The organism is Actinopolymorpha sp. B11F2 (assembly GCF_040195635.1).
GTDB lineage: Bacteria > Actinomycetota > Actinomycetes > Propionibacteriales > Actinopolymorphaceae > Thermasporomyces.
Genome location: NZ_JBEFTX010000018.1, coordinates 57,672 through 113,540 on the forward strand (window position 1 = coordinate 57,672; position 55,869 = coordinate 113,540).

General features: G+C 67.8%; 57 protein-coding genes (2 of these 57 running past the window's edge). 20 read left to right on the forward strand and 37 right to left on the reverse strand.

The window, feature by feature from the left end; genetic code table 11:
• From ABN034_RS26965 to ABN034_RS26985, 5 genes are all read left to right on the forward strand, one after another.
• Positions 1-983, forward strand: partial view of a CaiB/BaiF CoA transferase family protein gene (locus tag ABN034_RS26965; protein WP_349693780.1) — the 3' portion only. 211 nt of this gene lie to the left of the window's left edge; 983 of the gene's 1,194 nt are visible here — the last part of the coding sequence; the start codon falls outside the window, past its left edge; it ends in the stop codon at positions 981-983.
• Between the two features lie 52 nt (positions 984-1,035).
• Positions 1,036-1,869: a citryl-CoA lyase gene (locus ABN034_RS26970; protein ID WP_349693781.1), complete on the forward strand. Its 834-nt coding sequence runs from the start codon at positions 1,036-1,038 to the stop codon at positions 1,867-1,869.
• A gap of 10 nt (positions 1,870-1,879) precedes the next feature.
• Entirely contained in the window at positions 1,880-2,743 is an 864-nt protein-coding gene (locus tag ABN034_RS26975; protein WP_349693782.1) for a DODA-type extradiol aromatic ring-opening family dioxygenase, read from the forward strand.
• 106 nt (positions 2,744-2,849) lie between these two features.
• The gene (locus ABN034_RS26980) at positions 2,850-3,209 is read left to right on the forward strand and encodes a hypothetical protein (RefSeq protein WP_349693783.1); all 360 of its coding nucleotides are present in this window, start codon (positions 2,850-2,852) and stop codon (positions 3,207-3,209) included.
• Between the two features lie 8 nt (positions 3,210-3,217).
• A complete protein-coding gene (locus ABN034_RS26985) occupies positions 3,218-4,198 on the forward strand; it encodes a quinone oxidoreductase family protein (protein WP_349693784.1) in 981 nt (326 codons plus the stop codon).
• Between the two features lie 100 nt (positions 4,199-4,298).
• Here the strand turns inward: ABN034_RS26985 and ABN034_RS26990 are convergent, their stop codons facing one another.
• From ABN034_RS26990 to ABN034_RS27025, 8 genes are all read right to left on the reverse strand, one after another.
• Positions 4,299-5,288, reverse strand: coding sequence for a transketolase family protein (locus tag ABN034_RS26990; RefSeq protein ID WP_349693785.1), 990 nt, complete (start codon positions 5,286-5,288; stop codon positions 4,299-4,301).
• A complete protein-coding gene (locus ABN034_RS26995; RefSeq protein ID WP_349693786.1) occupies positions 5,285-6,238 on the reverse strand; it encodes a transketolase in 954 nt (317 codons plus the stop codon). The genes ABN034_RS26990 and ABN034_RS26995 overlap by 4 nt, the downstream gene beginning before the upstream one ends.
• Entirely contained in the window at positions 6,235-6,372 is a 138-nt protein-coding gene (locus ABN034_RS27000) for a hypothetical protein (RefSeq protein ID WP_349693787.1), read from the reverse strand. The genes ABN034_RS26995 and ABN034_RS27000 overlap by 4 nt, the downstream gene beginning before the upstream one ends.
• Positions 6,369-7,370 (reverse strand): sugar phosphate isomerase/epimerase family protein, encoded by a 1,002-nt coding sequence (locus ABN034_RS27005; protein ID WP_349693788.1) that lies wholly within the window; start codon positions 7,368-7,370, stop codon positions 6,369-6,371. The genes ABN034_RS27000 and ABN034_RS27005 overlap by 4 nt, the downstream gene beginning before the upstream one ends.
• 49 nt (positions 7,371-7,419) lie before the next feature.
• Positions 7,420-8,316: a carbohydrate ABC transporter permease gene (locus ABN034_RS27010; protein WP_349693789.1), complete on the reverse strand. Its 897-nt coding sequence runs from the start codon at positions 8,314-8,316 to the stop codon at positions 7,420-7,422.
• The gene (locus ABN034_RS27015) at positions 8,313-9,140 is read right to left on the reverse strand and encodes a carbohydrate ABC transporter permease (RefSeq protein WP_349693790.1); all 828 of its coding nucleotides are present in this window, start codon (positions 9,138-9,140) and stop codon (positions 8,313-8,315) included. Before ABN034_RS27015 ends, ABN034_RS27010 begins: the two co-directional genes overlap by 4 nt.
• Before the next feature lie 123 nt (positions 9,141-9,263).
• Positions 9,264-10,559, reverse strand: a complete 1,296-nt coding sequence (locus ABN034_RS27020; RefSeq protein ID WP_349693791.1) for an ABC transporter substrate-binding protein — start codon at positions 10,557-10,559, stop codon at positions 9,264-9,266.
• A gap of 73 nt (positions 10,560-10,632) precedes the next feature.
• Positions 10,633-11,523: a nucleoside hydrolase gene (locus ABN034_RS27025; RefSeq protein WP_349693792.1), complete on the reverse strand. Its 891-nt coding sequence runs from the start codon at positions 11,521-11,523 to the stop codon at positions 10,633-10,635.
• A 190-nt stretch (positions 11,524-11,713) separates the two neighbouring features.
• On the opposite strand from ABN034_RS27025, the gene ABN034_RS27030 reads away from it, so the two are divergent.
• Complete coding sequence (locus ABN034_RS27030) at positions 11,714-13,171, forward strand: FGGY family carbohydrate kinase (RefSeq protein WP_349693793.1); 1,458 nt, start codon at positions 11,714-11,716, stop codon at positions 13,169-13,171.
• A gap of 91 nt (positions 13,172-13,262) precedes the next feature.
• On the forward strand, positions 13,263-14,243 hold the full coding sequence (locus tag ABN034_RS27035; RefSeq protein WP_349693794.1) for a sugar-binding transcriptional regulator: 981 nt from the start codon (positions 13,263-13,265) through the stop codon (positions 14,241-14,243).
• A 122-nt stretch (positions 14,244-14,365) separates the two neighbouring features.
• On the opposite strand, the gene ABN034_RS27040 is transcribed toward ABN034_RS27035, so the two are convergent.
• Positions 14,366-15,508 carry an FAD-dependent oxidoreductase gene (locus tag ABN034_RS27040; RefSeq protein WP_349693795.1) on the reverse strand — a complete coding sequence of 381 codons (1,143 nt, stop codon included), beginning with the start codon at positions 15,506-15,508 and terminating at the stop codon, positions 14,366-14,368.
• A 119-nt stretch (positions 15,509-15,627) separates the two neighbouring features.
• Entirely contained in the window at positions 15,628-16,572 is a 945-nt protein-coding gene (locus ABN034_RS27045; RefSeq protein WP_349693796.1) for an AraC family transcriptional regulator, read from the reverse strand.
• A 120-nt stretch (positions 16,573-16,692) separates the two neighbouring features.
• On the opposite strand from ABN034_RS27045, the gene ABN034_RS27050 reads away from it, so the two are divergent.
• Positions 16,693-17,145 carry a pyridoxamine 5'-phosphate oxidase family protein gene (locus tag ABN034_RS27050; protein WP_349693797.1) on the forward strand — a complete coding sequence of 151 codons (453 nt, stop codon included), beginning with the start codon at positions 16,693-16,695 and terminating at the stop codon, positions 17,143-17,145.
• On the opposite strand, the gene ABN034_RS27055 is transcribed toward ABN034_RS27050, so the two are convergent.
• Both ABN034_RS27055 and ABN034_RS27060 read right to left on the reverse strand, forming a co-directional pair.
• Positions 17,142-18,278, reverse strand: coding sequence for a sensor histidine kinase (locus ABN034_RS27055; RefSeq protein ID WP_349693798.1), 1,137 nt, complete (start codon positions 18,276-18,278; stop codon positions 17,142-17,144). The two genes, ABN034_RS27050 and ABN034_RS27055, sit on opposite strands and share 4 nt — an antisense overlap.
• 10 nt (positions 18,279-18,288) lie before the next feature.
• Entirely contained in the window at positions 18,289-18,984 is a 696-nt protein-coding gene (locus ABN034_RS27060; protein WP_349693799.1) for a response regulator transcription factor, read from the reverse strand.
• Positions 18,985-19,353: 369 nt separating this feature from the next.
• Here ABN034_RS27060 and ABN034_RS27065 point away from each other — a divergent pair, with 369 nt between their 5' ends.
• A complete protein-coding gene (locus tag ABN034_RS27065) occupies positions 19,354-19,776 on the forward strand; it encodes a M15 family metallopeptidase (protein ID WP_349693800.1) in 423 nt (140 codons plus the stop codon).
• A 107-nt stretch (positions 19,777-19,883) separates the two neighbouring features.
• Here ABN034_RS27065 and ABN034_RS27070 read toward each other — a convergent pair whose 3' ends face one another.
• From ABN034_RS27070 to ABN034_RS27095, 6 genes are all read right to left on the reverse strand, one after another.
• Positions 19,884-21,089, reverse strand: coding sequence for an RNA polymerase sigma factor (locus ABN034_RS27070; protein WP_349693801.1), 1,206 nt, complete (start codon positions 21,087-21,089; stop codon positions 19,884-19,886).
• Positions 21,086-21,427: a YciI family protein gene (locus ABN034_RS27075; RefSeq protein WP_349693802.1), complete on the reverse strand. Its 342-nt coding sequence runs from the start codon at positions 21,425-21,427 to the stop codon at positions 21,086-21,088. The genes ABN034_RS27070 and ABN034_RS27075 overlap by 4 nt, the downstream gene beginning before the upstream one ends.
• Positions 21,428-21,496: 69 nt before the next feature.
• On the reverse strand, positions 21,497-21,979 hold the full coding sequence (locus ABN034_RS27080) for a VOC family protein (protein WP_349693803.1): 483 nt from the start codon (positions 21,977-21,979) through the stop codon (positions 21,497-21,499).
• Positions 21,980-22,186: 207 nt separating this feature from the next.
• Positions 22,187-22,990, reverse strand: coding sequence for an ABC transporter permease (locus ABN034_RS27085; protein WP_349693804.1), 804 nt, complete (start codon positions 22,988-22,990; stop codon positions 22,187-22,189).
• Complete coding sequence (locus tag ABN034_RS27090; protein WP_349693805.1) at positions 22,984-26,064, reverse strand: alpha/beta fold hydrolase; 3,081 nt, start codon at positions 26,062-26,064, stop codon at positions 22,984-22,986. Before ABN034_RS27090 ends, ABN034_RS27085 begins: the two co-directional genes overlap by 7 nt.
• Positions 26,065-26,239: 175 nt before the next feature.
• Positions 26,240-27,040 (reverse strand): class I SAM-dependent methyltransferase, encoded by an 801-nt coding sequence (locus ABN034_RS27095; protein WP_349693806.1) that lies wholly within the window; start codon positions 27,038-27,040, stop codon positions 26,240-26,242.
• 187 nt (positions 27,041-27,227) lie between these two features.
• Between ABN034_RS27095 and ABN034_RS27100 the strand changes: the two genes are divergently transcribed.
• Positions 27,228-29,036 carry a DUF429 domain-containing protein gene (locus ABN034_RS27100; protein WP_349693807.1) on the forward strand — a complete coding sequence of 603 codons (1,809 nt, stop codon included), beginning with the start codon at positions 27,228-27,230 and terminating at the stop codon, positions 29,034-29,036.
• 32 nt (positions 29,037-29,068) lie between these two features.
• Here ABN034_RS27100 and ABN034_RS27105 read toward each other — a convergent pair whose 3' ends face one another.
• Complete coding sequence (locus ABN034_RS27105) at positions 29,069-29,791, reverse strand: HAD family hydrolase (RefSeq protein ID WP_349693808.1); 723 nt, start codon at positions 29,789-29,791, stop codon at positions 29,069-29,071.
• A gap of 144 nt (positions 29,792-29,935) precedes the next feature.
• Here ABN034_RS27105 and ABN034_RS27110 point away from each other — a divergent pair, with 144 nt between their 5' ends.
• Positions 29,936-30,688, forward strand: coding sequence for an SAM-dependent methyltransferase (locus ABN034_RS27110; RefSeq protein WP_349693809.1), 753 nt, complete (start codon positions 29,936-29,938; stop codon positions 30,686-30,688).
• Positions 30,689-30,709: 21 nt separating this feature from the next.
• On the opposite strand, the gene ABN034_RS27115 is transcribed toward ABN034_RS27110, so the two are convergent.
• The gene (locus ABN034_RS27115; RefSeq protein ID WP_349693810.1) at positions 30,710-32,416 is read right to left on the reverse strand and encodes a globin domain-containing protein; all 1,707 of its coding nucleotides are present in this window, start codon (positions 32,414-32,416) and stop codon (positions 30,710-30,712) included.
• 299 nt (positions 32,417-32,715) lie between these two features.
• Here ABN034_RS27115 and ABN034_RS27120 point away from each other — a divergent pair, with 299 nt between their 5' ends.
• Positions 32,716-33,069, forward strand: a complete 354-nt coding sequence (locus ABN034_RS27120; RefSeq protein WP_349693811.1) for an MmcQ/YjbR family DNA-binding protein — start codon at positions 32,716-32,718, stop codon at positions 33,067-33,069.
• Positions 33,070-33,113: 44 nt separating this feature from the next.
• Here ABN034_RS27120 and ABN034_RS27125 read toward each other — a convergent pair whose 3' ends face one another.
• Positions 33,114-33,860 carry a phosphotransferase family protein gene (locus ABN034_RS27125; RefSeq protein ID WP_349693812.1) on the reverse strand — a complete coding sequence of 249 codons (747 nt, stop codon included), beginning with the start codon at positions 33,858-33,860 and terminating at the stop codon, positions 33,114-33,116.
• Between the two features lie 69 nt (positions 33,861-33,929).
• Positions 33,930-35,228, reverse strand: coding sequence for an NADH-quinone oxidoreductase subunit NuoF (nuoF, locus tag ABN034_RS27130; protein WP_349693813.1), 1,299 nt, complete (start codon positions 35,226-35,228; stop codon positions 33,930-33,932).
• Positions 35,229-35,317: 89 nt separating this feature from the next.
• On the opposite strand from nuoF, the gene trpB reads away from it, so the two are divergent.
• From trpB to ABN034_RS27155, 5 genes are all read left to right on the forward strand, one after another.
• Positions 35,318-36,532 carry a tryptophan synthase subunit beta gene (gene trpB, locus ABN034_RS27135; RefSeq protein ID WP_502879100.1) on the forward strand — a complete coding sequence of 405 codons (1,215 nt, stop codon included), beginning with the start codon at positions 35,318-35,320 and terminating at the stop codon, positions 36,530-36,532.
• Positions 36,533-36,549: 17 nt separating this feature from the next.
• Complete coding sequence (gene trpA / locus ABN034_RS27140; protein WP_349693814.1) at positions 36,550-37,377, forward strand: tryptophan synthase subunit alpha; 828 nt, start codon at positions 36,550-36,552, stop codon at positions 37,375-37,377.
• Positions 37,378-37,417: 40 nt separating this feature from the next.
• A complete protein-coding gene (locus ABN034_RS27145; RefSeq protein WP_349693815.1) occupies positions 37,418-38,173 on the forward strand; it encodes a GntR family transcriptional regulator in 756 nt (251 codons plus the stop codon).
• Between the two features lie 167 nt (positions 38,174-38,340).
• Positions 38,341-39,255 (forward strand): helix-turn-helix domain-containing protein, encoded by a 915-nt coding sequence (locus ABN034_RS27150; RefSeq protein ID WP_349693816.1) that lies wholly within the window; start codon positions 38,341-38,343, stop codon positions 39,253-39,255.
• Positions 39,256-39,308: 53 nt separating this feature from the next.
• On the forward strand, positions 39,309-39,803 hold the full coding sequence (locus tag ABN034_RS27155; RefSeq protein ID WP_349693817.1) for an NUDIX domain-containing protein: 495 nt from the start codon (positions 39,309-39,311) through the stop codon (positions 39,801-39,803).
• Between the two features lie 107 nt (positions 39,804-39,910).
• Here ABN034_RS27155 and ABN034_RS27160 read toward each other — a convergent pair whose 3' ends face one another.
• Positions 39,911-40,399, reverse strand: a complete 489-nt coding sequence (locus ABN034_RS27160; RefSeq protein ID WP_349693818.1) for a GAF domain-containing protein — start codon at positions 40,397-40,399, stop codon at positions 39,911-39,913.
• Between the two features lie 254 nt (positions 40,400-40,653).
• On the opposite strand from ABN034_RS27160, the gene ABN034_RS27165 reads away from it, so the two are divergent.
• Together ABN034_RS27165 and ABN034_RS27170 are read left to right on the forward strand one after the other, a co-directional pair.
• The gene (locus ABN034_RS27165) at positions 40,654-41,991 is read left to right on the forward strand and encodes an Nramp family divalent metal transporter (protein ID WP_349693819.1); all 1,338 of its coding nucleotides are present in this window, start codon (positions 40,654-40,656) and stop codon (positions 41,989-41,991) included.
• Between the two features lie 123 nt (positions 41,992-42,114).
• Positions 42,115-43,140 (forward strand): VIT1/CCC1 transporter family protein, encoded by a 1,026-nt coding sequence (locus ABN034_RS27170; protein WP_349693820.1) that lies wholly within the window; start codon positions 42,115-42,117, stop codon positions 43,138-43,140.
• Between the two features lie 19 nt (positions 43,141-43,159).
• On the opposite strand, the gene ABN034_RS27175 is transcribed toward ABN034_RS27170, so the two are convergent.
• The 10 genes from ABN034_RS27175 to ABN034_RS27220 form a co-directional block, all read right to left on the reverse strand.
• Positions 43,160-44,248: an SRPBCC family protein gene (locus ABN034_RS27175; RefSeq protein ID WP_349693821.1), complete on the reverse strand. Its 1,089-nt coding sequence runs from the start codon at positions 44,246-44,248 to the stop codon at positions 43,160-43,162.
• Between the two features lie 20 nt (positions 44,249-44,268).
• Positions 44,269-44,865 (reverse strand): hypothetical protein, encoded by a 597-nt coding sequence (locus ABN034_RS27180; RefSeq protein ID WP_349693822.1) that lies wholly within the window; start codon positions 44,863-44,865, stop codon positions 44,269-44,271.
• Between the two features lie 28 nt (positions 44,866-44,893).
• Complete coding sequence (locus ABN034_RS27185; RefSeq protein WP_349331027.1) at positions 44,894-45,139, reverse strand: gas vesicle protein GvpG; 246 nt, start codon at positions 45,137-45,139, stop codon at positions 44,894-44,896.
• 7 nt (positions 45,140-45,146) lie between these two features.
• Positions 45,147-45,902, reverse strand: a complete 756-nt coding sequence (locus ABN034_RS27190; RefSeq protein ID WP_349693823.1) for a GvpL/GvpF family gas vesicle protein — start codon at positions 45,900-45,902, stop codon at positions 45,147-45,149.
• On the reverse strand, positions 45,895-46,338 hold the full coding sequence (locus ABN034_RS27195) for a gas vesicle structural protein GvpA (protein ID WP_502879101.1): 444 nt from the start codon (positions 46,336-46,338) through the stop codon (positions 45,895-45,897). The genes ABN034_RS27190 and ABN034_RS27195 overlap by 8 nt, the downstream gene beginning before the upstream one ends.
• Positions 46,335-47,123: a gas vesicle protein GvpJ gene (gene gvpJ, locus ABN034_RS27200; RefSeq protein WP_349693824.1), complete on the reverse strand. Its 789-nt coding sequence runs from the start codon at positions 47,121-47,123 to the stop codon at positions 46,335-46,337. Before gvpJ ends, ABN034_RS27195 begins: the two co-directional genes overlap by 4 nt.
• Positions 47,120-48,295, reverse strand: coding sequence for a GvpL/GvpF family gas vesicle protein (locus tag ABN034_RS27205; RefSeq protein WP_349693825.1), 1,176 nt, complete (start codon positions 48,293-48,295; stop codon positions 47,120-47,122). The genes gvpJ and ABN034_RS27205 overlap by 4 nt, the downstream gene beginning before the upstream one ends.
• Positions 48,288-48,632 (reverse strand): gas vesicle protein, encoded by a 345-nt coding sequence (locus ABN034_RS27210; protein ID WP_349693826.1) that lies wholly within the window; start codon positions 48,630-48,632, stop codon positions 48,288-48,290. Before ABN034_RS27210 ends, ABN034_RS27205 begins: the two co-directional genes overlap by 8 nt.
• Positions 48,633-48,691: 59 nt before the next feature.
• A complete protein-coding gene (gvpO, locus tag ABN034_RS27215; protein ID WP_349331023.1) occupies positions 48,692-49,018 on the reverse strand; it encodes a gas vesicle protein GvpO in 327 nt (108 codons plus the stop codon).
• 241 nt (positions 49,019-49,259) lie between these two features.
• Positions 49,260-49,889: a nucleoside/nucleotide kinase family protein gene (locus ABN034_RS27220; RefSeq protein WP_349693827.1), complete on the reverse strand. Its 630-nt coding sequence runs from the start codon at positions 49,887-49,889 to the stop codon at positions 49,260-49,262.
• Between ABN034_RS27220 and ABN034_RS27225 the strand changes: the two genes are divergently transcribed.
• Complete coding sequence (locus ABN034_RS27225) at positions 49,884-51,185, forward strand: MFS transporter (RefSeq protein ID WP_349693828.1); 1,302 nt, start codon at positions 49,884-49,886, stop codon at positions 51,183-51,185. The genes ABN034_RS27220 and ABN034_RS27225 overlap by 6 nt on opposite strands.
• On the opposite strand, the gene ABN034_RS27230 is transcribed toward ABN034_RS27225, so the two are convergent.
• The 4 genes from ABN034_RS27230 to ABN034_RS27245 form a co-directional block, all read right to left on the reverse strand.
• A complete protein-coding gene (locus tag ABN034_RS27230; RefSeq protein WP_349693829.1) occupies positions 51,173-52,462 on the reverse strand; it encodes an ArsB/NhaD family transporter in 1,290 nt (429 codons plus the stop codon). The genes ABN034_RS27225 and ABN034_RS27230 overlap by 13 nt on opposite strands.
• 315 nt (positions 52,463-52,777) lie before the next feature.
• Positions 52,778-53,986, reverse strand: a complete 1,209-nt coding sequence (locus tag ABN034_RS27235; RefSeq protein ID WP_349693830.1) for a winged helix-turn-helix domain-containing protein — start codon at positions 53,984-53,986, stop codon at positions 52,778-52,780.
• Positions 53,987-54,079: 93 nt separating this feature from the next.
• Entirely contained in the window at positions 54,080-54,601 is a 522-nt protein-coding gene (locus ABN034_RS27240; protein ID WP_349693831.1) for a DinB family protein, read from the reverse strand.
• Positions 54,602-54,797: 196 nt separating this feature from the next.
• Positions 54,798-55,869, reverse strand: the end of a protein-coding gene (locus ABN034_RS27245; protein WP_349693832.1) for an ABC transporter ATP-binding protein. Its footprint extends 2,795 nt past the window's final position; the window shows 1,072 of its 3,867 coding nt (coding positions 2,796-3,867); its start codon lies beyond the right edge, outside the window; its stop codon occupies positions 54,798-54,800.

Genomic DNA, 55,869 nt, shown 5'->3' on the forward strand with positions numbered 1-55,869 from the left:
GCATCAACCGCAACAAGAGGTCGATCGCGCTGGACTTCGCCGACCCGGACGACCGCGCGCTCGCCCAGGAACTCGCGGCCCGCGCCGACATCGTGCTCGAGAACTTCCGGCCCGGAAGCCTCGCCAAGTTCGGGCTGGACTACGACAGCGTGGCATCCGCCAACCCAGGCGTCATCTACGCCTCGATCACCGGGTTCGGTTCCGGCGGCGGCGCCGCGCTGCCCGGCTACGACCTCATCGTGCAGGCGATCTCGGGGCTGATGAGCCTGACCGGTGACCCCGAAGGCCCGCCGTACCGCTCCGGCATCTCGGTGTTCGACGTGATGTCGGGGATGCAGACCACGATCGGTGTCCTCGCCGCATTGCAGCACCGCAACCGAACGGGCACCGGCCAGCACGTCGAGGTCAACCTCCTGTCGACCGCGCTCTCCGGGATGGTGAACCAGACCAGCGCCTACGTTGCCGGCGACGTCGTACCGCACCGGATGGGTAATGCCCATCCGAGCCTCTTCCCGTACGAACCGCTGCCCACGGCGGACGGCGAGCTGATCGTCACCGCCGGCAACAACCGGCAGTTTGCCAATCTCTGCAAGGTTCTCGGCGTGCCGGAGCTCGCCGACGACGCCAGGTTCCGCACCAACCAGGACCGCACCGCCAACCGCGAGGAGCTTCGCCCGTTGCTGGTCGAGCGCCTCCGGACGAGGGGGCGGATGGAGTGGTTCCGCGACCTGCTCGCCGCGGGCGTGGCCTGCGGGCCGATCAACACCGTCGAGGAGGGCGTGGCGTTCGCCGAACAGCTTGGCCTCGACCCTGTTGTGCGGGTGGGCGAGGGCGATCCACCGTCGGTCCGTAACCCGATCACCTTCTCCGAGACCCCTACCCGCTACGACCTGCCGCCGCCCGGCCTGGACGAGCACGGCGCAGAGCTACGCGCCTGGCTCTCCGCTCCTCGCCACCAGCACGAACACGGACACGACAACTGATACGAGACCGGCACCGAGCTGCCCGGCAGACCGAAGAAAAGGAGATCACGGAGTGGGTAACGGATCCTCGCCACCACAGGCACCGACGTACCCGACCTCGCTCGGCATGTCGGACGCGGACTCGATCTCGTTGCTGGGCAAGGATCTCGCCGCCGACCTGATGGGCCACGTCGGCTTCGGCGAGCTTGCCTTCTGGCTGGTCACCCAACAACGTCCCGCCCCTGCTCAGGTGCGGGTCTTCGAGGCCGTGCTGGTCGCGCTCGCCGATCACGGCTTCACCCCGACCGCGATCGCCGCGCGCCTCACCTACCTGTCCGCCCCGGACTCGCTGCAAGGGGCGATCGCCGCCGGCCTGCTCGGCGGTGGCTCGCGGTTCCTCGGCGTGACCGAGGACTGCGGCCAGTTCCTGGCCGCAGTCCTCGACCAGCATCGCGACAAGTGCCCGGAACGGCTCGACGACGACGCGGCGTGGGACGCGGTCGCGTTGTCGGCGATCCAGCAGGCACGGGAGTCCGGCCGCCTCGTTCCGGGGTTGGGCCACCCGGTCCACAAGCAGCAGGACCCGCGTACTCCGCGCCTGCTCGCCATCGCCGCGGAGGAGGGTTTGAAGGGACCGCACCTCCGCCTGTTCGAGGCCATCGGCAGGGTGCATCCTCGTGTCCTGGGCCGCACGCTGCCGCTCAACGGCGCCGGCGTGTGTGGCGCGGCCCTTGCAGACCTCGGCCTCCCGCTCGAGCTGCTGCGAGGCTTCGCCCTCCTTGCGCGTGCCGCCGGGCTCCTCGGCCAGCTGGCCGAGGAGGTGCGACGCCCGATCGGGCGGGACGTCTACCTCTCGGTGGACCGGAACGCGACCTACGTCGACCCACTCAGCAACACTTCCAGCTGAAGGAGTCCTCATGGCCACCGTCGTCGCGGTCATTGCTTCTACGCACCATCCGTTCTACTACCGGGCGAGTACGTCCACCGGCGCCGACCGTCCGCCGTTCGCCGACGAGTGGGTGGCGAAGATCGAGCGCTTCCGCGAGACCCTCACGCGTGCGCGACCCGACGTTCTGGTGATGGTGGGAAGTGACCATTTCCACCAGCTGTGGCTGGACAACATGCCGCAGTTCCTGATCGGCAAGGCGCCGTTCTACGACGCGAACTTCTACAACGAGGAACGCGAGTTCGGCCTTCCCAGGATGCTGCTCACCGGGCACGAGGACCTCTCGGCCTACCTTCTGCGGTCCGGCCTGGACGCGGGCTTCGATCTCGCGTTCAGCAACGAGCTGCGCATCGACCACAGCATCACGTGCCCGATCATCACGCTGCGACCGGAGGCCGACCTTCCGATCGTGCCCGTCTACACCAACATCTTCGCGCCGCCGCTACCCCAACCGCGACGGTTCGTCCAGCTCGGGCAGGCGATCCGGGAGGTGGTCGAGTCCTGGCCGTCGGACCAGCGGGTCGCGATCATCGGCACCGGTCACCTCTCTCTCGAGCTCGGTGGGCCGCGCCAGTTCGGCGAGCACGGCCCCGATCCCGCGTTCGACCGCAAGGCCGTGGACTGGATCGGCAGCGGCAACCTGCAGGAGTGCCTGGCGCAGGTGAGCCTTGACAGCCTCCACGCACCGGGCAACGCCACCCACGGCTTCATGGACTTCATGCTGATGATGGGGGTCGCCGGAGAGAACGCCAAGGCCGACCACGTAGACAGCCTCGACCTCTTCCACACCATGGAGGCGTACTTCACGTGGTATCCGAACGGAGCACCAGCATGAGCGCGAGGCGCAGCAGCATGAGCGCGAGGAGCCCCCACGGAGGTACGCCGAGGAACGAGGTGTGCCGGAGTGAGGCACCCCAGCGGTCATGCGAAAGGAGACCAGTATGAGCAAGTACCTCGTTGACAAGTTCCTCTACACCGTGGACCGCGACCCCGAGCTGGTCGAGCGCTACCGCGAGGACCCGCGGGGCACCGTTCAGTGGTGGGAGACCGAGCGCGCGGGCAGCATCCTGGGTTGCGTACATGCCGAGGCCACCACGTGGCTGGAGTTCGCGCCCGTGGAGCGCGAGGCACTTGCCACGCACGACTACCCGAAGCTGTTCGAGCTCGGGGCGCACCCCTTCCTCACGCTCACGCTGTTCATCGCGATGTTCGAACGCGATCACGAGCCGCTGGGGTTCCAGCAGGAGTACGCACGACGGCTCGCGCACTTCACCCTCCCCTATCCGGACTACTCCACCTGAGAAGCCCTATGCGTGCAGCAGTCATCGAGCGCCATGGCGCCGCCCCCGCCCTTGTCGACCGGCCCTCGCCGGCCGGTGTCGACGGCCATGCCCTGGTCACGACAACGGCCGCCCCGATCACGCCACTCGACATCCTCTGCGCTACCGGCACGTCCTACTTCGGGCCTCCCGCTCTTCCGTACGTTCCTGGCGTACAGGGGGTCGGCGTCGTCGCTGCGGCCGGCTCCCTACCGGGCGGCACGCGGGTCTGGTTCCCCACCACCGCGGGAATGCAGCCGGGCGACGGCAGCATGGCCGAGCAGGTGAGTGTGCCCGAGTCCGACCTCGTGGCCCTGCCCGGCCAGGTCGAGGACACGATGGTCGCAGCGCTGGGCCTTTCGGCGGTCGCCGCGTGGATGGCTCTGACCTGGAAGGGCGGCCTACAGCCAGGCGAGCAGGTCCTCGTACTCGGCGGTGGCAGCGTCGTCGGCCAGGTCGCGATCCAGGCCGCCCAGCTGTGCGGGGCGCGCCGGGTCGTGGCCGCCTGCCGCTCCACCGGCGCGCAGGACCGCGCGGCTTCGTGTGGCGCCGACGCAGTGGTCCCCCTCCGCGACGACGACGAGGTGGACGAACTCGCCGCAAAGCTCGCGGCGGCCTGCGACGGCGACGTGGACGTCGTCATCGACCCGCTCTGCGGCGTACCGGCATCGGCGGCTCTGCTGCTCCTTGCTTCCGGCGCGAGATTCGTCAACCTGGGAAGCTCAGCAGGGCAGAACGCGACCTTCGCGTCCGCCATCGTGCGGAGCCGTTCCGCCAAGATCCTTGGTTACACCAACAACGAGATCGACACCGAACAGAGGGGCGATGCGCTGTCGACCCTGCTGCAACACGCCGCCGCCGGCCGTCTGACGGTCTCCCACGAGATCGTTCCACTCGACCAGCTTCCCCATGCATGGCAACGGCAGGCCCAGGGCCTGGCCGAACGACGCATCGTGGTCGACCTGACCTGACCCGCACGACGAACCAACCACGCGCCGGGCTTCACCTCGACGTGAGGTCCTGAGTGCGCGTTCCGTTCCGCTGTTCCCGCCGAACGCCCGGATCTGGCCCTCACCGGTGCTCGAGCAGCCGCCGGGCGGACTCGGCGATCCCCTCAGGCGACATCCCGTAGCGGTCGAGGAGATAGCCCGCGGAGCCGGTCGGAGCGAACTCCGGTATGCCGAGGATCGTCACCCGGGTCGGATGATGCGCGACGACTGTCTCTGCCACCGCCCCGCCCAACCCACCGGCCGTCGACGACTCCTCGACCGTCACGATCGCGGCGGTCTGCGCGGCCGCGGCGATCACAGCCTCGACGTCGAGCGGCTTGACGGTCGGCATCGACAGCACCCGAACAGAGATGCCGTCGGCGGCGAGGCGCTCCGCGGCGACCAACGCACGCCAGAGCACGGTGCCGTTGGCGATCAACGTCACGTCGTCGCCGCTCCGCATCGTGAGCGCTTTGCCGGGGACGAACTCGTAGTCATCGGCGTTCACCTGCGGGACCCGCATCCGACTGACCCGGACGAAGACCGGCCCCTCGATCCCGGCCGCCCAACGCAGCGCGGCCGCGGTTTCGATCGGATCCGCCGGGACGATGATCGTCATGTTGGCGATCGCCCGCAGCCATGCGATGTCCTCGATCGAATGGTGCGTGGGCCCGAGCTCGCCGTACGCCACACCCGGGCTCATGCCGCAGAGCTTGACGTTGTGGTCGGAGTAGGCCACATCGGCCTTGATCTGTTCCAGGGCCCGCGCGGTCAGGAAGCAGGAAGCCGCCGAGACGAAGGGGATCCGCCCTCCGTTGGCCAGGCCGGCCGCGATCCCGACCATGTCCTGCTCGGCGATCCCGACGTTGATCAGCCGGTCCGGGAAGGCCTTCCGGAAGCTGTTCAGCTTGCTCGATCCGATCGAGTCGTTCACCACGCCGACGATCCGGTGGTCGTCATGGGCGAGCTCGGAGAGAGTGGCGACATACGCGTCACGGCAGTCGTAGCGTGGTCCGTCGGCGACCGACAGATGAGGTAGCTCGTTACCACCGTCGACGATGGATTCAGTCATCCCAGCTCCCTGCCGATCCGGGCGTTCCCTACGGCCTCGAGCTCGGTCAACGCCTGCTGGAACTCCGCGTCGTCTGGCACTTTGTGGTGCCACGCGACGTTGTTGCTCATGAACGAGATCGGGTGGCCCTTGTGGGTGTGGGCGATCACGAACGTCGGCCTCCCTGGTCGGAACGGCACGGCGGACAACACCTCGAGCAGCTCGCCATGGTCATGACCATTGACCTCCACCACGGCGAAACCAAACGCCGTCGCCTTGTCCCGCAGCGGATCAAGGTCGTTGGTCTCCTTGGTCGTCGCGCCCTGCTGGAGCCGGTTGCGGTCGACGATCACGGTCAGGCGGTCGAGCTGGTACTGCGACGCCGCCATCATCGCTTCCCAGTTGCTGCCCTCCTGCAGTTCGCCGTCGCCGACAAGCACGTACGTACGACGTAGAGACACGTCGAGCTTGGCTGACAGTGCGTGGCCGACAGCGATCGGCAGGCCGTGGCCGAGTGGTCCCGTGTTGGCCTCCACGCCTGGCACCTTCGCCCGGTTGGGATGGCCGTTGAGGGCCGACAATGGCTTCAGGAAAGTGGCCAGATCGGTGACCGGCAGGAAGCCGAAGGCTGCCAGCGTGGTGTACAGCGCGCCGGCGACGTGTCCCTTGCTCAGCACGAACCGGTCCCGCTCCGGATCGTCGACCGTCGCGGGGGTGATGGCGAGTACCGCACCGTACAGCGTGGCCAGGATGTCGATCGCGGAGAAGTCCCCACCGATGTGGCCGGCGCCAGCGTGGTACACCAGCTTGAGGTCCTGGATCCGGATCTGCCGGGCCGCCTCGGCGATGTGGGCCACCTGCGCTGTCCTGCTGGCATGGGCTTCCAGCCGGCGGAGCACCGGCATGGTCGTGTGCGCGGTGGAAAGACCGCCCCCCGACGCGGGATCGATCCTCGGAAGGGCCGCGGTCATGAGACCTCCTTCGTCGGTCTCACGACCAAGGTGCGGTGCTCACGATTGACCTCACTCCGTTCGGTGCCGTACTCATGAATGACCTCACTGCGTTCGGTGCCGTACTCATGAATGACCTCACTGCGTTCGGTCATGTGTCCTCCGTGTCGGCCATCGAGGTGAGCAGCGCCCGCTGGACGAGCCTTTGAGCAGCCAGCGCATCGTGGTCGGCCTGCGCCGCCGCGAGCGCCGAGTCGTCGAGGCTGTCGAGCGCGCGGTGCACCGCCTTCAGGAAACGGATGGCCTGCCTGGCGGCCTCCACGCTGTCTTCCCGGAACGGGAACTGGTCCAGCTGCCAGACGCCCTGCCAGTTGTTCTTGCGCAGGGTGTGGAAGAACTCGAAGGTCTCCACCAGATGGACGGATCCGACCACCATGTCGTCGTCCCAGCCGCGCAGGTTGTCGTTGACGTCGATCGCGAACAGCCTGCCGTAGTCGATCGCCAGCTGCGCCGCGTCGGCCGGGGTTTCCAGGCCGTACAACGAGTGTCCGAAGTCGAGCAGGATGCCGAGGTTGGGCAGCCCGATCTTCTCGATGCCGAGGAGTGTTCGCGCGACATTGGGAAAGATGATCTTGACTCGTGGTTCACGCGGCTTGTACTCGATCACGAAGTTGATCTCCGGATGAGCTGCGCAGAGCTCCCGTAGGCCGTCGAGCGCGAGTTGCCAGATGTCGTGGTAGTTCACCTGGAAGGGGTAGTCCCAGCCGTCCTGGCCGGGCCACAGCTTGACGTAGGAGGAGCCGAGATCCTTGGCCACGTCGGTCGCGTGGTGCATCAGATCGAGCGCCCGCTTGCGAACCGCCGGGTCAGGGTGAGTGAACGAACCCTTGACGAAGTCCCGGGTGTAGATCTCCGGGGTGATGGCAATCGCCTCGAGCCCGTTCCTCGACAGCGCAGCCTTCACGTCGTCCAACGTCCCGTCGAAGCCGGCGAACGGCCAGTTGAGGTCGACGACCGACAGGTCTCCCACGGCACCCGCGCGATCGATCTGTTCCAACAGGCCGACCGGTGGACCGTAGCCGTCGGTGGCATAGCGGTCCTTGTAGGTCGCGAAGTGCCAGATGCCCGCACCGAAGACCGGCAGATCTGTCATCGTGCTCACTCCCCCTCGGAGGTGGTTGGTCGTCCGTCGGCTGTGGTCGTCATCCCTTGGTCGCCCCAGCGGTCAGTCCGCCGACGATCCAGCGTTGCAGCAGCGTGTACGCGATCAGAATCGGAACCACGGCGATGAGAATCCCCGCGGCGAGGCCGGTGGTGTTGTTGGCGAACTGGCCCTGGAAGTTGAGCAGTCCCACCGGGATCGTCTTGTGGGCGTCGGAGTTGAGCAGGATCAGGGCGAACAGGAACTCGTTCCAGGTCGCCACCGCGTCCAGGATCGCCACGGTTATCAGGGCCGGTGCGGACAGCGGCAGCATGACGGTGAAGAAGATCCGCCAGTTGCCGGCGCCGTCGACCTTGGCCGCCTCGATGATCTCGTCCGGAACCTGACGGAAGAACGACTGCAGGACCAGCACCTCGAACGGGATGCCGAATGCGAGGTACGGCCCGATCAGGCCGACGATGCTGTCCGTCGCACCGGCGGTTTTCATCATGATGAACACCGGCACGATCGTGATGTAGATCGGGATGGTGAGACCGAGAAAGACCGAGAACATCACTGTCCGCCGGAACTTCATCTGCAGCTTGGCGAGCGCGAAGCCGAGCATTGCGGAAATCAGCACACCGAGCGGCACCTTGACCATCGTGATGAGTGCGCTGTTGCGGTAGGTGGTCGCGAAATTGCCGATGTCCCAGGCGTCGGAGAAGTTCGTCCAGGTGAACTCCGACGGCCAGGACAGCGGTCCGTTGCCGATGAAGTCCGCCAGTGGCCGGACGGCGGTGACAACCAGGAGCGCCAGCGGTGAGATCCAGAAGATCGCGACGACGGCCAGCACGATCGTGAGGACGATGCCACCCTTGCCTCCAGGTGGGCGGGTCGACCGCTCTTCCTCGGTGACCTCGACCGAAGGTGGGGAGTGCACCGGCGCGAGGGAGGTCATGAGGTGTGCTCCCTGGTCTGTGACCGTACATACGGAATGCCTACCGCGATCGCCACCAGGGTGATCACCACGGCGATGGCCGTGCCGTAACCCGCCTGGTAGTACTGGAAGACGTTGGCGTACATCCACGTGCCCATGACCTGCGTCGACGTTCCAGGCCCGCCGTACGTCATCGCATAGATCATGTCGAAGACCTTGAACGAGTCGATCAAGGACAACGCCAGCACGATGTAGTGTGCGGGCCGCAGGCTCGGCATGGTGATGTGCCAGAACTGTCGCAGCCGGCTGGCGCCGTCGACGGTGGCAGCCTCGTAGAGCTCGTCCGGAATCCCTTGCAGGGCTGCGAGATAGAGCAGCATCGGGAATCCGGTCCGCAGCCAGATTGCCGGGACCATCACCGCCCACAGCGCGGTGGAGTCCTGGCCGAGCCAGGGCTGGGCCAGTCCGTCCAGTCCGATCAGGCGGAGGGTCGAGTTGATCGCGCCGTACTGCGGGTTGTACAACCAGCCCCAGATCGAGGCGATCGACACCAGAGGCAGCACGCCCGGTGTGTAGAAGGTCAGCCGCAAGACCGGCTTGCCATGCACTTTGCCGTTCAGCGCCAGGGCCAGCGCCAGGCCGAGCCCGACCGGGAAAGTGATCGTCACCACGGACCAGAGCAGGTTGTTCGTAGCGGCGGTGAGCACCACCGGGTCGTCGAGCAAGCGCGTGTAGTTGTCGAACCCGATGATGTTGTACGTCGGACTCAAACCGTCCCAGTCGGTGAAGCTGAACCACAAAGAGGACAGGGACGGATAGACCAGGAAGACGACGTAGACCGCCAAGGCCGGAACCGCGAACAGCCACGCATGCCACCAGCCTTCCCCGCTTCCCTTCGATCGTTGTCGTCGCGGCCGCCCTGCGGCGGCGGCACGATCGGCTGTGAGCGTCGCCATGAGGTGCCCGGATCAGCCCTTGGCCCAGGCGGACACGATTTCCTGCATCCTCGCGGCGGCCTCCGCCGGTGTCACCGAACCCTGCAGGATGTCGCTCTGCACGGTGAAGTACTCGTCAGCCTGCTTCTTGGGGAAGGCCTGGTCCTGGATCGTGTAGAAGGGATTGCTGCCGTACTTTTGCGACCACTCCGAGGCCAGCGGCAGTTCCTTCGGGTCCGGCTCGGCACCCTTCACCGTCGACGCCGTGTTCCGCAGTGCCTTCTGCGTCTTCGGCTTGGCGAGGAAGTCGAGCAAGGCAGCCGCCTTGTCTGCGTTGGGGGACTTCGCGTTGATCATGTAGCCCTCGACGAAGCCGGAGTGACGCGCCGGCTTGTGGTCGGTGGGCAGTTCGAAGTTGCCGAAGTCGGCGGGGTCTTTCTTGGCCGACAGGATGGCGACGGACTCCGTCCATGGGCCGATGATCGTGTAACCGTTCTTCCCTTGCACGTAACCAGGTTCGACGTCGGCCGGGTCCATCCCGAGTGCACCCTCCGGCACCCACTTCTTGTCCTGCCACTTCTTGAACAGCGTGAACGCCTCGACGACCTCGGGGCGGTCCCAGCTTTCGTCGCCGACCAGCAGCTTGTCGTGCAGCTCGGGACCTGCCGTGTGCTCGAGGAGGTACTCGAACAGGCGCATGATGTTCCAGCCGTACTTGCCGGCCAGGCCACACGGCGTGGTGCCGGCGGCGACGAGCTTGTCGTTCATCTCTTCCAGCTCGGCGTAGCTGGTCGGGGTGGCGGTGACGCCGGCCTTCTCCAGTAGCGCCTTGTTGTACCAGGCGCCGAGGCCGAGCGACATGAACGGCAACCCTGCCTTGACACCATCGAACGTCATGCCGTCGATCGCGGCGGTGTTGATCAACGAGTCCCAGCCGTACTTCTGGTAGTAAGGCGCCAGATCCAGCGCCTGCTTGGCGGTGGCGAACGGCGCACCGATCTGTCCGCCCCAGATCCGCCAGACGTCCGGGCCGCTGCCGCCGAGCAGCTCGGTCCGGAGCTTGTCCGGATACACGGCCGCGCCCGAGCCGGGCAGACTTCCGACCGTCGTGGTGGTGCCGTTCTGCTCGTCGAACTTCTTCAGCTGAGCCTTGAAGAGGCCGATGGTCTCGTCGCCTTCGTAGGTGAAGACGCGGAGCTTGTTCGAGGCCGGCGCCGACGAACCACTGCTGGTGGTGGAGGCACCGGTGCAGGCTCCGAGGCTCAGCCCAGCCACGGTGGCGGACGACAGTCCGAGGAATCCCCGTCGAGTAAGCGACCTGGCGGTCATGGCATTCTCCTCTATGCGCAAGGGCGGTGGCGTCCTCGTATGTGTCGGGAGCCACCGATATGTGAGTCGCGGGTCACCCGGTTTTGCGGCCGAAGGCGCGGATCTTGGCGAACATGTCCTCCAACAGGAAGCGCACGTCCATGTACTCGCACACACTGATGGGGTTGTTGGAACCAGGCAGGTACCAGCCGTCGACCCCGAACCGCGGCGCCGGCCGGACCCGCATGGCGCCGCTGGTCGGGTAGAGCATCAGGGCGATGGCCGGCGAATCGCCGAGCGAGCGAGACTCGATCGGCTCGGGGTGATAGGTAGCGTTCCACTCGTGGAGCTGCTTGATCAGGTAGCGCCCGAGCGGACCCGCGTCGCCGATCTTCTCGTCGAGTTCGGCATAACTCACAGACACCTTGCTGTAGACATCGCTAGGCACCTGCCAGATGGTGATGCCGGAGCCGAACACCACGTTGGCGGCGTGGATGTCGTTGGACAGGTTGAACTCGATCCCGCGCCATCCCGGCGCCATCCCGTCGTACCCGCGGCCGCCGATCCAGATCACGATCACCTCTCGGTTCACGATCTCCGGGTCGAGCAGAATCGCCGAGGCCATGTCGGTCAGCGGTCCGAGGAACGCCACGAAGAGCGGATCGCCCTCGGACGCCAGCTTTGACTCCTCGATGATCAGCCGGGCGCCGGGCGAGTCCAGCGAGGTCTGCTCGTCCGGGATGCCGGTCGGCGCGCCATTGGCGACAGTGACCTTGCCGGTGAGGTCGAGCAGGTCCAGCAGGAGGTCGATCTCCTCGCGCGACTCCTCCATGCTCCGGTCCGAGCGCCGGGTGCCGAAGTGGGCCGGGATCAGCCCGCGCACGTCGAGCGTCGGCGACAACATCCCGTGAACGATCGCGAACTGGTCGTCCGCCTCGTTCTTGGCATCGGTGTTGATGATCACGCGGCGCCGCGTCGGCCTCATCAGATAACCATCCTTGATGGGTTGAATAATGATTCAAGGCCGCATAATTTATCAAGTACGGTTGGCGTGATGTCAATAGGCCACTGCAGAATCCGGTGGAGGCACGGCACCCAGTCGAGGCGATCGAGTGATGCGGCCGCAGATATGCCGTCCGGGGGAAAGCCCGCGCGTACGAACGAAGGGAAGGTGGATGGCTCCGAAACAAGCCGTGCTGGCCATCGATCAGGGCACGACCAACTCCAAGGCGATCCTGGTCGACGAGTCCGGAACGGTGCTCGCCACCGGCTCGACACCGGTCAACCTCTCCCTCCCTCGTCCGGGCTGGGCCGAGCAGGATGCCGAAGAGCTCTGGTCCAGTGTGGTGACCGCTGTCGAACGCTGCCGAGCGGCCGCGGGGACCACCGATGTCGTCGCGGTCGCTCTGACCAACCAGCGCGAGTCCGTGCTGGGTTGGCGGCGCAGTACCGGCCAGCCCATCGGTCCGTTGATCGGCTGGCAGGACATCCGGACGTCCGCGTGGTGCGAAAGCCTTCCGGCCGGCGTCGGCGACCTTGCCCGCGACCGCACCGGGCTCAGAGTCGACGCGATGTTCTCGGCCCCGAAGATCAACTGGCTACTCTCGACGGCCGCGGGTATTCCCGCGGCCGACATCTGTGTCGGAACCGTCGACTCCTGGCTGATCTGGTGCCTGACCGGTCACCGTCGACACGTGATCGAGGCTGGCAACGCCGGCCGCACGCTGCTCTACGACGTCATCGACCTCGAATGGTCCGACCCCTTGTTGGACGCCTTCGACGTGCCGCGCGGGAGCCTTCCGAACGTCGTCGCCTCGAACGGCGACTTCGGCTCCACGGTCGGTGTCCCCGGCGTGCCGCACGGGACCCCGATCGCCGCCGTACTCGCCGACTCCCATGCGGCGTTGTACGGCCAGGGGTGCACGGAGGTGGGCATGGCCAAGGTCACCTACGGCACCGGATCATCGCTGATGACTCCCATCCCTCGGTTCGACCCAGGCCAATCCCCCGTACCGACGACGCTTGCCTGGCTCACCGACCGCCCGGTCTACGCCCGCGAAGGCAACATCGTCTCCTCTGGCGCGGCTCTCGCGTGGACGGCCTCGATGCTCGGGCTCGGCAGCGTCGCCGAGCTGGTCGACCTGGCCGGGACGGTCCCCGACTCCGGTGACGTGACCTTGGTGCCCGCCTTCTCTGGCCTCGGCGCGCCGCACTGGGACCGCAACGCGCGCGCCGCCTTCACCGGGATGAGCAGTAGCACCACCCGAGCGCACCTGGCGCGAGCGGCCGTCGACGCCGTCGCGCACCAGGTCTGCGACATCGCGGATGCCATCGAAGTCACCGACACGCCGCTGAGCGTCCTGCGGGCTGACGGCGGCGCCGTTGTCGCCGACCTGCTGATGCAGACCCAGGCCGACCTCCTTGCCCACCCGGTGGAGGTGGCCGACGTCGCCGAGCTCTCCGCGCTAGGTGCGGCGCAGCTGGCCTGGCAGAGTCTGGGGAGCACCACAAGCTGGGCCGAGCAGCGCATACCAGCCCGGATCTTCACATCGACGCTCGACGACGAGACTCGTAGGAGACGCCGCGAGCACTGGGCGGACGAGGTGGCAGCAGCCAGAGCCCGCAAGCGCTGACCCGGCTGCGCCGCGACCCATACCGGTGAACGACAGGATGGACAATGGCCGATGATGACTCTCCAGCAACCGTGAAGTGGGGCGGATCGTGATGGCTGTGCACGCGTCCAGCGGCAGTCGACTGGCCCCCGATGCTCAGGTGCGGTTGATCACCAAGATCGCACACATGTACCACGAGCAGGGGATCCGGCAGGCCGACATCGCCGACGCCCTGCACGTCTCCCAGGCAAAAGTGTCCCGGCTGTTGAAAAGGGCCACCGAGATGGGCATCGTGCGGACCGTTGTCGTGGTCTCGCAGGGCGTGCACACCGTTCTGGAAGAGGCCCTCGAGCATCGGTACGGGCTGCGCGAGGCGGTCGTTGTCGACGTGGACGGTGGAGAGCAGGAGATCCTCACCGGCATCGGGTCTGCGGGAGCCACCTATCTCGAGGCCACCCTGACCGGCGGGGAGCGGATCGGTATTTCGTCGTGGAGTCAGACGCTGCTGGCGGCGGTGGATCGGCTGCGCCCGCTCCGCGTCGCAGGGGCGGAGCGTGTCATCCAGCTGGTCGGCGGTGTCGGCGTGTCCGCCGTCCAGGCCCAGGCCAACCGGCTGCTGGGTCAGCTCGCCGAGCTGATCGGTGCTGCACCGACGTACGTTCAGGCCCCTGGGCTGGTGCAGACCTCGGCCATCCGCAAGAGCCTGCTCAACGACCCGGCGATGGAATCGATGGCCGAGGAGTGGGCCAACCTGACCATGGCACTGGTGGGTATCGGCAGCGTCCAACCATCTCCCCTGCTGCGGCAGAGTGGCAACGCGATCGCGCCGGATGACCAGGAGCAGCTCCTGGCCGCGCACGCCGTCGGCGATGTCTGCCACCGTTTCTTCACCGCGACCGGAGATCTGATCCGCAGCGATCTGAACAGCCGCGTCGTCGGCATCGACCCCGACACTTTCCGGGCAATCCCCCGGCGGGTCGGGCTGGCCGGAGGCGAACGCAAGCACGAGGCGATTCGTGCGGCGATCATTGGGGGGTGGGTGAATGTCATCGTCACCGACGTTGCCACCGCCCGCGCACTGCTGGAGGAGTGAAACAACGGCGGCCGTCGAGCCGTCAACGACCGCAGGGCAGCGGCCACCTGAGACTGGCGTTCAGACCGAGCCCACCGGCGGCACGGCCTCTGACCTGGCTGCAGTAGGCCATGTGGCTGTCTTCATCCACGTCCGGGTGCCGGAAACGATCTGTCGCCGAAGAGGATGCGGCGGGCCGCCGCCTGCCCCATCGGCGTACGCAGCAGGGTGAACGCCGCCGCTGCAAGCGCGGGCGTGCGGACCTGGGCCAATCCCCTGCGCAGCATGAGCCTTCCGCGGAAGCGGGCACGCAGTGCGGCTCCGTCGAAGTGAGTCAGCGCGTCCGTCCGCCCGGATCGCAGGGAGTCGTGCAGGATCGTGGCAGCGAAGTCCGACAGTCGCAGGCACGGGTCGAGGCCGCCAGCGGTGAGCGGCGAGACCGCACCTGCCGCATCCCCCACCAGAAGTCCGTCGGCACAGCTGATCCGGCGCAGCAGGCCACCGACCGGGATGGGACCCCCACGTCGCTCCACCTCGTCAGGGCGGGGCGTGCTCGGCAGCCCCGGTGCCGAGGTGCCGAACCGCTCCAGGGCCCGGCGGAGACCGTCGGGAAAGCGGTTGGCGTAGCCGGCCGTGCCGACGTGGGCATGCCGCCCGTCGTTGACGACCCACGCCAGGTAGCCGGGAGCGAGCGACGGGTCGAGCACGCAGTGGAATGTCGGCGGCTCCTCGCTGCGCGGGACCTCGAAGACTTCCTCGGCACCGATCAGCAGGTGGTGGTTGCGGTCCAGGTCGAGGTCGCGCGCGACCCGTGAGCGGGCTCCGTCGGCGCCGACCAGGAACCGTGCCCGTACCCTGGTCGGTCCGTCCCGGCCGGCCAGGAGGTAGGTGCGGTCTCGCCGACCGGCATAGCGAGTGCCCAGCGCTATCCGGACGCCGGCGTCGGTCGCGGCATCGGCCGCCGCTGCGTACAGGGGCGCCATGTCACCCACCCGGTACTCATCGCGCGCACTGATGAGGGTCACCGGGCGCCGCAGCCCAGGTGGGTAGAGCACCACTCGCCGAATCGGAGGACCGAGGCACTCGGGAGGCAGCGGGAAATCGTCGAGCGTTCTGCGAACGAAGATCCCAGTGGTACGAATCGCGCCCGTGAGGCTGGGACGCCGTTCGACGAGCAGCACGTCGTGGCCTCGCTGGGCGAGCAGCGTCGCAGTGTGAAGCCCCGCCAACCCGGCTCCGACGACCAGCACGTCGGCAGCGTCGACCAATCGAAGAGCAGCCTGCATCCATCGATTATCGCTTACTTGCTATCGAATGACAATGGCCACCGCATGCTGGCTCAGCGGTGTGCGACACAAGTCGACGGTTGCCGCCACGGCGGCGACGAACGCCCGTGGCGCTGCGATCAGTCGGAGCGGGCCCGCCTCGACCGGCGGTAGTCGCTCGGCCGGACCTGGTAGTGGCGGGTGAACGCCACGCTGAGGGCGTACGCGTTCGCGTACCCCACCTGCCGCGCGATCGAGTCGACGGTGTGGTCGGTGTCGGCGAGCAGGTCGGCGGCAGTGCAGAGCCGCCATCCGGTGAGGTAGGCGATCGGCGGCTCGCCGACGAGCTGGTCGAAGCGCCGAGCGAATGCCGCGCGCGACAAGCCGACCTTGGTCGCAAGCTCGCCTACAGTCCACGCATGCGCGAGGTCGTCGTGCAGAAGCCGGAGCGCCTCGCCCACCAGCGGGTCGGTACGGGCGGCGTACCACGACGGAGGTTGCGCATCCGGTCGGGCGAACCACGCGCGCAGCCCGCGGATGAGAAGGAGGTCCAGCAACCGGTCGAGGACGGCCTGTTGACCGGGCTCGTCGCGGGCGATCTCTGCGGCCACGAGGGCAAGGGGTGAGTCGGTGATCTCGTGCCCGGCGACGGTGATCAGTAGCGGCAGCGCCGCCAGCAACCGCCGGTCGACCTCGCCGCGCACGCGGTACTCCCCGAACAGCAGGAGAGCCGGGCTGTCCGGCCCGTCCCCGCAGGTTCGGGTGTCCAGCGCCAGCGCCGCACCGATGTCACGGCCTTCAGAATCCCGGCATGTGTCGTCCGGGCTGATCACGACCTGCACCGGCGTCTCCGGCGGATCGGCGACGACGAACGACTCCGGCCCACGGACCACCGCGATGTCCCCGGCGGCAATCCTGGTCGGACCGTCGCCGACGTCGATCCAGGACGTTCCGCGCACCATGGCCACCACCGTGAGTGGTGCGGCGTCCGCGAAGCGCCACGACCAGGGCGGAGTGAGATAGCTCTGTCCCACCACAGCACCGCGGGCACGTGTGCGGTCGAGTAGGTCCGTCAACGCATCCACGCCGTCCAGCGTAGACGCACAGACATCGAATGCAGACGTACAGCCATCGTCTGTCTCGAACCTTCTCGGTTGGCTGGATCTCGAACCACCCACGAGCGAAAGCGAGATCAGCCGATGCCCATGACAGCCGAAGCACGTGAGAGGTTCCTCGCCGAGCCCCGCGTCGGAACACTTGCGGTCGCCCGCGACGGTCGGGCCCCACTCGCGGTGCCGGTCTGGTACGACTACAGCCCGGGCGGCGACGTGCGTGTCTGGATGGAGCGAGGAACGCTGAAGGACCGCCTGCTCCGGGCGGCCGGACGGTTCAGCCTCAGCGTCCAGGCCGAGGACCGCCCCTACCGCTATGTGACCGTCGAAGGCCCCGCGCACTGGAACGAGCAGCCGACCGGCGACGACGTCACCACGATCGCGGCTCGGTACCTGCAGGAGGCCGAGCTCGCCGTGTACGTGCAACGGACCCTCGGCCCCACCTCCGTCCTCGTCCACCTCCAGCCCGAACACTGGCTGAGCAGTGACCTGTCCGAGGCATTCGAGGAGCTCGAGGCGGCCGTCGCCGCGGGGACCTCTCTCTAGTCGTGTCTCTCAGTTTGAACGACTGTGGGGAGGGGCGACGCGTCCCCTCGCAAACCCTCAGTGTGCGGTGGTGCGGCGGGTACCTGCACCGTGACGCGGAGCCCGCCAGCGGGCCGGGAGGTGAGGGAGAGAGTTCCGTCGTGTGCGTGGGCGATGCTCTTGACGATGGCCAGGCCGAGGCCGACACCCGCGTGGTCGGTGCGTATGCGTTCTGTGCCGCGTTGAAACGGCTCGACAAGCGTGGAAACCAACTGTGGGTGGAGCTTCTCGCCGGTGTTCTCGACACTGAGCACCACAGTCCTGGGGTGAACACTGGTCGTGACCCACACTCTGCCCTGGTCAGGCAGGTTGTGGACGATCGCGTTGTGCACAAGGTTCGTCGTCAGCTGTAGCAGGAGCGCGCGTGAGCCGATGGTGGCGGCGAGGTCGCCGGAGGTCTCGATGGCGAGGCCGCGTTTTTCCGCAAGGGGGATGAGCGTTTCGGTGGCCTCTTCTACGAGGAGGGACAGGTCGACGTGCTCTCGGGTGAAGGATCGCTGGTCGGCGCGGCTCAGCAGAAGCAGTGCTTCTGTGAGGTCGATCGCTCGGGCGTTGACGAAGTGGAGGCGCTCGACGAGTTCGCCGGTGTCGCGGTTCGGATCGTTGCGGGCCACGTCGAGAAGTGTCTGCGTGATCGCCAGTGGGGTGCGCAGTTCGTGGGAGGCGTTGGCCGCGAATCTCTGTTGTTCGGCGACGTTGGTCTCGATCCGCGCGAGCATGGCGTCGAAGGTGTCGGCGAGTTCGCGGAACTCATCCTTGCGGCCGGGTAGCCGGATTCGGTGGGAGAGCGAGCCGTTCGCGGCCAAGCGGACGGCGTCGGTGATGCGGTCCAGGGGCGCGAGCATGCGGCCGGCGAGAATCCACCCACCCAGCAGACCGAACACCAGAAGGAACGCCATGACCATGGCCGCAGCCAGGCCGAAACCTCGCAGGGGGTCGGAGCGGCTGGGTACTCCGACCCACGGGAGCCCGCCTATGATCACACCGTCGTCCAGATACCGCGCCTGGACCACCCACACGGCGGCGAGCATCAGAGCACCCGCAACCATGAGGAATCCGGCATAGCTGAGGGTGAGTTTGAGGCGAACGCTCAATCCACGCGCCCTATTCACGGTCGGATCCCGCACGTCCGGGGCCGGGTGCAGTGTCGATGCGGTAACCGACGCCGGGCACCGTGGCGATCAGCCCGGGTTCGCCGAGCCGTTTGCGCAAGGCCGAAACCGTGATGCGCACGGCGTTGGTGAACGGGTCTGCGTTCTCATCCCATGCACGCTCCAGGACCTCTTCGGCACTGACTACTCCCCCTTCGGCGGCGACGAGGACTTCGAGCACGGCGAACTGCTTCCTGGTCAGCGCGACGTACCGGCCGTCGCGGTAGACCTCGCGGCGGAACGGATCCAGCCGCAGACCGGCGATCTCTCGCACGGGTGGTCTGTTGTGGGCGCGCCTGCGGTCGAGCGCCCTGAGCCGCATGACGAGCTCTTGAAGTTCAAAGGGCTTCGTGAGGTAGTCGTCGGCACCGAGCTCGAACCCGGAGGCCTTGTCGTCGAGCCGGTCGGCAGCGGTGAGCATGAGGATGGGAATGCCGCTGCCGGAGGCGACGATGCGTTTGGCGATCTCGTCACCGGTAGGCCCAGGAATGTCCCGGTCGAGGACGGCGATGTCGTAGGCGTTGATGCTCAGCAGTTCAAGGGCGGTGTCGCCGTCACCGGCCATGTCGGCCGCGATCGCCTCCAGGCGGAGGCCGTCGCGGATGGCCTCTGCCAGGAAGGGCTCGTCCTCGACGATCAACACACGCACACTCTCGATGCTACGAGCCGGAGCATATCGTCGGCATATCGAAATCCACATACGTGGTGAGAACACCACGCTGCGTTGACTGCAGGCATGGCCTACAGCGAAGCAGCACGAACAGCGGCCCGCCGTACCCGATCGACCATTCTCACCGCCCTTATTGTCGCCCTTGTCACGGTCGGCGCGACGCTTTTCGGCGTTCTCATTTGCCAGTCGCTGGCCTCCTCCTCAGGCGCAGCACCACCCACCGACGCGGCGGCCACCGACACCCCTTCGGCGGCTGCGGATCGTCAGCGGAGACCTACGCAACCTCGCGGCGACCACCGTCCTGCGCTTGGCGACCGCGATGTGGCAGATGGCGCCGTCCCTCCGGGCGTGACGATCTTCGACGACGAGTTTCCGGCCGTGGCCAACCTTGATCCCGATCTGCTCGCTGCCCTCCGCCAAGCCGCAACCGACGCCGCAGACGACGGGGGCGAGTTCCACGTCAAGAGCGGCTGGCGAACCCCTGCGTACCAGGACCAGCTGCTTCGCGAGGCCATCTCCGAGTACGGCTCAAAAGAGGAAGCTGCCCGGTGGGTGGCCACCGCTGACACCTCTCCTCACGTGTCGGGGGACGCGATCGACATCGGGCCCTCCGATGCCACGACGTGGCTCTCCGAGCACGGCGCGGAGTACGGGCTGTGCCAGATCTACCGCAACGAACCGTGGCACTACGAACTGCGCCCCGAAGCCATCGATGACGGCTGCCCGCCCAGGTATGCCGACCCTACGCACGATCCAAGGATGCGGCAGTGACCAGCACGCTCGGCGTCGCCAACATCATGATCCGGACACAGTTCCTCGCGGATCCACGGTGGCATTGCGAACGGCATGAGCGGGAAGTGGATCTCTATCGCATGGTGCTACGTCCAGGTGAGCCGTTGCTGGAGGATGGCTTGTTCGGCGGGGTTGGTCGTGTGCTGGAGAGCTTGCACGTCCGCGGCGTGTGCCTGGTCGATCTGACCGAGTTCGCGCAGTACCTCGGCGCGAGTGGCGTGGTAGAGGTGGTAGCGCTGCAGCGTTTCGCCGAGTGTGTCGAGTTCCCTCATCGCGGCCGCGGGCCCTGCGGTGTACCGCAGGGCGATCGCCCGGTGGAGGCGGGCGACGGGCGAGGGTGCGAGATGGAGCAGCATGTCGTAGAGCAGGACGATCTGCTCCCAGTCGGTGTCTTCCCAACGTTGTGCTTCGGCATGGCAGGCGACGATCGCCGCCTGGAGCTGATACGGGCCGGGACGATGTTGTCTGGCGGCGGTGCTCAACAGCCGGGTGGCGTCGGCGATCGCCTTGTGGTCCCACCGGGACCGGTCCTGGTGCGGCAGGAGTATCAGGTCGCCGCCCACTCCGAAGCGGGCAGCGTCGCGAGCGCGATGGAGGCGGATCAGGGCAAGCAGACCGGCTACTTCGGGCTCGTTGGGGACGAGCTGGTGCAGCAGGGACGCCAGCCAGTCGGCGTCGTCAACGAGGTCACGTGAGTGCGCGTGGTCGGCGGTCGACAGGTAGCCCTCGTTCAGAACCAGGTAGATGACCGCGAGCACCTGGCTCAGCCGTTCGGCGAGTTCGTCGTCAGCCGGCATCCGGTACGGAATCTTTGCCAGGCTGATCTTTCGCTTGGCCCGGGTGATCCGTTGCGCAACGGTCGTCTCCCGGATCAGGAAGGCACGCGCGATCTGCGCCGTGGTCAGTCCGCACACCACCCGCAGCGTGAGGGCGATCTGCGCCTCCTGTGGGAGAGCCGGGTGGCAACAGGTGAAGATCAACCGAAGCCGGTCGTCAGGTTCGGGCTGGACCGGCCATTGCAACTGCGCCAGCTTGGTGCGGTAGTTGCCATCGCGGCGGAGCAGGTCGACGCCGCGCCGCCGGGCGACGGTGAACAGCCAGGCATCCGGTCGGGCCGGAATTCCGTCGGTCGGCCAGCGCTGCAGGGCGGCCACGACGGCGTCCTGGACCAGATCCTCCGCGGTGGCGAAGTCGCCGGTGACCTGGACCAGGGCGGCGGCAAGCTGGCCCGCGTGCTCGCGTACGACGCGGGCCAGCTCGACATGTGAGGCCTTCTCTGGCAGGTGGTTCATGATTCCAGCGGGCGAACTTCCACGGTCGGGCAGCCTGGCCAGGTCCTGACCATCCGTAGCGCTGCGTCCAGGTCGTCGACCTCGATCTCGGTGTAGCCGCTGACAACTTCCTTGCCCTCGACGAAGGGGCCGTCGGTGACGATCGGCTCGCCGCCACCAAGCCGGACCGTGGTTGCGGTGGCCGGTGACTGCAGCTTGGCGCCTCCTCGGACGACATCGGCGTGGTCGGCGAACCATTCGTGGACGCGGGCATAGGCCCGCTCGCGTTCGGTCTGCCCCATGGCCTGCAGTTCGTTCATGTACTGCTCGGATTCGACGAACAACAGCACATACTTCATCTGGTCTTCACTCCATTACGAGTCCTGGACAGGTGACGCGTGGACGCCACCACGACGGCGTGGTGTGGGTCAGGTCCGATCGGAGAAGGCGGCCATGCGGCGCATCATCTCCTCATCCGAGACGTCTTCCACATGCGTGGCGATGGTCCAGCCATGGCCGAACGGATCGATGAGGTAGCCGTCCCGGTCACCGTAGAACTGGTCCTGCGGAGGCCGCTTGAGTTCCGCGCCGAGTTTCACCGCGCGCTCGATGGTGGCGTCGACGTCTTCAACGTAGACGAACAGGAAGGTGGGGGATCCATCGAGCCCGGTGACCGGCGGCGCCTTGGTCCCCATCTGTGCTGATTCGTCCTCGACGATGACGACCGAGTCGCCGATCTCGATCTCGGCGTGGACGATCGTGCCGTCAGGGCCGGGAAAGCGCATCCGTTCGGTCGCTGCGAACACCTCGGCATAGAAGTCCAGGGCCTGGGCGGCGCCGCGGACGACGAGTGCTGGCGTGACTCTCCGGTAGGAATCCGGGATCGGGTGGGGGCTGGCTGTCGAGGACATCCGGGTTCTCCTTACGTCGAACGGTGGCCTGCGAGGGCGCGGACTCAGTTGAGTCCGCTCCTGCACCTCCGTGTGGCCTTTCTTGGTAAGACGATCGGCGGCCCATCGGATACGACACCAGTGGAGGTCAACCGGCCAGTATTTACGGGATCTACCGGGTGGTATCGAACATACGGGGCACAGCCAGGGCTCGAGCCCTTCGGCCGGTCAGGAGAGGATGTCCTTGCGCAGGAACGTCCACCATGCGCAGGCGAAGAAGATGGCCGAGTAGACGACGGTGGAGAACGCACCCTTCGCCATCCCGTCCAGTCGCACGGGATCCACGTACAGCCCGCTCCATTGACTCGCGTAGTGCATCGGCAGCAGGCTTCGGATCACGCCGAGGGCGTCGACCTGGTTAAGGATCTTCGAGACGATGATCACCATGACCGCGCCGCCCACAGCGGCCAGCGGAGCGTCCGTGGCGGTGGACAGCCAGAACGCCAGAGCGGCGACGAGAACCAGCGTCACGGCGAGGTAGCCAACCGTGCCGGCGATCCGCCACACCGCGTCAGCCCCGACGAGGTTGCCGCCGTACGGAGTACGCAGGGAACCCCACCCGAACGCGGCCCCGCCCACGCACATGGACGTGACGGCGAGGACCACGAGGGCGAGGGAGGACATCAGCAGGCTCACGACGAGTTTGACGCCAAGCAGGCGGGCCCTGGGTACCGGAACCGCGAGCAGGTACCGCAGGCTGCCGCAACTCGCCTCGTTGGCGACCGTGTCGCCACACACCAGAGCGACGATCACGGTCAGGAGGATGCCAGCCGCCGCGCCGAGGGTGAAGACGGTGAAGTTGCTGCCGCTGGCCGTCGCCAGCGCGGCGAAGGAGAGGGTGTCGTCCTGGTCGTTGCCACCGAGTTCGAACGCCGCGACCAGGACGACGGGCAGCGCCAGCGCGAGTCCGAGGGCGAGTTTGGTCCGCCGGAGCGACAGCTGCCGGCGGATCTCTGTCCGTACGGTCAGCATGGCGGTCCGCCCGTTCCGTCCCGCCCCGGAGCCGCGACACCCGCGCTCTGGTCACCGGACTCCTCGTCCGGAACGTGTGCGGCCCGCTGTTCCGGATGCTGCGCCACCAGGCCGAGGAAGACGTCTTCGAGTTTCTCGCGTGGAGCGACCCGCGACACGTCGACGCCCCCGGTCACGAGAGTCCGGACCAGCCGGGTGCGGGGCACCCCGTCCAGGTCGACGACGAGGCCGCCGTTGTGCCGCGCCACCGCACCCACCTCGAGCCCCGCGAGCAGCGTCTCGGCTCGGCTGACGTCGGTGACGTCCACGACGACCGAAGCCGCGCCGCCCACGATGTCGGCCACCGGTCCGGCGGCCTGCAGGCGGCCGAGGTGGAGGACGACGACATGCGTACACGTCTGTTCGACCTCGGCCAGCAGGTGGCTCGACACCAGCACCGACCGGCCGCCCTCGGCGTAGGTCTGCAGGACCCGGCGCAGTGCGGCGATCTGCGGCGGGTCCAGCCCGTCTGTCGGCTCGTCGAGAATGAGGAGGTCCGGCATGCCGAGCATGGCCTGGGCGATCCCCAGCCGCTGCTTCATCCCGTGGCTGTACTCCCTGACCTTCCGATCGACCGCGGCACCGAGACCGGCGATCTCCAGTACGTCGTCGAACTTGGCCTGCTCGCGCGGAAGGCCGGTGGCGTCCCAGAACAGTTCGAGGTTGGCACGTCCGGACAGGTGTGGAAGGAAGCCTGGACCTTCGACGAGCAGGCCCGTACGAGACAGGACGGAGGCGCCCGGCACGACGTCGCGACCGAACACCAGGACCCGGCCCCCGGAGGGCCGGATGAGTCCGGCGAGAATCCGCAGACAGGTGGTCTTGCCGGCACCGTTCGGTCCGAGCAGGCCGACGACCTCGCCTCGCCCGACAGTGAAGTCCACGTCGCGCAGGGCGTAGCGGTTGTTTCCGTACTTCTTGGATACCCCCCGCACCACCAGGGGCGTGTCGGCATGGACCGAGCAGACGCGGCTCGCCCGGCGCCGGGTTCGCCGCCGGGCGAGCAACCAGAGAGCCGCGGCAGTGACACTGAGCGCGGCGGCGAGGGCCATGGCGGCGTCCAGCCACGGCCCCGCAGTCATGCCGGAGGTCGTGGCCCGCACCTGCGGTAGCCGGATGGAGTTCCCCGCCAGGCCGACGACATAGGTCTGCGGCTCGGCGGGGCCGGCGTACGCCTGGTCGGCCGTCGCGACGGTGACGCGGATCCGGTGGCCGGGTTGGAAGCGGTGGACGACTCCGGGCAGGGTGACGTCGACGGGCCGGGCCTGGTCGAGCGAGGCGGGAAGGTTGTGCAGGCGGACGGGTGCCACCGCGCCGCCGGGCAGTTCGGTGAGGCCGTTCGGCGCCACGTCGTACACCTTGACGAAGAGCACCGCGTCCCCGGACCGCGACGCGGCGCGGACGCGGACCGTCGGCGAGCCCGTGACGTCGACCGGACCTGTCAGCGGGCCCGAGTCGTACGACACCGCCTGTCCAGGCACGTCGAGGGTGACGCGCGTGAGCAGGCGGCCGGCGACGGCGCCGAGCCCCGGCACCGACGACATCGCGGCCGGCGTTCCGGCCGGAGGGTTACTGATCTGGCCCGGGCCGCCGCGGAGCCGAACCACCCGCGCGGGCAGGTCGCCTGCGAGACCCGGGTAGGCGGACGGCGCGAGGAGGCCGAGCGCCCGCACGGAACCGCTCTCGTCATCGACGCCGGTGATTCGGGTGAACGCGAACGGGCGGACGGGCGGCGGTCCCGCGTCGTGCTGGTCGGCCGCGCCGAGGTAGTGGTCCAGCCAGACGAGGGTCGCCATCCGGACCCGCCACCGGTCGACGTCGGAGCCAGCGCCCGCGTCGTGGCCGCCGGAGTACCACATCGCGCAGATCGGGGTGCCGTTGGCACGGATGCCGGCCAGGTTGGCGTCGGCCTCGGCGAGCGGGAACAACGTGTCCTGGGTGCCCTGGACGAGCAGGGTCGGCGCGGTGATGCGGTCGAGAACGCCGGCGGGGCTCGACTTGTCGAGCAGCCGGATGGTCGCCGGGTCGGCCCGCCCCGTGAGGGCAGCCCGCTGGTACATCCGGCAGACCGTGGGCGCGAACCGCCCGCAGCCGGCGCTCCCGTCCGCCGCGGGCGTGGCCCCGCCAGTCGTGCGGAACACGCGGGACGCGCCAGCCCCGTTCGCTCCGTCCGGTCCGTTCGCTCCGTCCGCTCCTTGCGGTCCGTTCGGTCCGCTCGCTCCGTTCGGCATGGTCGAGGCCAGGCCGCCCGAGTCCGTCGACTGGTCCTCGCCGAGGTCGGGGGCGAGCTGGGGCAGCGAACCACGGTCACCGAGTCCGGATGCGTACAACCAGCCCGCCCACGCCCGCTTGAACACGCCGGCCTCGGGACCCTTGCCCGTCGACTCCGGGAACAGCGAGCGTCCCAGGTCGTTCCAGGTCGACTGCGGCACGACCGCGTCGACCCGTTGGTCATGTCCGGCGAGCAGGAGGGCGAGCGCACCGCCGTACGACGATCCGATGACGCCGACCCTCGGGTCGCCCGGAGAATCGCGGCGCACCTCGGGACGCTCGGCCAGTAGATCGAGCAGCGCACGGGCATCGGCGACCTCGTGGTCAGGACTGTTCAGGTGGATATGGCCGCCGGAGCGGCCGAAGCCCCGCGCCGTCCAGGTGAGCACCACGTAGCCCTCGTCGGCGAGGTCCAGAGCCTGGTCCTCCACGCTCGTCTTGGTACCGCCGAGGCCGTGCGCGAGAAGAATCGCAGGAGCGGGATCGTCCGGGCTCGCAGCCCGGGGAACGTACAGGCGCGTGTCCAACCGCACCGGCCGGTCGCGCCGCGGGCCGGACAAGACCGTGACCACAGCGTTCGTGATCACCGTTTTCGAGACCGCCGTGTTCGAGACCGCGGTGTTCGAGACCACGGTGTTCGAGACCGGCGTCGACGCAGGCGACTCGCCCGCCGGCAGGAAGAGACTCAGGCCGAGGCCGGTGACCGCGGTGGAGATGACGATCACCAGCGCCGTGGTGTGGATGCGCCGGCGTCGTGCGACCATCGGGCCACGGTAACCAGATACGGGAGAAGCGAGTAGTTTCGCTCATTTCGGCTACCGGCCCATTACTGACAGGGGTGGATCAGCCCAGCTTTCGGGATTTCCCAAGCCCAGTTGGGTCTTCCAGGCACAAGATCGCGCGTCGAGTAGCGATCCTCGGCCGCGCTCGCAGTCGCCGTCACGCCCGCCGGCCGACGGTCAGATAGCCAACGAAGGTGGCGGTCAGCTGGGGCCGTCCGAGCGTCTCCAGTCGGTGCCTCACGCGGGCCAGGAACTCCGTGCTTCGATCTTCGCCGAGTGCATGGGTGCCAGACTGCGAAGCCAGGTTGGCGAGGTAGTCCTCAGCGCTGTAGCGGACCTGGAAGGGGTAGCGCTGGCTCGCCACCTCCTCGAAGAGACTCCCCGCCTCGAGCGGGAGGTGCCGCGGGCCCAGCTGTTCGGGCGGAGGCGGCGGACAGCCCTCGAATCCCACGGCCCGGTAGTCCTCCTGCACGTCCGTCCAGAAGCGATCGGCGTCTACCGGCCGTGCCCACTGACACCCTGCCACGGCCAGGACACCTCCGGATCGCAAGTGCTCATAGGGCTTGGCGTAACGAAGGTGCGGGTCGATCCAGTGCAGGGAGTTGACCGCGACCACCGCATCAAACGGGGGACCTTGTGGCTGCCAGTCCTCAAATGGACAGGTGACCACTTCGGCAGCAGGGAATCCGGTCAGTCGGCGGCGGGCGATGGCCGCCAGCTCGGCACCCAGCTCCACAGCGGTGACGGCCAGCCCGCGCTCGGCGAGCGGCACCGTCGCCTGGCCGGTGCCACAGCCGACCTCGATCACCCGGTCCCCCGCCTCGAGCTTGCCCAGGTCCATGAGGTCATCGAACAACTGCGGCGGACAGACCGGCCTGGTGCGCTGGTAGTCCTCCGCCGCCCTGTCGAATCCGCCACGCAAGGTGTGCCGACTCGGGTCATCCTCCGTGCATCCCATGATCGCCCTCCGCGTCGTGTGCGCGAGCAACCTACTCGCCCGCGCTCGCCAGATTCCTCGACATCGCCCGACGAGCCTGCCCCCCACCTGACGGTCCCGAAAGTCAATGGAGCGTGGCACATGCGCCACAGTTCATGGAAACGCCCGACGGTGTGCATCGGACGCGCCGAGAGGGCAGGGTGTGCACATGTACTACGTCGGCGTCGACCTCGCGTGGGGTCAGGAGAGACAAAGCGGCCTTGCCGTCGTGGATTCCGACGGGCGGCTGGTCCATCTGTCCGCGCAGAAACGCGACGAGGCCATCGTGGGTGTCCTGAAGCCATACGTCGACCGCGACTGCCTTGTCGCGATCGACGCACCCCTTGTGGTGAAGAACTCCACGGGCAGCAGGCCGTGCGAGACGGCACTCAACCGCGACTTCGCCCGCTTCGACGCCGGCGCACACCCGTCCAACACCGGCAGGCGCGAGTTCGCGGAGCTTCCTCGCGGGGCGCGGTTGGCCGCCATCCTCGGTCTCGACATGGACCCGTCGTCTCGGTCGCGTCAGCGAGCGATCGAGGTCTACCCGCATCCCGCCACGGTGGCGCTGTTCCGACTGGGGCGGACGCTGAAGTACAAGCACAAGTCCGGCCGACCCCTCGCGCAGCTCCGGTCCGAACTGTTGCGACTCATGGTGTTGCTCGAAGGTCTCAGGGACTCATCTGTCCCTCTGGTCGTCGACGAGCACGACGCCTGGAAGGCGCTGGTCGCACAGGTCGAGTCGGCCGCCCGTAAGAGTGACCTGCGTCGAGCCGAGGACCAGATCGACGCGGTCGTGTGTGCGTACGTCGCGATGTTTGCCGAGCAACTGCCATGCATGATCACCGTCTATGGCGACTTCGCCACCGGCTACATCGTCACGCCGACCCTCCCGGAGGGACACCAGCCCGCACCCCGCGCGGCACGGGTTCATGAGCAGGCGGCCGAACCGACTGTGGTGCAGAAGGATCCGGTCCGGCGGGCAGTTCAGGCGTACGCAGCACTGCAGCCGACGCTACGTGCCGAGACCGACCGGCTGGTCGCCCATGTCACCACCCTCCTCGATGACGCCGGGATCAACTATCTCAGCGTGACCGGACGGGCGAAGAGTGTCTCGTCCTTCGCGGGCAAGGCCGATCGGAACGTCGCCGGCGAACCGCTCTACGCCGATCCTCTTAAGGAGATCACCGACCAGATCGGTATCCGTGTCATCACCTACGTGCACGGTGACGTCACGGCGGTCGCGGACCTGCTTCGTGATCAGTTCTTCGTCCTGGACGACCGGGACATGGGTCAGGAGACAGCGAGCGAGGGCCGTTTCGGCTACGCCAGCAGGCATCTGCTCGTCGCACTCGAGGCTGTCCGGGAACCGGATCCGTCGTACCACGCGCCTCGTGAGCGGCGTGCTCAGGTGCAGGTACGAACTGTTCTCCAGCACGCGTGGGCGGAGTTCGAGCACGCCATCCGTTACAAGGGCACGATTCCGGAAGAACATGTGCCGGACCTCAACCGGCGATTCACTCTCGCCGCCGGGCTCCTGGAGCTCGCCGACCGTGAGTTCTCCCTGATCCAGGACCGCTTACAGACAACGGCCACTGGCCAGCCGCCGGATCAGGACGTCGGCGACCCACGCATCAGCGCACAGGACCTCGCGACGTTCCTCGCCGGGCAGTACGCCGACGCCGGCTGGTCCCGAACCGACCACTACGCATGGGTTTCCGGGCTGCTGCTCGAGCTGGGGGTGACGTCGCTGGACGAGCTCGCCGCACTGCTGAGCTCAGTGGACAGCGCGGCCCTCAATGCGCGGATGGGATACCGGTATCCACCGGGTGCCGTACGCAGGCTCGACGACGCTCTGCTGGCAATCTTCGGCACCCGGTACCTCGAGCTGCACGGAAATGCGCACCGCACGACGTTGTTGCGGGCCCGCCTGGAGAAGTTGCGTACGCCCAAGGAGCAGCCAGACGTCGATCGTTAGCTGGCGCGTCCATCCCGTTGGGCCCCGTATGGTCAGGACGAGGTACGGGCTGCGGGCTGACTCGCTCGGATGGCGGCAGCGAGCGTCGCCATACTCTGGGTCACCGCGTTGGGTAGCGCGGCGAGCAGGGCCCTCCGCCGCGAGGGTGACCTGATGTAGCCAATACTCCGTACACCTGTGGCGTGTGCTACCTCGATGTCGGTCAGTGAGTCGCCGACGAGTACGCAGTCCGACGCAGGGGTGTCGAGGATCGCGAGCACGCGGCTCACCGGGTCAGGATGTGGCTTCATCAGGTCTGGCCGGATCGGCTTTCTCCCCACGACCGCGAGGACGAGGTGGCTGAGCCCATGGGCATCGAGGAATGCCTCGATGGCCGGCGCGGAGTTGTTGCTGACGATGCCAAGCGGACGACCGGCTTCGTGGCAGGCCAACATGGTGTCGGCCGCGTCGGGCGTCGGTAGCGCGTCGGCGACGGCGCGGAGTTCGGCCTCCCGGAGAAAGTCTTCGATCTCGGTCATCATGTCGGCCTGCCCGAGCTCGTACGCGTAACGCAGAATGCGCAGCGGGTTGGACGCATTGTTGACCTCATCCGGTGGCTCGATCTCATGGCCACGCAGGATCGCGCGCAGCTCGTCGGCGACCTCTGCATCTCGACCATGAGCGAAGACAGCGCAGATCGGGCCGTCGAAGTCGAGGAGGACACAGCGCGTCTTCGCAAGCACATGCACCAGAGCGCTGGGAATGGTCGTGGTCATGATGTCCACCCGATCGCCGTGCGGGCCCCAATGTCCTGTGCCAGATGCTGATCAGCTCACCCTACCCGTCACCCGTGAGGGAAAAGGCGGGAACGACGGATATCAGGTTGCCTGGCTGATCCGGCGCGGTCAGAGTTTCGTCCCATGGACGACGACGAACTCGCCACGCTGCTGGCCAACGAGCGCTACCCCCGGTCCGCTCGATATTCGATCCGCTGGATGGTCGACAATGCCATGGGACCGAACCCCGTCTGGCTGGCTGAAGCACTGACGCAGGTGATGCCGCTCGAAGCCGGCATGCGGGTTCTCGACATGGGATGCGGCACGGCCCTGACATCGATCTTCCTCGCCAAGGAGTTCGACGTCGAGGTGTGGGCGGCCGATCTGTGGGTCAAGCCCACGGACAACTGGTCCCGGGTGGCAGAAGCGGGTCTCCACGACCAGGTCCATCCCCTCCACGCCGAAGCCCACGCGTTGCCCTTTTCTGAGCGCTTCTTCGATGCCCTGGTCAGCATCGACGCTTACCACTACTTCGGGACCGACGATCTCTACATCGGCTACTACTCGCGGTTCGTCAAGCCAGGTGGCCAGATCGGAATCGTCGTCCCCGGCGTGGCCGAAGAGCCCGAGACATTTCCGCCGAGTCACCTCGAACGCTACTGGAAGTGGGACTTCTGCAGTTTCCACAGTCCTGCCTGGTGGCGACATCACTGGCAGAAGACCGGTCAGGTCAGCGTCGACGTGGCCGACTGGGTCACCGACGGTTGGCACGACTGGCTGCGATGGAACGTTGCCTGCGACCGCGACCGAGGAGAACCAGGCGAGGAGGCGGCGATGCTTCGCGAGGATGCCGGCCGGCTACTCGGCTTCACGCGGGTCGCTGCTCACCGCAGATGAGAAGGATCTTTTCGACCCTGGTCACCGCCGCCGCCGTCCGGACGTGAGCAGGCGTCGGACGGTCGCCTGCGGCACCGACGGCGCCGCCTTTTCCAGCCAGTCCAGCGGCGTACGCCCATGACTGTCACGGGCGTACGGGTCGGCTCCGTGCTCGAGAAGGACCTCGATGGTGTTCAGGAACCCAGCCTTGGTGGCGTAGTGCAGAGCTGTCGCGTTGAGGGCCCCGACGCCGGAGGTGCTTCCGGAGTCGCTCGTACGGCGATCATCGGCGCGGGCGCCGTGGCGCAGGAGCGCGCGGACGTACTCCGGATCGTCCTTGCGGCCCTGGTTTCCGGTACAACTGGAGCCGATCCACGAACCTGAGGAGTCGATCGACGCGCCCCGACCGGCAAGGAGCGGAGCGATTTCGGGATGCAGGACCCAGCGTCCGACGCCGATCCGGGTCGCGTCCGCCCCGTACGCCAGCAGCAGCTCGACCATCGCCACGTTGCCCATCGCGGCGGCAGCCCGCAATGCCCGCACGCCATCCGGGCGCGGGCGCGGGGCGTGGCCGAGGAGGAGCCGCAGCGCCTCGATCCACCCGCCCGCGACCGCATGGTCGACGGGTGTGATGTCGAGAACGTCCACCGCGGGATCCGTCGCCTGGGCGAGGTCCGGATCGGCCGCGAGCATCCGCGTGAGGGAGGAGAGGTCGCCGAGGAACGCGGCGGTGAAGACGTCCTCCCTCGCGCCGGCGGCAGTGAGGAGCGTCTCGACCGCGGAACGACGTTTCATCCGCGCCGCGCACAGCGGCGTCACGAACAGCACCCGCTCGAACGCCACACCCGTCACGCCCACCGGGAGGTAGTAGGGATGGTCCGCCCCGACGCCGCGATCCAGCAGCGTCCGGACGACCTCGGTACGCCCGGTCAGAGAGGCCGCCTGCATGATCGCCGCGGCGTACGTGGGACGCAGCAGATCCGGCGCCTCCACCAGGGCCGCGTCGACCCCGGCGACGTCACCGCGACGAGCGAGATCCCTCGCCCTCTTCACCGTACGGCCGCCGGACCCGCACCAGGCCACCTCCCGGGCGGCGCCGCTCGTTGCTTCGCCTCCTGCGCCCTGTCCATCCCGTCCGACCCCCCGTCCGGCAGGTCCTGCAGGTCTGGCCGGGGCCACCTGGTCGTTGACGAGAGCCAGAGCCAGCGAGCGGACCTGCGCGAAGATCGCCGAGCGGTCATCCTCCGCCGCGATCGTCGCCTCCATCGCCCGGCGGAAGTGCCCGAGCCATCTGCCGGCCAGCGCCGACGTGATCGGAAGGCTGTCGTGGCGGTGCCTCAGACCCGCGTGGGACTGCTCGCTGTAGCGACGGGGACCGCCCAGCCACTCGGCGAAGAAGAGCTTCTGCATCGACCGACCATCGGCGAGGTCGCGCGGGAACAAGGGTCGTAGGTGCTCGTCGCCGTCGAATCCGTCGTAGAGCAGGTCGACCAGTCTGTCGATCGCCGGCTGGCCGCCGATCCGGTCGAACAGATCAGTGCCTCGGAAGGGCCGGAAACCCGGCGGATGATCCAGCAGACTGCGGTGCGCGAGAGCCGGGTGAGAGGGAGGGGTCGCCCCAGGCACGTACGACTCCACGCTTGGGTCGCCGCCGCGCTCCAGGTGCGCGCGTAGTGCGGTCGTGTACTTCTCACCCTCGCGGGTCGCGGCGCGCGCCTTCCTCCCTGCGGTGGTCTGCTTCTTCGGCACGGCTGCATCCATTTCCGGCAGGACCCCACGCATCCCGCCGAACGAAGGCAGGCCAGCCAGACAGCGGTGATCCCGGGCCCCGAGAGACCTTGACCGGCGATGCCACCGTGGGCGTGGGCGCGGGTGGCGGCGGCGGACGGCGTACGGACCATGCCGTAGCCGGCACGATAACAACCGCTGTCAACACGCTGTCCATGCCTCTGCCTAGATGGCCAGTTCCGGGATGCGGGGAGCCGCGAGTCAGGCGACTCCCCTTGGAATCGGCCATCTAGGGTAGGAGCCGAAACGAGGAGCAGCCGATGACGCGCGATGATCTGCTGGCCTACTGCCTCGCCAAGCCCGGAGCTTGGCGGGACGAGCCGTGGGAGGGCGATGTCGTCGCCAAGGTCGGCAACAAGATCTTCGCGTTCCTGGGCGGTGACGCGGGGTCCTCGGTCGGAGTCAAGTGCGGCCCCAACCGGGAGGTCGCCGACGAGTGGCTGGTGCGCTACCCCGACGACGCGACGGTCATGGCCTACATCGGACGTTCGGGCTGGAACACGCTGGACGTCGGCGGGGCGATTCCCGAGGACGAGTTGCTCGAAGCGATCGACGCTTCGTATGACACGGTGGTCAGCAAGCTGCCCAGGAAAGAACGCCCCGCAAACGCCTGACGACACGCGGAGTATCCCTGACCACAACCGCCCGAGGGCTTGACCTACGCGCGCCGCCCGAACGCGGTGTACGCATGGCGCATCCCCAAACGGACACGTCGAGGCAGATGAAGTCGATCAGCCAAGCCGCGCAGCCGCCGCAGCACACTCTCCACCCGTTCGACTATTCCTCGCCCGTCGGCCCGTGCCGCTCCGGCCACCTGGCGGGGAATGAACTGCAACCAGCTGGGGCCGAAGGCCAGCAAGGCTCGGATGTCTGCGCGTGGGTCGATGTGCAGGCCCGCCTCGGCTTCGTACCGCCGCAGAAAGGCCTCCGCAGCCTCGGGCGAGAACAGCACAGCTAGCCCGAGCCGACACCTGCCGACGTCGACTTCGCGCTTGCCGCTGCCGGCGTAGGTCCAGTCGACCACGCCCGACAACCGCTCATCGACCCATAGGACGTTGAGGTGCAGGTAGTCGCCGTGCACGAGCACCTGCTGCCCTCCGGCTGGGGCGGCCGCTGCGGCTTCGGTCACAGCGCGGGCAAGCGCGGGGTCGCCGATCCAACCGCGATCGACCTCTTTGCAGAAGCCGTGAGGATCGGTCGGTTCCAGCCCGGTCGGCACGATGTCGTGGATGCGGACGAGCACGTTCGCCATCTGACGCACGGCACCGGGCAGATCCGATGGCTCGAACAGTGGCTCGCCAGGCAGCGCCGTCATCAACAGGCACGGCACGCCCGCTTGTTCGCCCGTGCGGTCAGCGGCCAAGAGTCGTGGCACCGGCAGATCGTGCTCGGCGAGCGCCGGCAATGCGGCCCTTCTACCGGCGGCGATCGTCACCCGGTTCCACGCCCGGCTCGCTCTCGCCTGGTCTCCGGCTCAGGGCTTTCGGAATAGTGTCGACGCGGCCGGGACGAACGGGCAGCCGCCGTTCGTCTGGTGCGCGATGTATTCGTCGCGGAAGTGCTTGATCGACGAAATGACCGGACCGGTCGCGAAGTCTGCGAGAGCACACAGCGATCGTCCGGCGAGGTTGTCGCACAGGTCGAGCACAGTGTCGAGGTCCTCCTCGCTCCCATCACCGTTCTCCAGCCGTTGGAGAATCTGAGTGAGCCAGTACGTGCCCTCACGGCACGGCGTGCACTTGCCGCACGACTCGTGTTTGTAGAACTCCATCCAGCGCAGCACGCAGCGAACGACACACACGGTCTCGTCGAACACCATCGGCGACCCGGTGCCGAACTGGGATCCGGCCGCGGCGACCGCGTCGTAGTCGAGCGGGACGTCGAGATGATCGGCTGTGAACATCGGTGTCGACGACCCACCCGGCGTCCAGAACTTCAGCCGATGCCCCTCGCGGACGCCCCCGGCAAACTCCAGCAGCTGACGCATCGTCGTGCCCAGGGCGGCTTCGTACTGACCGGGCCGCTGCACATGCCCCGACAGGGAGTAGATCACCGTGCCGCGGGCCTTCTCCGTTCCCCGACTCCGGAACTGCTCCACCCCGCCGCGAACGATCGACGGCACAGTCGCGATCGTGCAGACGTTGTTGACCACCGTCGGCGACGCGTAAAGCCCCTCCGCGGCGGGGAACGGCGGCCGCAGTCTCGGCTGTCCTCGACGGCCTTCAAGTGAGTCCAGCAGTGCGGTCTCCTCGCCACAGATGTACGCGCCCGCACCGGCATGGACGATCAGGTCGAGTTCGTACCCGGTGCCGAGAACATCGGTGCCCAGGTAGCTCTCCGCGTAGGCCTCGGCGACGGCGCGCTGCAACCGTCGTACGACATGGAGAACCTCGCCACGCACATAGACGAACGCCCACCGGGCCCGGATCGCGTAGGAGGAGATGATGACGCCCTCGACCAGCGTGTGAGGGCTGGCCATCATCAGCGGGATGTCCTTGCACGCTCCAGGCTCGGACTCGTCGGCGTTGACCACCAGGTAACGCGGCTTGTCACCGAGCGGCGCCAGCAAGCCCCACTTCATACCGGTCGGGAAACCTGCGCCACCACGACCTCGCAGGCCGGAGTCCTTCACCAGCTCGACGATGGCATCCGGGTCAAGTGTGACCGCCTTGCGCAGCGCGTCGTAACCGCCCTGGTCGACGTACGCGTCGTGCGTCCAGGCCCGGTCCTGGTCCCAGTTGGCGGTGAGAGCCGGCGCCAGCAAGGCCGTCATCCGCGTCTGACTGCCGCTGGACTTGCCAGCCACCTCCCATCTGTTCTATAACTGGAACGACAGTTCTATAACTTTGGTGAGGTGCGACCATGACGGGCGTTCTGGCGCGTACGCAGGAAGGCGAGAGGTTCGCGATGCGCGATCCCGGGCCAGCGGGGCGGTTTGGAGGCTTTGGCGGCCGCTGGGTGCCGGAGTCGCTGGTGCCGGCTTGCCAGGACGTGGCTGAAGCGTTCGCCGAGGCATGGGGCGAGCCGGGATTCCGGGGCAGCCTTACGCGGCTCCTGGCCGTGCACGTGGGTCGCCCCACGCCGGTGACACCGGCCGTACGCCTGTCGGCCGAGCTGGGTGTGACCGTCCTGCTCAAGCGTGAGGATCTGGCGCACACCGGCTCGCACAAGATCAACAACGTGCTGGGACAGGTGCTGCTCGCCCGGCGGATGGGCAAGAGGCGGCTGATCGCGGAGACGGGTGCCGGCATGCATGGTGTGGCCACCGCTACGGCGGGAGCGTTGCTGGGCTTGCCGGTCATGGTGTTCATGGGCGAGCGCGACATCGAGCGGCAGGCGCACAACGTCTTCCGGATGCGGCTGCTCGGCGCCGAGGTGGTCCCGGTTCGGGCGGGCAGCCGCACGCTCAAGGACGCGACCAGTGAAGCGATGCGCCACTGGGTGGGGGCGGCGGACGAGGCGTACTACTGCATGGGCTCGGTGACCGGGCCGCATCCCTACCCGTGGATGGTCCGGGAGTTCCAGCGCATCATTGGTGAGGAGGCCCGCGCCCAGTGCGCCGCCGAGCTGCCCACCGGCATCCCTGACTACGTGGTGGCGTGCGTGGGTGGTGGCTCCAACGCGGCCGGCACCTTCGCCGGATTCGCCGACACCGGCGCGCGGCTCGTGGGTGTCGAGGCGGTGGGCGGTGCCGGCGCGACCGGCGGCGAGGTCGGGATCCTGCACGGGACCCGGTCGCTGTTCCTGCAGGATGCTCACGGGCAGGTCCGGGAGGCGCACTCGATCGCGGCCGGGCTGGACTACCCCGGCGTTGGACCCGAGCACGCCCACCTCCGCGACATCGGCCGGGCCCGCTATGTCACCTCCGGCGACGATGACGCGATGGCGGCGGCGGTGCGGCTGGCCCGTACCGAGGGCATCGTGCCCGCTCTTGAGTCAGCGCATGCGGTGGCGTGGGTCCTGCGCGCCGCCGGGTCGGACGAGCTGCCGGGCGGATCGACCGTGCTGCTCACCCTTTCCGGCCGCGGTGACAAGGACGTCACCACCCTCATGACGCGTACGGGCGTGACCGCATGACCGAACGAAGTGAGGTCATGAATCAACACAGCACCACCCTGGAGCAGCACCTGCGTGCCCGCCGCGACTCCGGCCACAAGCTGCTGATGCCCTATCTGACCGGCGGCATCACGAAGGACTGGGTGGGATACCTGCAGGCCTTCGCCGACGCCGGCGCCGACGCCATCGAGGTCGGCATTCCGTTCTCCGACCCGACCCTGGACGGCAAGACCATCCAGGAGGCGTCGGACGCGGCTCTCGCCCGCGGAGCCACGCCGTCCGGCATCCTCGACGCACTCGCGCGAGCAGGCGTGGGCGTGGGCGTGCCGATCGTCGTCAGCACCTACGCCAATCTGGTCCTGCGGACCGGTGTCGACCAGTTCTGCACGGCTCTGCGCGCGGCCGGTGTGAGCGGATTGATCGTTCCCGACCTGCCGCTGGAGGAGGCCGGCGACGTCGAGCGGGCCGCGGCCGGAGCCGGGGTGGAGCTCGCCCTGCTCGCCACGCCGGCCACGCCGGCCGAGCGGTTGGGTGAGATCGCGGCGCGCAGCCGGGGGTTCGTCTATGCGGTCTCAGTGATGGGTACGACGGGCGAACGGGCGGAACTCCCGGCCTCGGCGGCGCACCTTGCGACGCGGATCGGGCAGGCCACCGATCGGCCCGTACTCTTGGGCTTCGGCGTCTCCACGCCCGAACAGGCCACCGCCGCCGGCCGGTACGCCGAGGGCGTGATCGTCGGCGCGGCGATCATGCGCCGGGTGCTCGACGGAGCCGGTCCTGCGGCGACAGGAGCGTACATCGGGGCGTTGCGCGTCGCGCTGGACACCGCGGACGGACCTGTGGGAGCCGCGGATCGCCACGGTTGAGGCAGGCTTGGGAAATGGACTGGGGACGGACCGGACGAGGATGACCCACGACGTCAGACGCGAGGCGAGGTATCGCAGGATCGCCCGAGACCTCGAGGCAAAGATCCGGGCCGGACACTATGCCCCCGGGGAGGCGCTACCGCCGCAGCGTGAGCTCAGCAGCACCTACGGAGTCACACTCATGACCCTGCGTCAGGCGTTGAGGGAACTCAGCGACGACGGGCTGATCGTGCAGCGGCCTGGTCGCGGCACGTTCGTCTCGCCACCGCAGCTGGCCTACCAGCTCGGTTCCCTGCGCAGCTTCGCCGACGACCTCCGCGACCAGGGCCATGACGTACGTACGACAGTGGTGCAGCGAGCAGTGCGCCGCCTGCCCTCCCGCGTCGCCAGGCAGCTGCGCGCCCGTGTCACCGACACCGGTCTGCGGCTGGAGCGGGTCCGCGAGTTCGCCGGCCGCCGGGCGATCCATCAGGTCTCCTGGGTGCGGCCACCACACGCCCAGGATCTCCGCGAGGTGGACTTCACCGCCGTCTCCCTCTACACGTCCCTGGCCGACCTGGGCGTCGCGGTCGCTCAGGCGTCGGAGACGATCGGCCCCGACGTGCTCGGGGCGGATGTCGCCCGCCACCTCGACGAGCCACCGGGTGCGCCGGTCCTCATCAGCGAACGGATCACCTACACGGGGGACGGCATCGCCATCGTCGCCGACCGGGCGACCATTCTCGGCAGCATGATGCAGATCACCACCCAGCGCGCCGCGAACGGCTTGTCCCTCCATTGGGCGGCCACCGGCTGACGCGCAGCCAACGTCCCCGGGGCGGCGGTTATGAGGTCGCCCCTCATCCAATGCAGGCTTGCGGCAGGGTGCCCCTCATCCAAGGCGGGTTCGCGTCAAGCGCCCCACAAGCGCCTGACAGCAAATTCGGTCAAGCCGGAGGTCGATCCACTCGGCAGGATGGGGTCATGGGTTCCCGGCCGGATGTGTTCGCGGCGTTCCTCGACGTCCTGACGGAGGCGCTGGACGATCACGAGGCGACGGGTGCTGACCTGGCCGATCGGATGCACCTGTCGCGGTTCCACCTTGACCGCGTCATCGCGGCGGCCGCCGGGGAGCCGCCGGCGCGGCTACGCCGACGCGTGCTGCTGGAACGCGCGGCCTACCACCTGGTGACCACGGCTCGGACGGTGCTCGACGTCGCCGTGGAGGCGGGGTACTCCACCCATGAGTCGTTCACCCGGGCCTTTGCCAGGGCGTACGGATCGCCACCCGCCCACTGGCGCAAGAGCCCCACCCGGATCCGGATCGAGGCGCCCAACGGCGTGCATTTCCATCCACCCGACAGCCTGCGGCTGCCGGCTCAGACGAAGGTGAGTGCCATGGACCTCCTTGTCCGCATGGTCGAACATCACATCTGGCTGCTCGGGGAGATGCTGACCCGTGCCGAAACGCTCCGCGACGACCAACTGGACGCGCCGATCGAGATCTCGGTTGAGGGCGTCGACGACGAGCCGTCCCTGCGGTCGTTGCTGTCGCGGCTCGTCGGTCAACTGGAGATGTGGAGTGCCGCGATCCAGGGACGGGCGTACGACTTCGCCGTGGAACGCGGCGAGAGCATCCCACACGTGCGGGACCGGCTGGCCGACGTGGGCCCGGACTTTCTCACGCAGGTACGCGAGACCTGCGCGCGAGGTCGCCTTGACGAGGCGATCATCTGCCCCGGTGACCGGGTGGAGGTCTACACGTTCGGTGCCGTCATCGCCCACGTCCTGACCTTCGCCGCCCATCGCCGCACGCTCGTGGCCGGCGCGCTGCACGATGCGGGGTTCACCGACCTGGACAGCGGCGATCCCATTCGGTGGATCACCCAGCATGCCTGACACCCATGGCGCGCAACGCCTCGTCCGCCGCCGGGCGCACTAGGATCTGGGGCATGTCCGGGGTGGACCAGACGAGCGACCATTGGACGGCAAGACTTCCGAAGAAGCGGATGGCCGCCGGCGCCTTGTTCTTCGACAAGGATGGCCGGGTCCTGCTCGTCGAGCCCACCTATACTCCCGGCTGGGACTATCCCGGCGGAGTCGTGGAAGCGAACGAGACCCCGTACGTCGCGGCATGCCGGGAGATCGAGGAGGAGCTCGGACTCTCCACGAAGCTGGGCGGGCTGTTGGCCGTCGACTGGGAGCCCGCCCGCGACGAGATCCCATTGGAAGGCTTCGGAGTGGTGTTCGACGGCGGGATGCTGTCCGATGACGAGATCGCTCGGATCCGGCTTCCCGCAGAGGAACTGCATCGCTTTGGCTTCTTCACACCCGCCGAAGCCGCTGAGTTGCTCCCGGCGCATCTCTGGCGCCGGGTGTCGGCAGCGATGCGCGCTCGCGACGATGCGACAGCGGTCTACCTGGATGACGGCTATCCCGTGAGGTAACCCGACGCGGCAAGGTGCCCCTCATCCAACGAAGGTTCGCGGCAAGGTGCCCCTTATCCAACGAAGGTTCGCGGCAAGGGGTGTGTGCCGGCCGGAGCTTTCGTGCCCTACCGCATGAAGCCGGGGTCGGGCAACCCCTCTGGGAACCGCACGAGCGCCTCCGCCGTGAGGTTCGCGAGCCGCTCCACCGCTGCGATCTCGTCGCTCCTCGGCCACCTCACCCGCGCCCAGTAGACACCGATGGCGCCGACCGGCGCCGGCATCAGAATCGGAGTAATGACCATGCTGCGCACGAAGGTCGGCCGGTAGGCCTCCTGCGGAATCCGCTCATCCTTCTCGGTGTCAGGAACGATCGCGGTCTCCTTGGACAGCATCGCCCAACCGCTGATGCATTCGGTGACGGGGAAGCGCTGCCCCTTCCACAGCGGGCTCATCGCGTCCTCGTCCGCGTAGTAGCACATGTCCGCTTCAAGGAGAACAAATGTGGCCCCCTGTGCGCGGGCAGCCCTGCGCGCCGCCACCTTCACGATCTGTTGAACATCCTCGAGACGCTCTGCCGCATCGAGCTGACGGGCGACGTGGTCGAGGAGCACCACACTCTCGGTCATCACGAACCCTGCCTCACAAGCTGAACCGACCATCGCTTCCGACAATAACCCTCACCGGCGGGTCGTCCGGAATCGGACCGCAACCCTTGACGCCCCGTCCTCGGTGCGGGCAGCGTGGGGACGCCGCAGAACGCACATTTGCCCCACCACGAAAGCGCAAGACTCTCCTCGGACGGCAACGTCGGCACGGAAGCCACCGGATCGATGGAGATCGCGAACGCCAAGTGAAGGGTTTGCGTCACATGGCAGCAGAGGAAACGTCGGCCGGGCCGTCGAGCCCGTCGATTCCCAAGGGCCCGTCGATTCCCAAGGGTTTCAAGGGATACGTACAGTTCACTGGCCCCGGCCTGCTGGTGGCGATGGCCTGGCTCAGTGCCGGTGACCTCGTGACGGCCTCCGTCTCCGGCGCGGACTATGGCTACGCCCTGATCTGGGCGCTCGTCATGTCCCTGGTCGCGCGGTACTTCTTCGTTTCGGCGATCGGGAAATACATCCTCGCCAACAACGAGGAAAGCGACTCGATCATGGCCGGCTTCCGCCGCCTCTGGCGTGGCCTGCCGATCCTCATGGGCGCGGTCGCCTTCGTCGTCGGCTTCATCGTCCAGACCTACATCATCAAGGGCGCCGCCGCTGCTCTCTACAACCTGGTCGGACGCCCGGGCGACTCGGGATGGGGGGTCTTCGTCGTCGCCATTCTGCTGGTCGGGCTGACGACCGCGATGCTCCTGGCCGGACGCCAGTACAAGGTGCTCGAACTCCTGGCCCGGCTGTCCGTGGTCGCACTGCTCGTGACATTCATGATCATCGTTGCGCTGCGCGGATTCGACGTCATGGAGCTGCTGCGTGGACTGGTCTTCCAGGTTCCCGAGGACGCGGGAGGCTTCCGGTCAATCGTCATCGTGGCCGCGATCATCGGCGCCGTCGGCGGATCGGCCGCCAACCTCCTCTATCCGTACTTCCTGCGCGACAAGGGCTGGAACCGTCCGGAGTACCGCAAGCTGCAGATCGTCGACCTGCTCATCGGCATCGTGGCCATGGTCATCATCAACCTCGCCGTCTGGATCATGGCGGCGGAAACCCTGCAAGGCCGTGACTTCAGCATCCAGGACGAGAACGATCTGGCCCAGATGATGCAGCTGGGAATCGGGGCGCCGGGGCCGGTTCTGCTGTGGCTGGGGCTGTTCTTCGTGACCTTCAACTCGTTTCCCGCTTATTCGTACGGCTTCACCAAGGTGTTGCTCGACGGCGTGCGCCACACGTTCCCTCGGGTGTCGGACCCCGCGGACGACCTGGAACGCATACCCGGGTTCCGGTGGCTCCAGATCGGCGGGCTCCTCTGCCTGCCGTTGCTGTTCTCGTTGCCGATGGCGCCGAACTTCGTCGTGTTGACGATCGCTGGTCAGGCCCTGCAGGCGTTGACCGGGCCGATCATCATCGTCGGGATCATCATCCTCACCAGCAGTCGCAGGTTCATGATGGCTGCGTACGTCAACAAGTGGTGGGAGACGCTGGCGCTGCTGCTCATCGGCGCCATCGGCCTGTGGGCGACGTTCGGCACGATCAGGAGTTTCTTCGGCTGAGGACCATTTTGCCTGAACGGCGTACAGTGTCCTGGCGTTTCGAGCAGGATGCGCCTCATGGGCGATGGCACTCCTCGGTCTCCGGCCGCCCGCTCGCCTGCGACAGTTCGCCGGTGGCGCCGCATGCTGGCTGACGAAAGGGAGGAAGCCAGGGTCTACCGTGAGCTGGCCGGCCGCAGCGACGGTGAGGAACGCCAGATCCTGCTCGGTCTGGCAGACGCCGAAACACGCCATGCGGCCTACTGGGAACGCCTCCTCGGCGAGGACGTCGGCCCGCCCCAACGTGGCTCACCCAGGATGCGGCTGCTGGCCCACCTCGCGCGGCGGTTCGGCTGGCTGTTCGTCCTGGTCCTCATGCAGCATGCGGAGAGCCGGTGGCGCTATGCGGCCGACGCCGATGTCCCGCCGGCGATGGCGGCCGACGAACGGATCCACGCCGAGGTCGTCCGGGGTCTTGCCGCCCGAGGGCGGGCCAGACTGTCCGGCACGTTGCGCGCCTCGGTCTTCGGAGCCAACGACGGCCTGGTGAGCAACATCTCCCTTGTCCTCGGCGTGATCGGCGGCGGTGCGAGCAGCCGGAGCGTCCTGCTCGCAGGACTCGCCGGGCTGCTCGCGGGCGCGCTGTCGATGGCCGCCGGCGAGTACATCTCGGTGAGTTCCCAGCGTGAGCTTCTGGCCGCGTCGCGACCCGATGACAAGGCAAGGATCTCCGTGGCACAGCTCGACGTCGACGCCAATGAGCTCGCCCTCGTCTACCGGGCCAGGGGTATCCCCGCCGACGAGGCGGAGCGCAGGGCGGACGCGGTGCTGCATCGCCAGTCCGCAGGGCCGGCACCGCCGACCCGTGCGGGAATCGACGGCACCGATGTCGTGGGAAGTGGCCTCGGTGCAGCGATCTCGAGTTTCGTCTTCTTCGCCGTCGGTGCGTTCATACCGGTGCTCCCGTTCCTCCTCGGAATGCAGGAACTGACGGCCGTGGTCGTTGCCGGGGTACTCACCGGTGTCGCGCTGATGATCGCGGGCGCGACGGTCGGGGTACTGTCGGGCGCGTCCCCACTGCGACGCGCCCTGCGCCAGTTGGCGATCGGAGTCACCGCGGCGACAGCGACCTATCTGCTGGGCCTGGCGTTCGGCACGATTGTCGGCTGAACGAGTCGGATCGAGCGGCCTACCGCCGGGCCTTTTCCTTGCTCCTACGCTCTTCTGAGCGCCGCTGCCGCGGTGGACGTGCCCGACGCTTTTCGTCCGACTCTTCCTCGCCCTCTTGCTCCTCCTCTTCCTCGGCGCGAGGTTCCCTTTCCTCACGTTCCTCCTCGCCGGTCGGCTCCTCGCGCTCCTCGCCTTCACCTTCCGGCTCTTCGCCACCCTCGCGTTCCTTCTCCGCCTTGACGACCTCGTCGTGGTCGCGGACGATCTCGCCGTCGCGGACCTCGCCACGCCAGCCGTTGTCGGCATCCTCTTCCTCGGCCTGCATCATCACGTAGCGGCGGAAGAGTTTGATGTCCAGGCGTGCTCGTCGACCTGGTGCCCGCCAGAGGTTGGCGGTCTTCTCGAAGAATCCGTGCGGAGTGTACTCGAGCACAACGAGGATCTTGGTGAGCTCGTCCTCGAGGGGGTGGAAGCTGACCGTCCCGTTGACTTCCGTCTGACCCTCCGTCCGCCAGGTGATGCGTTCGTCGGGTATCTGCTCGGTGATCGTGGCCTTCCAGCTCCGGTTGGACCAGGCGACCTTCGCCTTCCAGTTGCTCTGCGTACGGTCCCCCTCGTCCACGTCGACGCTCTGAGCACCCTTGGACCAGCGCGGGAACTGGTCGAACTGCGTCCAGTGGTTGTACGCCACCCTCAGGGGGACGCCGACGTTGAGGTCCTCGACGATGTTCATCGACTTCCGCCCGGATCCGCCGCCTTTGCCGCCGCCCTTGAACATGGACTTCACCTTCTCCCCCACACTTTTCACACCGGCCTTCGCCATCGCCTTTCCAGGTGACGCACCACCGAGGGTCTCCTTCAACGTCCCCGCGAGCAGACCGCCGGGACTCGCCTTGCCCTCAGCCACATCGGAGAGCCCACGCGTCATCCCTCCGACCTTGCCGCCGAGGCCCTGAATCATCCGCTGCGCCTTCGCGGAGACGTAGTGCTGACCTTCGTCGAGCAGTCGCTGCGTCGCCGGACTCTTCGCCGCGGCCTTGCGTACCCCCTCGCCGATGTCGGACAGGTTGGCTTGACCACGTTTTCCCTTGGCCGCTGTCTCGCTCATGTCGTCCCCCTCATTCGGATTCAGTCGCGGTCGCCGCGAGAGCCGGCACCCGCGGGCGTACGACGTCCTCGGGTACGGGACATGCGGTCCGCCGCGCTCCGGGTTTTCGGGCGGGTTGGTTGGGTCGGTGGACGGCGCCGCCGCGGGCGCTGCTCGTCCTCCCGTTCCTCGCCCTGCTGCCCGCGGTCCTCGCCGCGATCCACTTCGTCGCGGTCCCCCTCGTCGCCTTCACGCTCGGCGCGGCCTTCCATGTCCTCAGACTCGTCCTCTGACGACCGCTTCGACTTGCCGTCCGGTGAGGGCTCCTCGGACTCGGCGCCGGTGAGCTTCGCCGTCCGCTGGTGCAACCCGTCCGCCAGTTTGTTGAGTGGCGCACTGAGAACCGCACCCGCGGCCGAGCGCCCCGTCGACACCAACTCGCCGCGAATCTCCTCGCGGATCTGGCCGAACTGCGCTGACTCCGCGATTCGTCCCATCGCCTCCCTGCCGAGGGAACGTACGTTGAGCCGCTTGCCGACCAGCACAGATCCCAACAGGAGAGCCATCTTCGCCTTCTTGCGCCGGCCGAGCACGTACCCTCCGACCACGGCGGCACCAATCTTCGTCGAGGTGTTCATCAACGCTCCTCCTCCTGACGCTTCGTTTCTATTCCCCCGCCGCGCGTGCGTCGGCCTCCTCGAGCAGGTCGAGTAGTTCGTCCTCTCGCTCGTCGAACTCCTCCGGGGTGAGCACGCCGTCATCGAGGGCCTGGGAGAGTTCCTGAAGCTCGGCTCGGATCCGCGCCGGGTCGTAGTACTCGTCCTCGCCCACGTCGGCGATTCGCCTCGCCACCCAGCCGATCCCCCGCGCCGGTGCCAACGGAAGGGTAAGAAGTCCCGTCACCAGTCCCATCCGCTGCTCACCCCTCCTGCGCACCCACGAAGCTGTACGGAGGTAGCGGGCCGATCCGCTGCAGCCGGACGTCCGGACCGAACCACGCGTCGAGCCGATCCACCGCGTCGACGAACTCCGCCGTTCGGTTCCGGTCCACGAGAAAGCTCGCGTTGACGGCGGCACCTTTGACCGGCGGACCCGGAACGCTCCGCTCTGCCAACGGATCGAGCGCTTCGTACAAGTGCTTTCCGATGTGGTCATACCGCGTCTGGATGGCCTGCGCGACATACTCACCCAGTTGGATCCGGTCCTCGATCGAAGCGGCGGGTTGGGTGCGGAGGCGGCGGATCGTCGGGTCGGTGGTCGCAACCTCGCGGACCATCTCGTCCTCGTCGCAGAACACCTTGATGTTGATCTCGATCCGACCCTCGAGCTCGGCGAGCATGGCGAGGTGCATCTCACTGTCCTCGATCAGCTCTTCGCGCAGGCTCTCCTCGTCCCGAGCGATCACACCGAACCGCATCGGCAGGATGGTGCCCTGCATCGTCATCGCATCAAGAACGCGTTGGTGAGCCGTCACGTCTCTGCGCTTGGCCCGCAGTTCCCTGGGTGCGTCGCTGACGACGGCCGCTACTTGCCCGGCGTCCAGCCTGCGCAGCCTTGTCGGTGGTTCGCCGACACCCTCGACCTCCTCAAAGTGGCAAGGGTGTTCGGCGCCGACGATGCCGTAGACGTACGTGGCTTCTGACGGGTTCACGCGTAGGTCGGTCGGATCAGTCATCGCGCCGCTCCGATCGTTCTCGGCTGCTCCCGCGCGGACGCGGGATCTCCTCACGTTCCCGTTCGTCCTCGTCCTCGCCGCCGCCGCGGCCCTTGCGGAACGCCTCGGTGAACGTCTCGGCGGCTCCGCTCAGTGCACCCTTCGTCTTGCCGCTCGCCCCCTGCTCTGACAGCTCGCCGACGAACTCGGGAAGCTGCCTGGGTTTCTTCTCGGAAAGATCGAGACGGTTCACCGCTTCGGCAAAGCGGAGATAGGTGTCAACACTCGCGATGACGACCCGGATGTCGATGGTGAGCAGTTCGATGCCCACGAGCGACACCCGGATGTAGGCATCGATGACAAGTCCCTTGTCCAGGATGAGTTCGAGAACGTCGTACAGGCTGCTCGAGTGGCCCCGGCCTACACCTCCTGGGCCCTGGTGCGGCATGACAGTCATGGGTGAGCCCTTCTTCCTGAATCAGTCAACGGCAGGCCCAGGTCGAGATCCCGGGCCGAGCCGATGGGGGGCGGATGGCGGCGTTGCCGACCAATGAAGTCGGTGAGCTCCGCCGTCTGCTGCTCCAGCGCCATCAATGACCGGCCAAGCCGTTCCACTTCGGCCCCGGTGAGGGTGCCGGCATCCATCCGACGCAACGCCTGGCGTTCCAGAAGCTGTCGCACGATGTCGACGAGAACGACGACGAGCCCGGCGATGCCTGCCTGGCGGTTGTCGCCTTCTTCCGCCCGGTTCCCCGACGAGTCGTCGCGTGCGAGATCGTTCGCGGTACGAATCGAAGAGGCGGTCTCGTCGCCGTTCATGGCGGACGCAGTCCGTTCGGGCACAGTCCGTTCGGGCACAGTCCGTTCGGGCACAGTCCGTTCGGGCACAATCCGTTCGGTCGCAGTCCGTTCGGGCAGAGACCGACCGGACGTAAGCTCTACGGACGCGGGCATTTCGCGGAACGGTGCGTTGCTTTCGAGGACCTCATCGCTCGCGCGGACCTCTGCCTCGCGAGGAACCGCTTCGCGTCCCTGCCCGGCTGCCAGGTGTCGACTCTGCTGGGCGGACTCCGGGCGCAACGTGTTGACCGATGCCAGCAGGAGCCGGAGATCGACTCTCACCAGGTCGACGCCGGCGAGGGTGAGCAGCACCGTCCCGTCGAGGTAGGCACCCGCGTCGAGGAGCCGGTCGAGAACGTCGACCAGCGAGCCGTCGTCGAGCGCGAGCCGGCGGTCGCTCATGACACCACCCCTTGCCGGGTAGGTGTTTTCGTTGCTCCGGCGTCTCCGGGCTCTCGCCTGGAGGGGATCCCCGACGCCTTCTCCTCCACCGGTATCGGCTCATCCGTACGCATCGATACGAAGTGGTACGGTGGCCACGGACCGGTCACCTCCAGGCGCAGGCCCTCCGCCGCGTGGCGCGAACCGAGGAGGTCCAAGGCCTCGTGGAAACGGGTCTCCGCTGAGTGCGGTACGAGATAGACGGCATCGAACGCCAGAGCAGCGGAATCTCCCTGCCGTGAGGCCGCGCGGATGACCGTCTCTCTGGCATGCGGTGACAGTGCATCGTCGATCTCGGCCGCCATCTCTGCGCGCCGTTCGCGGGAGTGCGTGCGCGCCTCCGCGGCCGCTTGCCTGCGCCTCATCCATTGCGTACCGTCCGGCGCCTCCGGCCCGCCCGTCGCAACGGATTCCGCACTCGAATCATCGGCCAGCGGACCCGTGGCGTGAGCTTTGACGCCCCACTCGGCGGCACCGTCGAGGCGGTCGAGTTCGCCCCGGAGTTCGTCTGCCCGGGCGTGCAGTACGCGACGCACATGATCGCGACTCGGATAGAGCGCGCCGAACCTGAACGGCAGCGCGGTGGCATGGCGGCACACGCGGTCCAGCACGTTCTCGTGCGCGCGGACCGACTTGTTCAGCCAGCCTTCCGCGCTGAGGTCCGGTTCGTCGCCGCTGGCGCGGAACCCGCGGAGGGGAACCTCGGCGGTGACGGCAGCGAGATCGTCCGTGGTGACCAACTGCACCCGTCGCGCTTCGACGCCGGCGATGTCGTCCGCGATCACGCCGGCCACGTCGTCCCTTCTGGCGATGGCGTAGAGGTACCAGGCGGTCTCGCCCGCGAGTTCGGCCGGAGCGGCCGATGCGGCCGGAGTTGCCGGAGCAGCCGGAGCGGCCGGAGCAGCCGGAGCAGCCGATGCGGGTGGTGCGGGCGGCGAACGCTGCGGTGGCGGCGCTGTGGAAGGTCGCGCCGCAAGCCACTGTGCGACGGCCGCGCGGTACTCCTGGGCGAGCCGACGGGCGAGCTCGTCGCACACGAGGTCCCGGGCACGCCGATCGGCGTCCGCCACGAGCGACTCGATCTCCTGCGCGGAGGGCGGGTTCGGCCGTCCAGTCAGCGGAGCATCACCCATCGGACGCTCCGTTCCCTCGACGCGTCGACGCCGCCCGGACCTGCCGGTGCTCGCCGGTCGACGACCCCTCCGGCTCGGGCAGGCCGGCCGCCGCCACCTGGCGTTCCAACTGCTCGATGCGGCTCTTCAGCTCCCGATTTTCCCGTTCCAGTTGGTTGTTTCCGGTCAGGAAGGGATCGGCGGTCCACCAGTCGATACCCATGTCCCGAGCAGTGTCGACCGAGGCGATCAACAGCCGTACCTTGAGCGTCAGAAGCTCGATGTCGAGAACATTCACCATGATGTCGCCGGCGATGACGACTCCCTTGTCGAGCACCCTTTCAAGAATGTCGGCCAACGAGTCATTGGAACGCGACACGGGCGCCGTGCCGGTTCTGCGGTATTCGGGCCGAGCAGTCACAGTTCACCCGCCTGATTACGCGGATAGCGGCGAGTGCGGTGATAGGACAGGACATTGCCGTCCTCGTCGGTTCGCGTCTCATAGCTCGCCAGCACACTTGTCGAGTCAGGTATCCGGTCGAGTTCGACGATCTCGACCTGGAAAAGCCACCCATCCTCGTCGTGTTCCAGGCGGGAGACACCTTCGACCGCACGGCTGGTGAGCATGGAGAGCTGGTCCATCGCCTTCCGGGACACGGTCACCGGACTGCGATCACCAGACGTACCACCACGTCGTCCGCGTTCGTGCTCCCGACCGGTGTCATGCCTCCGTCCGTCCGCCATCGCAAGCCCTCTTCCGCGTTGGCTCGTCGACGTACGCTTCGACGTTTCCGCCCGCGATGCGCCTGAGGAATTCCCTCTACCTCTTTCGACCCACGTTACGCAGCAGGTAGTGAACTTTCGACCGGCGCTTCCCGCTAACTATCTCCGGGACGGCGAGAAAACAGGGAAAGCGGTCGCGGCGACCGGACATGTCTTTGCTTGGCGACTCTTCCGGAAATTCCACACTATGGCCTGGTGAAGTTCACCGGCATTCGACGAGTGCGGGGTGGCGGGGATTGTCGAGCAGGACGACGACGTCGGCCTGCCGGCTCGGTTCAGCCTCGACCTCATACCGGGCGTACGCAGGCAGTGTCCACCGCTCCTCCTCTGGCGTACTGCGGGCGAGCGCAGAGGGCGACAACGCCAGGTGCACGCTCAGGTCGGCGGGCAGGCCACACCCCAGCAGGAGTGATCCACTGACCAGGACCACACCGCCCGGTGGAACGGCGACATACTCCGAGCGGTACGCCCGGTCGAGCGCCGCATCATGGCGCGCCGGAAGGATGCGCCCGGTGCCGCCCGCCGCCAACGGTGCGAACACCTCCCGGACCAGCGCGCCGGTGTCGAGCCAGTCCTCGTACATCACGTCGGGGTCGTCCCGGCCGCGTTCGAACCGGAGCGACGCCGGGCGGAGGTAGTCCTCGGCGGACACCTGCACGACGGGGCGCCCCCGCGTGCGCAGGGGGTCGACCAGCGCGCCGGCCCATTCCCGCGGCCGAGTGGGCGGGCTGCCATCGACAAGCACCCGAACCCCGCTGTCGCGCGGCCGGTCGTCGATGGCGTCCACGACCTCCGCGACGAGCCGGTCAGGGGTGAGCGGACGGACGTGCATGCCCCCATTCTCGTCGACCACCTGGGCCGGATCCTGCGCGGCCAGTTCGTTCGCCGGCCAGGCTCGACCTGCGCTACCTGCCGTCCGGATATCGTCGCGGGTGTGCTCGAGCCGTATCGCGCGCTCCTTCGCCTTCCTGGAACGCTGAAGTTCTCCGCCAGCGGACTGCTGGGCCGGCTGCCGATCTCGATGGTCGCCCTCGGCATCATCATCCTGGTTTCGGCCAGGACGGGCTCCTACGGCATCGCCGGCTCGGTGGCCGCGGCGTACGTGATCGCCAGGTCGGCCTGCTCGCCACTGCAGGCCCGGCTGGTCGACCGGTACGGCCAGCGGCGGATGCTTCCGCTGATCGCGTTCGTCCACGCGGCGACGCTCGGCGGGCTCGTCGTCGTGGTGGACCTCGACCTGCCCGTTCCGGTCCTCCACGTCCTCGCGGCGCTGGCCGGTGGCAGTTCGCCGACGATCGGTTCGTACGTACGAGCCCGCTGGAACCACCTGCTCGGCAACACGCCGGAGTTACAGACCGCGTTCGCGCTCGAGGCGGTGGTGGACGAGCTGCTCTTCATGATCGGCCCACCCGTCGTGACGCTTCTCGCGACCGCGGTCAACCCGAGCGCCGGAATCCTGGTGGCGTTGGCGTCCGGGTTCGTCGGGACGCTCCTGCTGGCCTCGCTTCGCGGCACCGAACCGCCGGCGCACGGTCGGAGCGGGGCCGGCACCGCCTTGCAGCCACTCGGGTGGCGGCTCCTCCTTCCGGTGGTGGCGGCGAGTGTGGGGATCGGGACCCTCTTCGGGGCCTTCGACATCTCGGTCATCGCCCTCGCCTCCGAGCAGGACGCGCGGGCGTGGTCCGGGGTGCTCCTCGCCATCACCGCCACCGGCTCCATGCTCGCCGCCGCCATCCTCGGCGGCCTGCGGTTGCGGAGATCCGCTTCGGCGCGGTTCCGCATCGGGACGGTGGCCATTGCGGTCGCGATACTGCCGCTGCCGTTCATCGACCACCTCGGCGTCCTCGCGGTGATCGTCTTCGGAGTGGGGTTCACGATCTCGCCCACGCTCATCGCGAGCACGGCGCGGGTGTCGGAGACCGTTCCGACCTCCCGCCTCGCCGAAGGGCTCGCCTGGACGACCAGCGCCGTCGTGGGCGGCATCGCCCTGGGTGGGGCGGTCGCCGGCCAGGTCATCGACCACGCTGGTGCGAGCGCGGGCTTCGTCGTCTCGATCACGGCCGGCGTCCTCGCCGCGGCCGCGGCACTCGCGAGCCCACGCGGCAACGGGCCCGGTCAGATGAGATAGCGCAGCCAGAGGTACGGCAGGCTGAGCAGGACCGTCGCCGCCGCCACGACCAGGCCGTACTTCGTGAACTCCCAGAAACTGATCGGGTGCCCGTTGCGCTTGGCGATGCCGAGGACGACGACGTTGGCGCTGGCACCGATCGCGGTCGCGTTACCGCCAAGGTCGGCGCCGAGGGCGAGCGCCCACCACAGCACGGTCTCGCCCGCAAGCGGGCCGTCGGGCGCTACCAGCTGGGCGACGACCGGACTCATCGTCGTGACGAACGGGATGTTGTCGATGATCGCCGACAGGACCGCCGACCCGAACAGCAGCAGCGGAACGGCGCGGGTCGCCTCCCCGTCGGTTGCGGCACTGAGGACGTCGGCGATGGTGTCGATCACGCCGACCTTGACCAGTGCACCCACCATGATGAACAGCCCCGCGAAGAACAGCAGCGTCTCCCATTCGACGTCCTCCATGTACGCACCGGTCGGCAGCCGGCTCACCAGTACCAGCAGGCCCGCACCCAGCAGGGCAACGACCGACGGCTCGATGTGCAGCACCGGATGGAGAACGAAGCCGGCGAGAACGGCGGCGAGGACGACCAGGCTGCGGACGAGGAGTTTCGGATCGCCGATGGCCTCCCGTTCGTTCAGCTCCATCATTTCCGCGACCCGGGCCGGATCGGCGACGAAGTCCTTACGGAACAGCACTCTCGCCATCAGGAGGAACACCGCGAGGAGTACGACGACCAACGGCGCCAGGTGAATCAGGAAGTCGTTGTAGGACAGCCCGCCGCGGCTCGCGATGATGATGTTGGGCGGGTCGCCGACCAGTGTCGCCGTACCTCCGATGTTGGAGGCGAGCACTTCGGCGATCAGAAAGGGTACCGGGCGCAGGCCCAGTCGTACGCACACGAGGATGGTGACCGGCGCGACCAGCAGCACCGTGGTCACGTTGTCCAGCATGGCGGAAGCCCCCGCCGTCAGCACGCAGAGGAGGACCATCAGCCGGTACGGCTGACCTCTGGCCCGCTTGGCCGCCCAGATCGCGAGAAACTCGAAGACGCCCGTCTGACGCAGCACACCGACGATGATCATCATCCCGAGCAGCAGGAAGATGACGTTCCAGTCGATGCCGGTGTGCTCGGAATAGAACAGGTCGTGGGCACCGACGACGCCCGCGGCGGCAACGATTCCCGCGCCCACCAGCGCGATCATGGTTCGCGGCAGCCGGTCGTGCACGATCAGGACGTACGCGAGGGCGAAGACCGCGACCGGCAGGATCCAGCCGGTCATCGCGACAACTCGCCTTCAGCGCACCGCCGGACAACAGCCGCGGCGCCTGTCTGAGTGGCTGGCCGGCCGGCTGTCTGGCTACTGGTCACGAAGGCGGCGCTCAGCGAGCCAACAGGCATGTGGGATCCTCCTCGGCGGTCGGTGATGGGCACCGCCGACCAGACTTCCCGGCACACCTGCCCGGGAGCCTACCGAGATCGCGGCCGCCGCCCCGCACCGGGCCAGCCGGAGCACGGGCCAGGACATGGCTCATGATCAGGAGTCACGTACAGCGGATTGACCGGTGCGGAGAGCGACAATCGGGCACCGCGCTGCTCATGAACCGACCAGAGCGGAGCCGAGACTTCCTCGTCCTGTGACGACGATGCGATCGAGGCCGAGCCAGTCGGCCAGGTGACGTAGCTCGACGGCAAGCTCCGCCGCCACCTCGGCTTCGTCGACGCCGGGTTCGGCGTGTGCGGCCTGGACCACCAGGGCGGACCCGGTGCGGTCGGCCCTGAGATCGACCCGACCGACCGGGCGGTCACCGAGGAGGAACGGGAGGACGAAGTATCCATAGACCCGCTTGTCCTTCGGTTTGTAGAACTCGATGTGGTGGTCGAACTGGAACAGGCGCGGGCACCGCACCTGCCCACCGAGCACCGGGTCGAACGGCGACAGCAGGGTACGGACATGGACCCGGCGCGGTATCCGTGCCTGGTGCCAGACGTACGCCGGCCCGCGCCAGCCCTCGACCCGAACGGGCAGCAGCTCCCCCGCCTCAACCAGCGAGGCGACGAGGACCTTCGACTCGCTGGCCGGCAGGAACCAGTGGTGACGCAGGTCGGCCGCAGTGGCGATGCCGAGTGCCTTTGCCGCCAACCGGATGAGCTCGCGTTGGGCGTCTTCCTCGGTGGGCGTCGGCATCGCCAACACCTCTGGTGGCAGCACGCGCTCGGTGAGGTCGTACATCCGGGTGAAGTGGGGACGGGCGGCGATGCTCACCTGGCCGGTGATGAAGAGCCACTCCAGCGCGACCTTCGCGTGGCTCCAGTTGAACATCCCACCGCCACCGGGGCGACGCCCCTGCGTGCCGATCTCGCCGGCACTGATCGGTCCGCGCTCCGCGACAACGGCGAGGACCTCGCGGAGGTAGCCCGCCGGCAGCTGGGCGACCCGGGCGCTGCCCGACCACTCCTGCTCCGCCGCACGCTTCATCCGCCAGCGAAAGAGTGGGTGCATCGACACCGGTAGCAGGGTCGCGGCGTTTCCCCAGTACTCGAACAACGCGCGCTGTCGTCCATCACCCCAGGCGAGGCGGTCCAGGAGCCTTCGTGGGTAGGGCCCGAGGCGGCCGAACAGGGTCGCGTAGTGCATCCGGCACAGCACGTTCAACGCATCGAGCTGGAGGTAGCCGACCCGGTTCACCACCCGCTTGATGTGTCGGGCGTCGACTCTGCCGGCCGGCCGCGGATCGAGAAACCCCTGTGCGGCCAGGGCTATCCGCCGCGCGGCCGCAGCCGAGACGGGAGTCGACGTACGCATCAGGCAACCTGCCCTGGCCGGAGAGGGGATGCGCACGACAGCCTAGAACCGCCCACCGACACCTCAGGCGAACGCCGAACTCCCTGCGGCGGCTCAGCTCAGGTAGCCGGTCCTGCCGTCGAGAATCTCGCGGATCGCGTCCATGTGGCCGAGGTGACGCGCGGTCTCCTCGATCATGTGGTGCAGGATCCACCGCAGGGAGGCGGGACTGTCGCCGCCATGCTGCCCCTTCTCGAGATCGTCGAGGGTGTGTCTGGCGGTGATCGCCCGTGAGCGCGCGCATTCGTCGTCGTACTCGTCGAGCAGGTCCGCAAGCTTCCGGCCGTCGACCCGCATCTCGGCGTCAGGGTCGCCGTCGTCGCGCCATGGCGTCTGGCCCGTGTCGGGTTCGCCGAGAAGGTCGAGGTGGAACCAGGAGTACTCCACCCAGCGCAGATGCGCCACGATGCCGGCCATCGTCATGAGTGGCGACGACGGAAGGACGGCACGATGCGCGTCCTCCTCGGACAGGCCCTCGCACTTCATCCGTACGCCGGCACGTTGCAGGTCGAGCCATCCGGTGAGCTGGCTACGTTCGTCGGCGTCTCCGGACGGGCGAAGGTGCTTGATCGACACCGATCCCTCCCCAGCGGTCGCGCACCATTCAAGTCATGCCGTACGCATCGCGTCAAACCACGTCGGCACGACTTTGCTGGGCGGGATTCTGCTGCCCCGGCCCGTGGGCTGGTGAGGGTGGACCACTCCCGTACTTCTACCGACGGCCGGCCTCACAGTGGATTCAGATGTGCGTCAGCGGGTGGCCCGTCCGCCGTCAGACGGGTGCAGTCCGTACGACCCTGTCGTCGGCGTCGCCGGAGAAGGTGTGCCAGAGGTCGGCGTAACGGCCGTCGGCGGCGACCAGTTCGTCGTGCGTACCGGACTCCACGATCACGCCGTCGTCGACCACCACGATCCGGTCCGCCGCCTGGGCAGTGGTGAGCCGGTGCGCGATGACGAGGGTCGTACGCCGGGAGGCGAGCCGCTGGGTCGCCGCCGACACCGCCGCCTCGGTGGCGAGGTCGAGGGAGGCCGTCGCCTCGTCCAGCAACAGGATCGCCGGATCGGTCAGCTCGGCCCGCGCGAGGGCGAGGAGCTGCCGCTGTCCGGCCGACAGGCTGTGCCCGCGCTCGCCCACCGGGTGCAGGTAGCCGTGCTTCAACGTCGCGATCATCTCGTGGGCCCCGACGGCGCGGGCGGCGCGCTCGACCTCCGCCGGTGCGGCGTCCGGCCTTCCGTAGGCGATCACGTCGCGAACCGAGCCGTCGAAGAGGTACGCCTCCTGCGGGACGACCCCGAGCCGCTGCCGGTAGGACTGCAGGTCCAGGTCGCGCAGGTCCTGCCCGTCGATGCGTACCGCGCCTGCCGTCGGGTCGTAGAACCGCGCGACCAGCTTGACCATCGTCGACTTTCCGGCACCGGTCTCGCCCACGATCGCGACGGTCTCGCCTGGTTCGACGCGCAGGTCGACATGGCGAAGTGCCTCGACCAGGCGGCTCCTCGCCTCAGCCGGGTCCCCTTCGCCTGAGCCCCCGTCGCCTGAGCCCTCGGCGGCAGAGCCCCCGCCGCCAGGGTCACCGTCGCCAGGGTCACCGTCGGCAGAGTCCCCGTCGGCAGAGTCCCCGTCGGCAGGGTCCGCGTCGCGGATCGCATAGCTGAACCGGACCTGGTCGAACTCGATCCGGCCGGCGATCCGGCCGAGCGCTACCGGCTCGGCGGGCAGCGGGGTCGACGTCGGCGTACGCAGCAACTCTCCGATCCGGCGCAGCCCGACCTTGGCCCGCTGGTAGCCGTCGACGACCTGCGAGAACTGCTGGATCGGTGAGAACAGCATCGTGACGTACAGC

Excerpts from the sequence above, each read along its gene's own strand:
- ABN034_RS26975 (WP_349693782.1), top strand. The coding sequence starts at position 1,880 with ATGGCCACCGTCGTCGCGGTCATTGCTTCTACGCACCATCCGTTCTAC.
- ABN034_RS26980 (WP_349693783.1), top strand. The coding sequence starts at position 2,850 with ATGAGCAAGTACCTCGTTGACAAGTTCCTCTACACCGTGGACCGCGAC.
- ABN034_RS26985 (WP_349693784.1), top strand. The coding sequence starts at position 3,218 with ATGCGTGCAGCAGTCATCGAGCGCCATGGCGCCGCCCCCGCCCTTGTC.
- ABN034_RS26990 (WP_349693785.1), bottom strand. The coding sequence starts at position 5,288 with ATGACTGAATCCATCGTCGACGGTGGTAACGAGCTACCTCATCTGTCG.
- ABN034_RS26995 (WP_349693786.1), bottom strand. The coding sequence starts at position 6,238 with ATGACCGCGGCCCTTCCGAGGATCGATCCCGCGTCGGGGGGCGGTCTT.
- ABN034_RS27000 (WP_349693787.1), bottom strand. The coding sequence starts at position 6,372 with ATGACCGAACGCAGTGAGGTCATTCATGAGTACGGCACCGAACGCAGT.
- ABN034_RS27005 (WP_349693788.1), bottom strand. The coding sequence starts at position 7,370 with ATGACAGATCTGCCGGTCTTCGGTGCGGGCATCTGGCACTTCGCGACC.
- ABN034_RS27010 (WP_349693789.1), bottom strand. The coding sequence starts at position 8,316 with ATGACCTCCCTCGCGCCGGTGCACTCCCCACCTTCGGTCGAGGTCACC.
- ABN034_RS27020 (WP_349693791.1), bottom strand. The coding sequence starts at position 10,559 with ATGACCGCCAGGTCGCTTACTCGACGGGGATTCCTCGGACTGTCGTCC.
- ABN034_RS27025 (WP_349693792.1), bottom strand. The coding sequence starts at position 11,523 with ATGAGGCCGACGCGGCGCCGCGTGATCATCAACACCGATGCCAAGAAC.
- ABN034_RS27030 (WP_349693793.1), top strand. The coding sequence starts at position 11,714 with ATGGCTCCGAAACAAGCCGTGCTGGCCATCGATCAGGGCACGACCAAC.
- ABN034_RS27035 (WP_349693794.1), top strand. The coding sequence starts at position 13,263 with ATGGCTGTGCACGCGTCCAGCGGCAGTCGACTGGCCCCCGATGCTCAG.
- ABN034_RS27040 (WP_349693795.1), bottom strand. The coding sequence starts at position 15,508 with ATGCAGGCTGCTCTTCGATTGGTCGACGCTGCCGACGTGCTGGTCGTC.
- ABN034_RS27050 (WP_349693797.1), top strand. The coding sequence starts at position 16,693 with ATGACAGCCGAAGCACGTGAGAGGTTCCTCGCCGAGCCCCGCGTCGGA.
- ABN034_RS27070 (WP_349693801.1), bottom strand. The coding sequence starts at position 21,089 with ATGAACCACCTGCCAGAGAAGGCCTCACATGTCGAGCTGGCCCGCGTC.
- ABN034_RS27075 (WP_349693802.1), bottom strand. The coding sequence starts at position 21,427 with ATGAAGTATGTGCTGTTGTTCGTCGAATCCGAGCAGTACATGAACGAA.
- ABN034_RS27080 (WP_349693803.1), bottom strand. The coding sequence starts at position 21,979 with ATGTCCTCGACAGCCAGCCCCCACCCGATCCCGGATTCCTACCGGAGA.
- ABN034_RS27085 (WP_349693804.1), bottom strand. The coding sequence starts at position 22,990 with ATGCTGACCGTACGGACAGAGATCCGCCGGCAGCTGTCGCTCCGGCGG.
- ABN034_RS27090 (WP_349693805.1), bottom strand. The coding sequence starts at position 26,064 with ATGGTCGCACGACGCCGGCGCATCCACACCACGGCGCTGGTGATCGTC.
- ABN034_RS27095 (WP_349693806.1), bottom strand. The coding sequence starts at position 27,040 with ATGGGATGCACGGAGGATGACCCGAGTCGGCACACCTTGCGTGGCGGA.
- ABN034_RS27100 (WP_349693807.1), top strand. The coding sequence starts at position 27,228 with ATGTACTACGTCGGCGTCGACCTCGCGTGGGGTCAGGAGAGACAAAGC.
- ABN034_RS27105 (WP_349693808.1), bottom strand. The coding sequence starts at position 29,791 with ATGACCACGACCATTCCCAGCGCTCTGGTGCATGTGCTTGCGAAGACG.
- ABN034_RS27110 (WP_349693809.1), top strand. The coding sequence starts at position 29,936 with ATGGACGACGACGAACTCGCCACGCTGCTGGCCAACGAGCGCTACCCC.
- ABN034_RS27120 (WP_349693811.1), top strand. The coding sequence starts at position 32,716 with ATGACGCGCGATGATCTGCTGGCCTACTGCCTCGCCAAGCCCGGAGCT.
- nuoF (WP_349693813.1), bottom strand. The coding sequence starts at position 35,228 with ATGACGGCCTTGCTGGCGCCGGCTCTCACCGCCAACTGGGACCAGGAC.
- trpB (WP_502879100.1), top strand. The coding sequence starts at position 35,318 with ATGACGGGCGTTCTGGCGCGTACGCAGGAAGGCGAGAGGTTCGCGATG.
- trpA (WP_349693814.1), top strand. The coding sequence starts at position 36,550 with ATGAATCAACACAGCACCACCCTGGAGCAGCACCTGCGTGCCCGCCGC.
- ABN034_RS27145 (WP_349693815.1), top strand. The coding sequence starts at position 37,418 with ATGACCCACGACGTCAGACGCGAGGCGAGGTATCGCAGGATCGCCCGA.
- ABN034_RS27150 (WP_349693816.1), top strand. The coding sequence starts at position 38,341 with ATGGGTTCCCGGCCGGATGTGTTCGCGGCGTTCCTCGACGTCCTGACG.
- ABN034_RS27155 (WP_349693817.1), top strand. The coding sequence starts at position 39,309 with ATGTCCGGGGTGGACCAGACGAGCGACCATTGGACGGCAAGACTTCCG.
- ABN034_RS27165 (WP_349693819.1), top strand. The coding sequence starts at position 40,654 with ATGGCAGCAGAGGAAACGTCGGCCGGGCCGTCGAGCCCGTCGATTCCC.
- ABN034_RS27170 (WP_349693820.1), top strand. The coding sequence starts at position 42,115 with ATGCTGGCTGACGAAAGGGAGGAAGCCAGGGTCTACCGTGAGCTGGCC.
- ABN034_RS27175 (WP_349693821.1), bottom strand. The coding sequence starts at position 44,248 with ATGAGCGAGACAGCGGCCAAGGGAAAACGTGGTCAAGCCAACCTGTCC.
- ABN034_RS27180 (WP_349693822.1), bottom strand. The coding sequence starts at position 44,865 with ATGAACACCTCGACGAAGATTGGTGCCGCCGTGGTCGGAGGGTACGTG.
- ABN034_RS27185 (WP_349331027.1), bottom strand. The coding sequence starts at position 45,139 with ATGGGACTGGTGACGGGACTTCTTACCCTTCCGTTGGCACCGGCGCGG.
- ABN034_RS27190 (WP_349693823.1), bottom strand. The coding sequence starts at position 45,902 with ATGACTGATCCGACCGACCTACGCGTGAACCCGTCAGAAGCCACGTAC.
- ABN034_RS27195 (WP_502879101.1), bottom strand. The coding sequence starts at position 46,338 with ATGACTGTCATGCCGCACCAGGGCCCAGGAGGTGTAGGCCGGGGCCAC.
- gvpJ (WP_349693824.1), bottom strand. The coding sequence starts at position 47,123 with ATGAGCGACCGCCGGCTCGCGCTCGACGACGGCTCGCTGGTCGACGTT.
- ABN034_RS27205 (WP_349693825.1), bottom strand. The coding sequence starts at position 48,295 with ATGGGTGATGCTCCGCTGACTGGACGGCCGAACCCGCCCTCCGCGCAG.
- gvpO (WP_349331023.1), bottom strand. The coding sequence starts at position 49,018 with ATGGCGGACGGACGGAGGCATGACACCGGTCGGGAGCACGAACGCGGA.
- ABN034_RS27220 (WP_349693827.1), bottom strand. The coding sequence starts at position 49,889 with ATGCACGTCCGTCCGCTCACCCCTGACCGGCTCGTCGCGGAGGTCGTG.
- ABN034_RS27230 (WP_349693829.1), bottom strand. The coding sequence starts at position 52,462 with ATGACCGGCTGGATCCTGCCGGTCGCGGTCTTCGCCCTCGCGTACGTC.
- ABN034_RS27235 (WP_349693830.1), bottom strand. The coding sequence starts at position 53,986 with ATGCGTACGTCGACTCCCGTCTCGGCTGCGGCCGCGCGGCGGATAGCC.